A 57,671-nucleotide genomic window follows, 5' to 3' on the forward strand; every position below is an offset into this window, starting at 1 on the left:
CGAGCTCAACACAATCGCCTTGGTCGAAGGATTCTCGATGCCGGCCATCTTCGCCAACTTTAAGGCGAGCCAAGCCTCTCCCCCCGGCGTACTTACCTTTCGCACGCGGGCAGCGATCTTTGGGCATAACGCGCCGAGATTTGAGACTCTCTCTGCAAGCCTTACAGATGAGGAAGGTCCCTATCATGGCCGTAAAAATAGCTGGGTTGATAAAGTCAACCTTAATAAGTATCCAATTCCTGAAGTGGGTGGTACCCACGGTAGTACCGATGTCTATCTCGATACAACATACCCATCGATTGCACCCAACAGCTATGTTGTATTGCGTAATGGGATTAATTGGGGACTTCACCAAGTTCAAGAAACGAGTGACATGTCCGTAGCAGATTTCACCCTGACCGGTAAAGTGACTAAACTGACGCTGGATAATAACGACAATTTTAGCTCGTTTGGCATTCGTACAACGACAGTATACGCGCAGAGCGAGCAGTTGACGCTGGCAAGGTTACCCATTCTTAACCCCGTCAGCGGCCCTGTTCTTGATATCGAGGGCCTGATTGAGGGGCTTTCCATCGGACAGGGACTGATGATCTGCGGTGAGTTGGATCAGAACCGGGGGAATCATGCATGTGAATACGTCATCATTCAGAATGTCGAGTATCATCCCGAAGACGAGGGTTTTACCCGCGTCACCTTGGCGAGCAGCGGTCTTCAAAATGCGTATGTGCGCAACAGTGTTGTTATCAACGGTAATATCGCGCCTGCCACACATGGACAGTCACGCGAGGAGCCATTGGGCAGCGGTGATGGCAGTAAGATATATCAGAAGTTTGCTTTGCGCCAGTCGCCACTGACGTATGTCAGCGTAGCGGGTCCGAGCGGCGCACAGTCCACACTCCAAGTATACGTCAATGATATGCTCTGGCATGAAGTACCCGCGCTCTATGGACATGGATCAAAAGAGCACATCTATATCACACGCCGCAACAACAGCGGAATAACCACGATTGAGGGCGGAGATGGCATTACCGGAGCGAGGTTAACCAGCGGGCAACAGAATGTACGCACGGTTTACCGCACCGGCATCGGCCTGGCGGGCATGGTAAGGCCAGGCCAGTTGAGTTTGCTTCTAACGCAGCCGGCGGGCGTAAAGGGAGTAACCAATCCCATGGCTGCCAGCGGGGCAGCTGATCCAGAAACGCCGGACGATGCCCGGCAAAACGCACCACTGCCGGTACTGACACTGGGCCGGGTAGTCTCCCTCCGCGATTACGAGGATTTCGCGCGTGCCTTTGCCGGGGTGAGTAAGGCGCTGGCCACTTGGACCTGGGACGGCCAGCGGCGTGGGGTCTTTCTGACCATCGCAGGCGCTCAGGGAACAGAGATAAGCACCAGAGACGCGATCTTTTCCAATCTGCTGACAGCCATTCGACATGCTGGCGATCCCTTTGTTCCGCTACGCGTACAATCTTATCAGAGACGGTTTTTCACTCTCAGTGCGGTGGTGACAATCAACCCTGATTATCTCCCGGATGATGTGAAGCTAGCCATCGAGTCAAAGCTGCGCGATCAGTTCTCCTTTGCAGCGCGCGCCTTCGGTCAACCGGTATTTTTGAGCGAAGTGGTCGCGCCTATACAGAATGTACCGGGAGTTGTGGCAGTGAAGATAAAAGCGCTCTATCGCAGCTATCCCATCAGCCTGGATACTGGAGGATTACATCAGATTTTGCACGCCTCCATGCCGCAACCTGGCGCGGGTTTTAAGGTCTCTGCCGCAGAACTGCTTACGTTGGACCCCGGACCGCTTGATCTCATTATGACGGTCAAATTATAGAGGAGTGTATGTAGCCCGATGAGTTTTACTGTAGATCGATTGTATCAATTGCTCCCGGCTATCTATCGGATTCGCGATATCGAGCAGGGCGATGGAATAAAAGGAGGACCCCTTAGGGAACTACTGGGAGTAATCGCTGAAGAAGTGAGCGTGATAGAAGGGAACCTCACGCAACTCTACGATGATCAGTTTATCGAAACCTGCGCTGAGTGGGTCGTACCGTATTTGGGAGATTTGCTCGGCGTACGAAGCTTGCAGGCGACTATTACGGCTACTATTAGCCAGCGGGCATTTGTCGCAAATACACTGGCCTACCGACGGCGCAAGGGCACCGCTCTCATGCTTGAGCAACTGGCGCGCGATATCACCGGTTGGGATGCCCGTGTCGTCGAGTTTTTCCATGTCCTGGCAATGACGCAATCCATGCATCACCTGCGACCAACGAACATTGCCACGCCCAATCTACGTCAGTGGGAACCTTTGGAGTGGCTGAACACGCCATTTGATCGCATTCCCCGTACCGTAGATGTCCGACGGATTGCCAGTCGCCGAGGGCGCCATAACATTCCCAATATCGGTATTTTTCTATGGCGACTACGTGCATATCCGCTGACTTCTTCGCCCGCGGCTGTATTTCAGGCAGACGCGCTGCGCTATACCTTTAGCCCCCTGGGTAACAACACGCAGCTCTTTACTCATCCGATGAATGAAGGCGATTTTACCGAGCTAGCGGGGCCGCTTGATGTACCCATGCCGATCGGCAGGCGTGTGTTAGATAGATATCTGAACGAGTCCTACTATGGCAAGGATCGCAGTCTTTTTCTTCAGATCGATGGGTACGACTTGCCGGCTGTGGGCCAACATCCTTCGGACGCCCTCAACATCTGTAATCTCAGCGACCTGGTGGATGCTCTGGGCAATATCATTGGCTGGGCACATATGCCCTCGGCCGGCGAGAAAATCGCATTGGATCCTGTATTGGGGCGTTTAGCCTTTCCGCCCGACCGCGCGCCAGCTAGCGTGCGCGTCACCTACTATTCAGGATTTAGCATGGATCTGGGCGGCGGCGAATACGATCGCACTTCAACGTTCGATCCCGAATTGCAAACAATGGCATTACAATTGGTTCCGCAACCGAATGCCACCATCCAAGATGCACTTACCGCGCTCAATGGGAGCGGAATGGTGCAAATTCTGGATAGCGGGCGCTACCAGGAGACACCAACCATTAAGGTGGCGGCCAACCAGCGAATCGAACTGCGTGCTGCTAATGGGGCACGTCCGCTCCTACTATTAAATAATACACTGCGAATCAGCGGCGATGAAAATACGGAAGTGATACTCAACGGCTTGTTGATCAGCGGTGGGACGTTGCATGTAAGCGGCAAATTGCAGAGAGTCACCTTACGTCACTGTACGCTCGTGCCGGGGTTGATGCTCGATAATCTGGGGGAGCCCCAACAGCCCGGAGCGGCTAGCCTGATTGTCCAAGCTGATCCGGAGTATCCTATTACGATCCTGATCGACCATTGTATTACCGGGCCGATGCGTATGCCGGCGGATGGGGTTAAACTGACCGTGAAAGACAGCATCATCAACGCTCCTCCATTGCGAGAATTGCGGGACATGACACTTGACAAAGCAAGCATGCAGCATGGTGTCGCGCTGGCCTCCGACGCTGCAGGATCGGTGCCTGGACCTGCGAGTACACTGGAACGTGTCACCGTTTTCGGTAAGGTTTCAGTGCAGGAAATGGTCCTTGCCTCTAACTGCTTATTTACGGAGCAGGTTACCTGCGAGCGACGTCAAGCAGGCTGCGTGCGCTTTAGCTATGTGCCGGCCGGATCGCAAACTCCTCGTCGTTATCGTTGTCAGCCCGACCTGGCTGTCCAACAGGCGGTAGCCGATGCTTTAAGGGCGGATCCGTTTCTTAGCCAGGCCGAGCAGAATCATATTGCCGATTCGGTGCGCGCGAGGCTCAAACCAAGCTTTACGCAAGAGATATACGGACAGCCTGCTTTCGCACAGATGGACTGGCATACTCCAGCGGAAATTCTAACCGGGGCGGATGATGGGGCTGAGATGGGGGCTTTCCACGATGTCTTTCAAACACAGCGAGAAGTGAATCTGGTCTCGCATCTCGATGAATTTCTCAAGTTTGGCATGGAAGCAGGTCTTACATACATTACCTAGCATTTCTGGTGCCTCTTCGAGAATCAATCAGGAAACTCAATACATAAAGGATGATCTATCATGAAAGGCGATTTTAGTCGACAGACATTTGATCGGCGTAAGCACTATAGCGGCATACTGATGCAGCAGGGACGCGTCCAGCTTGATGCAGATTGGAACGAGCAGCAAGCCATAGCCCAGTATCACGAAGTAACTGAAAACATTGACGTTATTGGTGCCGGTGGTGCACCTTTAGAAGAGGCAGGCTTTGCTATTTCCGCCCATGATGACAAACTGCTAATTGGTGGCGGTCGCTATTATGTAGACGGCCTTCTGTGTGAGAACGAAGCCACGATCGATTATATGCAACAGCCGGATTTACCCAACCCGCCTGATCCGGCAACACTCTTAATTAACCAGGGTAACCAATTGGGACTAGTCTACTTGGACTCATGGCAACGCCACATTACCGTCTTGGACGATCCCTCTATTCGTGAGCAGGCGCTAGGTGCAGATGGACCGGATACGACAACACGGCTTAAGACAGTCTGGCAAGTCAAAGTCATGCAGGTGACACCCGATCTCAGTTCACTTATTGCCGCGTTGAAGAGTGTAGAGTCAGATTTAAACAATCTTGTGAAGCAGAATGCGACTTTCAGTAAGTCTAACAAGACGATCATTGGTATCGCAGGCGACATAGTTGATTTTCTGAAAGGGAAGAATACGGATCAATTGGATAAAGTGATTGATATTTTTTCTCAAACCATCAATACATTAATCAGATTTTTGCGATCGATGAAACCAGTGCAGTCGAAACAAGTTATACAGAGCTTAAGGGATGACACAGAGAAGCAGATTCTATTGCTAGTGGGTAGCTTTTTGGCATTTGAGGCCAATCTGTGCAAACAGGACTTTCCCGAATGGAGGGATCTGATTACCGAGCCTGAGAGGGTACTTAATGCGCGTACTCAACCTTCCGGTTCTAGCAGTGACCCCTGTCAGCTGCCGCCAACGGCCGGCTTCCAACGGCTGGAGAACCAGCTCTACCGTGTTGAAATTTTGCAAGGGGGAGATCCGGCCCAGGACAATGTCACCTTTGTTTGGTCACGCGATAATGGCTCGGTCGTCACCTCTATCGTGGACCCGATCCCCGCGGGCGCAACCGAGGTAACCGTTGCAAGCTTGGGACCGGATACAGAACTTGGTTTTGCTAAGACGCAACTTGTAGAAATTACCGATGATACTTTGGAACTATCAGGTAAGCCGGGGCAACTGGTATCGATCACGGATATCAACCCTGCGACCCTACAAATTACTCTTGATAAAGCGCTTGCCGTCGACTACACATTGCATCCCAAAATGAGGCGATGGGATGGAACGGGGTATGTCACTTTAGACGATTGGATCGTGTTGGAAGATGGTATCCAGATCCAATTCGCTGCCGGGAATTATAGGACGGGCGATTACTGGCTAATTCCCGCGCGTACCGCCAGCGGGCAAATCGAATGGCCAAGTGATTCAGACGGTACACCGCTTGCGCAACCTCCCATGGGCATTAAACACCATTATTCACGTCTGGCACTGGTTTGGCATAATAACGATCGCCAGCCGCCTAATGAGGATACAGGTTCTCCCGATGGTCTGAAAAGAGAACTTAGCAGAGTGCCAGAATCCCTGCCCGCGAAATTGCCTACCTCACCAATGGGCCTGTCCTCCAAGCTGTTCTCACAGATTGACACGTCCATTGTCGAAAAGGAGTTAACGGGGTTGTATGGTATGCTTTGCTCAGCCAAGGAACTCCAAACAAGAATCTTTCATGTGCAGGATTGCCGTTCTATGTTTCCGTCCTTGACGGCTCGACTTCCAGCTCTCCATGTAATTCGGACAAGCTGGTCTAATGATTATGCAATGAGAAGAGAAGATTTCTATAACTATGGCTTGTTCATTTTTTTGGACGGAAAGCCTGATCGAAACTCGCTGCTAAATGGAATCACAGTAATCGTCACCGTGCAAAACGACTCAATGACTCTGACACTACCTGGCCAAATTGATGTCATCGATAATGTGATTCACTGGCGATTCCATTTCGAACAGGAAAAAAAAGACAATGATTTCTTTAGAGCCTTTGATGTAGATCCAGTGCGAGTTACCCTCAAAGGACATGCTATCTGTCGAACCGATGAGCGGTCACTTAATATGGAGCATTTGAATTGTCAACCAGGACGTCGATCTTACCTGGACGGTCAGACGCTCGGTCTGCCCGGTGCTCGATCCAACTTGCCCATAGATGCGAAGATTCTCAGAATGTTAGGCTTTCCGCCGCCGCCATCGGGGCCATCGTTTCGTATGCCGATCGATTTGCATTTTCCTTCAGGGGCAGGTGTGCGCGCTAGCGATTTCGAGAGCTGGTTCTATATTTATTCAAATACGGAAGGAACTTAGTTGGGGAATTTCTCGAGAAACATGGAATTGAACAGGAAAGAATATACGAGATTTGAAAATTGGATATCTAACATTAAGGAGGAGTGGTAGATGGATATAAAGTTAGAAATCGAGGACGGATCACCTTGGTATTTGAGCCCTGATATTTGGACTGTATCGGGCGAAGACCCGCTGGGTCCGCCGGGTCAGCCAATCGAAGGCCAACCTTGCTACATATGGGCACGTGTTCACAACAAAGGTAAAGACGCCGTTTGGAACGCCAATGTGCGCTTTTACTGGGCGAATCCGGCCGTTGGGTTTGATCGCAATACGGCTAATTTTATTGGTACTGCTAATGTATCCCTTTATGCTGGCGAGACGCGGGATGTATTGTGCTTGAGCAAATGGAACCCGACTTTCGTCAATAATGGACATGAATGCGTGATGGCGGAAGCTTACCACCGCTACCTTGATCCACTGCCATCCGCTCCACACTTCAACGTTCCAACCGACCGCCATGTTGCGCAACGTAACCTGACAGTACTCAAGTTGGCTAGGAAAAAAGAACATTTTACAATGAGCTTTGAAATACATAATACCTCACGATTGGCACAATCATATCGCATCTCCTCTCGAGTTGGTCGCCTTGAGGAGATTAAGCCGTTGCTGCCATATCTTGATCCCGACATTCCGCATTATGGCGAAGGTAAGATTGCACATGTTGGATTTGTAGCTAAACCCTGTCCAGACGAGGATGAGAGTAAAAAAGCAGAACCTGTCGTCAAACTCGAGATTGGCCCGGGTGCGAAGGTTGGCTTATCAGTTGTGGGGATGCTCGAGGGTGATATAGCGCTCCTCCATGTTGCTCAAAATACTGAAGAGAAAGAAGTCGGTGGTCTGAGCGTCCTAGTCTTTCGGAATAAAGAGTAAGAGAAGGAAGAGGGTAAAGAGTGAACGCTATGACACAATTTGAAATCCCCAATCGGCCATTTGCTTCAGAACCGATCACTGGCTTAATGACGCCAGATGGCATTTTTGAGGTCGCTCTTGGAAAGCAAATTATTAACGCTCATATTATGAATAACGGCTCAGAGGTCGATCAGGTGCTAGTTTATATTGAGAGCGTCTCAGACCCAGGCATTGTTGTAACACCGAAAACCTATAGTATTGTCCACGCTGCCACTAGAGTATCCCATCTTTTTAGCTGGGAAGCTGATTTTAGCGCAGCAGCGCCCGGAAAACATATGGTGAGCTTTATTGTGGTAACGGCTGAAGGGCACGAACGGATAATCAAACCGATATTTGTAACGAAAATGAATTTCAATCCAGCCACCCATTCGTTTTCAATAACCACGTCAGAGGCAGTACTCGATGTTGCTTTTATAGAAATGATCGGTTCAGGTGAATGTTCAAATAATAAAATAGATAATTCTTGTTGCAGTGACCGATACGATACGAGGTCGACCATCCTTGATGTTCTTAACGTTGTTGGCAAACTTCAATCCAGCGATCGTGAGTCTTGCAATCTGCTGAGTTATCTCAGCGAAGGTATAAGTGTTACAAATAATCCAAACTTTACGCTGTGTGCATCACAATTGCTAGTTGGGAAACTCAAAGCTCAAATTCAGCCGACGCAACCATATGAGGGTCAGTATGGAGACTTGCCGTTTCAAGATCCATGGTGGAAGGTTATCCTCGCCGTTGTAACGTTTGTTCTGCTTGTAGCCGCTGCAATTGCAGAAGCCGTCGATGGTTCGGGCGACGTTACTGCAGGGGGAGGTGGTACGCACGATCTGCCCAATAGCAGCGGCGGCACGTACTGTACGCCTACAGCCACTGGCGGCGGTGCTAGCAAAGTAGCGGCCGGCTTGCTGGCAGGTGCAGCTACGGTTGCAGCTATTGCTGGTACGAGCGACGTCCGTGATACCTTCCGCAAAGGTCAGGACCAAACTGCACCCGCCAGTGAGGGAGAACTAACGATAGCTGAAGATCTGGAATTGAGTTTCATTTATCCTGAAGAAATTGTGCCTGGCAAGGCATTCAAGGTCAGTGTCGACTGGCAGTATCAACGCATCACCACGGAAGGAACATACACCCATAAGGATTCGGAGACTAATACTAACATTCATATCCTGTCCAAGTACGACATTATTGCACCGAATGAGGCTAGTCTCCAAGAACCGTTTATCGTTAAATCTCAATTTTATGATGCCGACAACAATCTCTTTGTTGGCAATCAGCTCTTTGTGCAGTGCTTCCTCATCGGGCCGTCTGGCGAGTGGCGCAGCATCGTCTTGCAAGACAATGGTGTTGGCGAAGATAGAGAAGCCAACGACGGTACCTACACCGGCGTCAAATACTTTTCTGCTGACGATCGCATGGGCAGTTGGAAGTACTTTGTGATCGCGCAAGATATTAATCACGCCACTCCGGACATGCAGCCGGAGGAAGCTGCACAGATAGTTGGCGGTATGCTCTTGACCAATCAGTTGAGTATCACCTTTGGAGGCGGGAACTGTCCAATTGTATTTGACGGTGAGGTTAACCTTATTGGCTAAATTAACCTTCAGCTCCACTTTTAAATTGGTTTTTGGATTAAGCGTAAGTAATCCCTATCCTCGCTAGGTGGGGATTATTTTACGTTCTTCCCGGTATGCGAAGTATAGATTCCAAGGAAAACCGAACCCTGACCTCATCGCTGTCAGTGATAAACGTCCTTTCCGTACGCGCGACGCTACACAGAGCCGGATCATTATCGATCAAATGAGCAGCCGATTTGCCGGACGTACCGGGACGCTGCATTTTCAGCAAGCAAAGGATGAAACGCTGCAGACCCCGAATTCTCCCCCTAGCTTCTTTGCGGATCAGACCCTCTGCCGCGCAAGTGTGCTTCCCGTTTTTTTTATCAAAAAAAATCCAATAAACGGTACAATGAAAAAACATTTTTACAATAGAGAACGAAATTCGGATGCAATTGGCAACGGCTCTTTTTGATGTGATTGATAATAATTTGATGTGAAACTATTTTATATTGTGCAACTGTCCGCAATTCCTGCAAAGTCAAACCTAATGTTTACGCGGCTTCTTCATATGCCTGCATACTGTGCACAATATGTCTAACTCCGGTCTACATCAATTTTCACTGAGCTACTTGCTTCCGCAAAGAAAAATTGGTGCCCAAGACATCCCTTCTGATGTGAAAAAACTGGTTTAAAATTTGTTTATCATCAATTCAAATCAAATGAGTTTAAATGTCAGGTTTAGACTGCGTAAATACTGGTTTTAAACGGAATAAAAAACGGAATAAAAAGCACCCTTGCAGGGTGCTTTTTGATTTTTTCGGGCCATGCTTGCTTCTTAGCGTCGCAGGAGCTATTATTTTTAAGTTGCGGCAAGCGGGTTTGCATGTAAGAAAGCTGAGTGAAATGCAGTGGAGCTACATATAATACGATCGCGATTCGTATTGTTGGAATCGGTGATGGGGCGTGCCTGTTTGTCGGAGCGCGGTGAAGGGAGATCGGTTTGCGGCCCCCGAGTAATCCTCGGCAGGTTAGCGAAAACTAAAAAAGCGCCACAAAGTACTCCTTATAAAGTAAGGCATATTCTGTTTCGTTGACATGTCAGATAATATAACATCGACAATGGGGACGTCAATTGAAAATTTTATGGCGGGCGTTATTTCGTCTGCTCTGCAAAGGGGAAGGATGTTTTCAGTGTCTACAGAAGTAGAAAAGCCGAAGCTTATACCAACTAAGATTTGGAAATGCAAAAACGCGGATTGTAAGGCGTGGGTGAGAGAGGAATTCGCGGAGGCGGAACAGACCTGTCCGATTTGCAAAGGCCCCATGCACCGCAGCATGAGGCATTTGCCGGCCGTTCAGAACAAAATCAAATCGCAGCCGCGCAAAAAGAAGGGTGAATTTGACTTTTAGCCGCCATTTCTGGCGGCCTTTTTTTATTGGCCTTTAGATCGGAGCAGCTTGGCGAAAGGCGAGCAGCTGCTAATAAAGGGTCCGCCACAAATAGAACGTCGCGTACGCTTTCCAATCGCCCCAGCCGGACGACAGCTGCTTAATCTCGGCAATGGTAGGCTTGTCTTCGCGCTTAAGAACGTGCTTGAGGGCATTGTGCAGCCCGACATCTTCGATCGGGAACGCGCCTGGCATGCGCAGACAGCGCATCAGCACATAGTTGGCCGTCCAGGGTCCGATACCGCGGATCCGGGTTAACGTTTTCTCGATGGCCGTCCAATCGTTCAGAGCGAGCAGCTGCGCTTTGGAGAGCCTGCCTTCCGCAATCTCGGCTGCGGTCCCGATCATGTATTCCGCTTTGCGCCCCGTAAATTGCAAAGCAGTCAGATCGGCAGGCTCAAGCTCCGCGATGGTCTCCGGCGACGGGAACGAGTAGTAGCGTCGGCCATCCCAATCCAAAGCAGACCCGTAGCGTTCCACGAATCGACGCTTCAGCGTGTAGGCGAAGGCCAAATTGATTTGCTGGCCCATAATGCCCCAGCTCATCGCTTCGAAGAGGTCCTCGATGCCTACGATCCGCAGCCCATAGAACTGCTTCGCGACATCGCGCAACAGTCCGTCCTGTTCCGCCAAGCCGTAGAACGGCGTTAAATCCCTGCCGCAATCGAACCATTCCCACACGTACCTATGCGCTGCCGCTTGCAGTTCTTCGGAAGGCGCATCATGGAGCGCTGGAAAAGCAATCCTCAGCGCATCGCGTTCAGGTGTAATCCAGATAAGCTGCGGTCCTTCAGGCGTAGGTATGAGACGTTTGACCGTATTTCCTTCGACATGAAACAGGCATTCATTGCTCGAGCGTTTTAAATAATCGATGATGGCGGCACTGCTGAATGCTGCCGGCGGATGTAATGTAATGGCGTGCATCGTTAACGCGAACGCCTCCTTTTTCGATTGTTGTACCTTACTAGTTGTACCATATTTGCGGGAAGGCTGCTTTTCTAATCTTGCTCTCTCATGCTGCCGAGCTTACATCCTTCATGGAAAGCGGTTATACTTTGCTTGGAGGTGCAGGCGCTTGATGACCAATGAAATGTGGCGGGCGATTGAGGCTTGCGACGCGGCTTATGACGGCAAGTTCTTCTACGGCGTCCGGACGACCGGTATCTTTTGCAGGCCTTCCTGCAAATCGAGAACGCCGCTTCAAGAGCACGTCCGGATCTTCTCAAGCACGGATGCCGCGCTTGCCGACCAATACCGGCCTTGCAAAAGATGCAAGCCCGGCGGCTTGAAGCTGCCGGACGAAGAATGGGTCGACGCCATCGCGGCGATTATGGAAGCCCGCTATGCTGAGCAGTTGACGCTAGCCAAATTGGCTGAGCTGTCCCATGCCAGCCCTTATCATATGCAGCGCATGTTCAAGCGCTTGAAAGGCGCTTCGCCGGCCGCATATTTGCAGCGGGTCAGAATCGAGGCGGCCAAACGGCTGCTGCGCTCATCTGAGTCGCCCATTAGCGAGATCGGCAGCCAGGTCGGCTACCCGAATGCGGCGCATTTTGCCACTGTATTTCAGAAGGAGTCCGGCTGCTCGCCGACAACATACCGAATGGCGGTTCGAAACGACACGGAGGGAGTGGAAGGGACATGACGAAGAAAATCTATTGAACGCTGCTGCATGAAGGGCCTTGGCGACTGCACTTGGCCGCAGCGGACGACGGGCTCTGCTACGTTGGCTCGCCGGATGCGCCGTTCGACGAAACGGAGACATGGTGTAAAAAGCATTATCCGGGATGCACGCTTGAGCGGGACGATGAACGGATGGCGGCGTACGGGAGACAGCTGCGCGATTACCTGGGAGGAAAGCTGACCTGGTTTGACGTGCCGCTCAGCGTGCGGGGAACGCCTTTTCAGCAGTCGGTATGGGAAGCGTTGAAACGGATTCCGCACGGGCAAACCTGTTCCTACTCGGACATCGCGCTGCAGATCGGCAAGCCTAGCGCCGTTCGTGCCGTCGGTACGGCTATCGGCGCCAATCCGGTGCTGATTGTCGTGCCATGCCACCGCGTCGTCGGCAAGAACGGATCGCTGACCGGCTTCCGCGGCGGCATGAAAGCGAAGGAGCAGCTGCTGCGGCTGGAAGGCGTGTTATAATGGCAGATGAGGCACAAGCTTGAAAGGATGAGGCAATGATTACGATTACGGAATTTTCGGTGGACAAAATCAAAGATCCGTTCGGCATAATAGCTGGCGACCGGTACGAGTTCAGGCTGGATGTCGACGTGCCGGAGGATGACGAGCTGCATGTCGATAGCGGCATTTACATCCGGGTTATTTACCGCGTGGACGGCGATCATGCAAGCATCGTGAAATATGAACTGTACGAGCGGATCAATGACCGATATCTGGATTTCGATCTCGAGGAAGAAGAAGAGCAGGTCATCGATTCTTTCTGCAAAGCGCATTACGCCGAGTCGGCAGATTAATAAGAAGCGGAATGGAATGATAAGCTTAAAAAAAGGGCCATCGCCAACCGGCGAAGGTCCTTTTTGGCATGCGTTTGCCGTGTGCGGCTTACGCGCTATTGCTGGCAGCCGCTATTTTTGCGCGCCGCGCATCCCGTTCAGGCGCGGTAAGCTTCGGACAATTGTAGCACATATCGCCGTCTTCGCGGCAGTAATACATGCAGCAGCCGGAGCGGATCATCATCTTGCCGCCGGGCTGGTAGGGGTTATCGATGTAACGCGGGGTATGGGCGAATGGATTGCGGTTGCTGCCGAAGATGCTCGTGTCCATGCGTTCCAGCAGCACGGAGCAATCATGCTTGAACCGCTGAAGCACCTCGCTTTGCGTTTCTTTAGCTTCCACCATGTTCATAAGCGTTGCCAGCATGCTGCCATACTGGATCCAGATGATGCCGGGTTTCATGGAAGCTGCCGAAGCGAGTGCGTTTAGCATGGGAGCGACGACGGATTTCAAATCGTGCTCGAGAATGGCCTGCACATAGTCTCCCCGCTCCGCATCTTCTGGCACGCCGGTAAAGCTGTAATCGTCACCGAGTTTGAAGCCGAACAGGTTGTAGGTGCCGAAATGCTCGATTTGAAACGTCATTTTGTCCAAAGACAGGTCGAGTACGGCGTTATATTGGGCCAGGAAGAGGAGCCGCAGCGCGCAAAGCCCGAACAAATTGCCGCCGATGAAGGAGGCTGCCAGCTCATGGCCTGTTGGGCGAACGGCCGATCCGCCTGCGATGATGGCGTCCATTACGGCTTCGCCTCGCAGAAAGTCCGCTGCCGGCATTTCAAAGGATGGATTTGCCGCGCCGTCCGGCGATATGCGTATGTAGTAGGAGCCGAATGAAGAGAAGTCGATCGTGTTCTTATCCATTGTGGACATCGCTGCACTCTCCCTGATAATAATTCTCACTCGAATAAGTAGAAATTATATGACGAAAATGGTGGTAGTGTCAACGGAAGATTGCTTCTTTCCAGTGCTATGAAGTGGACAGGCCTAGACGGGCCGCCGTATAATGGAGGGTATGTTATCGCGAAGCAACCAATTTTGAGTGGATGAACGGGGCTAATGCCGATGAAAAAATTCAAAAAGTTTTATATCGAAATCACGAGTATTTGCAATCTGGCTTGCTCCTTCTGCCCGCAAACGAAGCGCCAGGCGAAATTTATTAAGATCGACGAGTTTACGAAAATCTTGGATGAAATCAAGCCGCATACGGATTTTATCTACTTCCATCTGAAAGGCGAGCCGCTGCTGCATCCGAAGATCGACGAGCTGCTCGACCTAAGCCACGAGCGCGGCTTCAAGGTCAACATTACTTCGAACGGGACGCTGCTTCATAAAGCCAAGGACAAAATCATGGGCAAGCCGGCGCTCCGCCAAATGAATTTCTCGCTGCACAGCTTTGACGGCCATGAAGGCTCGGTTGATAAAGAGGGCTATGTCGGCAGCGTGCTTTCGTTTGTCAAAGAAGCCGTCGCGACCTCCGAACTCATCGTCTCGCTCAGGCTTTGGAATCTGGATGAGAACAACGAGCTTAACGTGGAGCGCAACCGGAACAAAGACATTTTGGAGCAGATCGAACGGGAATTCGAGCTCGATTTCCGCATCCAAGAGAAGTTTACGCGCGGAAACGGCTTCAAGATCGCGGAACGCGTTTATTTGAATCATGAGGTGGAATTCAAGTGGCCGGACTTGAAGGAAGAAGAGGACGAAGGCAAAGGCTTCTGCCACGCGCTTCGCAATCAAGCCGGCATACTCGTTGACGGAACGGTCGTGCCTTGCTGCCTCGACGGCGAAGGCGTCATCAATCTCGGCAACGTGCATCAAACGCCGTTCTCGGAAATTATCGAGGGCGAGCGCGCGAACCGGCTGTATGACGGATTTTCCCGCAGGGAGGTCGTCGAGGAGCTGTGCCGCAAATGCGGTTTCAGGCAGCGGTTCAGTTAACAAGAAAGAAGGTGTAGCATCCGATTATGAGTGTTTTGCCGATTCAGGAGCGGAAGGAGATGCTTTCCTTAAACCGGGGAAGCAAAGCGCGAATTCCGTTCTACTATATCGCAATCGTATTGTTCTTTGCTAAAATGCTGCTGCTGCGCTATTTCCTTTTTCACGATATCGCATGGTCGCGTCTAGTTGCGGATATGGGCGCCATTCTGGTGCTGCTTAGCGCCGTGGAGCTCATTACGCCGGCCAAGCTGCGGGCTTCAGCCTACGGCGCGGTCAATCTGATCTACTCATTCGCGCTGTTCTCATCGGCGGTCTATTTCGAGCATTTCGGGACGGTTCCGACTTATACCGCTCTGTATGAGCTGCATCAAGTCACGAAAATCCAATCGAGCGTTGAATCCACGATCCAGCTTGGCCATTATTTGTTCTTCGTTGATCTCATTGTCGCAATTGTGATCGCGGCAGTCCTGCTGCTTAAGCGTGCGCGGCGTTCCGCGAGCGGTTTGCGCGCCCCGGGGACGGCAGCCATGTACCGGGTCGTGATTACGGTCGTATTCATACTAAGCCTTGCGATTTCGGCGCGCGTCATTCAAGCCGGAATGCCGATCGAGAACGAGCTGGTCGAGGCGGAACAGGAAGGCTTCTTGAATTATCAAGTGTCCGCGGCAATTAAGGCGGCGAAGGACAACAGCGTGGCGGCGGAAGGGGATCCGGCCGAGCTTGCGAAGGAGGCGGCAGACCTTCAAGCCGCCTATCCGTATAAAGACGGGCAAGATGGAACGACGGCATATTTCGGGTCTGCGAAAGGGAAGAATCTGATCGTCATCCAGATGGAGGCCTTCCAGAACTTCCCGATTCACCTGAAGCTTGGCGGGAAAGAAATTACGCCGGTGCTGAACAAGCTGGCGGACGAAAGCTTCTACTTCCCGCATGTGTTCCAGCAAATCGGCCAAGGGAATACGTCCGATGCCGAATTTATGTCCAACACGTCGATCTATCCGACGGCCAAGATCGCCATGTCGACCGGCTACGGCGACCGCAATCTTCCAAGCTTGCCGAAGCTGCTGCAGAAGAGCGGCTATGTGGCCAACACATTCCACGTGAACGACGTAACGTTCTGGGACCGCAACAAGATGTATGCGGCGCTTGGGTTCGATCATTATTTTGACAAGCCTTATTTCAAAAACGATCACTTCAACAGCTTCGGCGCATCCGATGAGGAGCTTTACAAGGTCGGGGTGGAGAAGCTGCAGGAGGTTAGCGGCGGAACAAAGCCGTTCTACGGACAGTTCGTGACCGTTTCCAGCCACTTTCCGTTCGAGGTGCCGAAGGGACGGATGCGCATGGAACTTCCGGCGGAGCTGGAAGGTACGCAGCTGGGCAACTATTTGCTCGGCATTAACTACACCGACTATGCGATCGGTACGTTGATCGACCGTCTGAAAGAGGCGGGGAAATGGGACGATACCGTTCTTGTGCTGTACGGCGATCATTTCGGCTTGCAGCCGAATGACAACGATCCGGCGGTCATTGAGAAGACGCTCGGCATTAAATATGACCAGCAAATCTCGCGGTTCAATATCCCGCTCATCATCCGCACGCCGGGCGAAACGCAGGGCAAGGTTGTGGAGCGGGTTGGCGGACAGCTGGATATTTTACCGACTGTGGCGAATTTGCTAGGCATTTCGCTTAAGGACGAAGGATTCACGGCGTTTGGCCACGATTTGCTCAATATCGACCGGAATGTGCTCGGCACGAGGTACTACCTGCCGACGGGCTCGTTCTATAACGATGACATCTTGTTTGTGCCCGGCAAAGGATTCGAGGACGGCAAAGCCGTCAATATCCGGACGCTGGAGCCGGTTGCCGATCTAACGCCATATCGCAAAGACTATGACTATATCATGAAGCTGATGGACGTCTCGGACCGTTACGTGAAGTCTCTTCCAAAGCGTTAATAAACGGAATCAACGCCTCTTGCTTGTGCGAGTCTCGCATGGGTGGGAGGCATTTTTTTTGAATTTTATGTAATTAAACCTAACATATCGGTTGACACTTATCGATTTTCGGGCCTATAATACGAATCAATAGTAGGTTTTAACAATTTAATATCGGTTCTCATGTTAGATATTTGAGAACGAGCAACTGTCTAGGGTTCCGTTGGTGAGCAATTCTTCCATCAAGCAGGTCCGAGAGACGGTGTGCGGCTTGCGCTGCATAACACGGAAGGATAAAAGCCTGGGAGATCATCGCTCCCGGCTTTTTTTATTTATCCAGATCCAAGGAGGCCACTCTATGACAAGTTTATGGAGCAAAACCATCGGCGCAGGGGACAAATGGTCCGGCGTCATCGGCAAAGGGAAGTACCTGCGTTTTACGGCGCTTGCACCGAACGCGAATTTGTCCCTGATGCTGTTTCATGCGAACGAACTGACAGAGCGCTACAATATGCCGGATACGCTGAAAGCCCAGCATACCGCGCATCTGACGCGCGGGAACGTGCTAATGAGCGATAACGGCCGCGTGCTGGCAAGCATCGTCGAAGATGAGCTGGGGTGGCATGACGCGATTACCGGTTATACGACGCGCGAGGCGACGGACGCGAAGTATGGGCTGACCCGTTACCAGGAGAAACGCAACGATTGGCTGCGAAGCGGCTATGAAAATTTTGCGGTAGAGCTTGTTCGAAACGGGCTTGGCGTGAGAGATATGGGACCAGTCGTCAATTTGTTTGCGAAAGTGTACTGCGATGACGACGGCCGGATGATATACGACGAATCCCATTGCAAGGAAGGCAAGGCCGTGACGCTGCGGACAGACATGGATCTGCTGCTTGTGCTGTCGAATACGCCGAATCCGCTAAACCCGAGTTCTGATTATCCGATGGCTGCCGTCCAGCTGGATATTTCGGCGGCGCCCCCTTTCGATCCGGCGAACGATTACAGCTTCCATTTCAGACCTGAAAACCGCAGAGCCTTCGAGAACACGGCTGAATACTACCTGCTCTCGGGCCGATGAGCCAAACGAAACGATTACGAGGAGGAATCGATTTTATGACGGCATTTCACCGCTTTGAAAGCTCGCTTGCGCCGGAAACGGCCATTATCGATGAAATCATACTTGCGGGCGACGGCTGGATGCAGGAGCTGCAGCCCGGACAAGTGCTGCGAATCGTGGATATGGAGGGAAACCAAGCGGCGGATACGCTGTTCTTCGACGCGGATAACCCGGAGGATCACTACAGCGCCGTGGCGACGATCGCCGGGCAAGGCAACATCTACTTGACGACCGGCTCCGTGCTTCGCGCGGAATCCGGCAAGGAGCTGATCAAGATCGTCGCGGACACATGCGGCCGGCACGATACGGTCGGCGGCTCGTGTTCCGCTCAAAGCAACACGGTGCGTTACGCCCATGGGAAGCTGCACATGCACAATTGCCGCGATACGTTTATGCTGCAGCTGGCAAAGCATGACGGGGGCTATACGAAACGGGATCTTGCGCCGAACGTCAACTTCTTCATGAACGTACCTGTTACGCCGGAAGGCGATTTACGGTTCGCCGATGGCGTGTCTGCTCCCGGCTGCTACGTCGAGCTGGAATCGATCTGCCGCACGATCGTCGTGATCAGCAACTGTCCGCAGCTTAATAATCCATGCAATGCTTACAATCCGACCCCGATCCGGGTCCTGATCTGGAATCCATAGAGAGACTCAATTTGGGAGGGACTACCATGACCGTGTTCAAAAAAGTGCTCATTGCCAATCGCGGCGCCATCGCCGTCCGGATCGAGCGTACGCTCCGAAAGCTCGGCATCGAATCCGTTGCCGTCTATACGCAGGCCGACCAAGACAGTTTGCATGTCGACGGGGCAGACGAGGCCGTGCTCATCGGAACCGGCCCAGCCAAGGAGAGTTACCTGGATGCGGAGCGGATCCTGCAAACCGCGATCGATACAGGCGCGGAGGCGATTCATCCGGGCTACGGCTTCCTCAGCGAGAATGCCGCTTTCGCCAGAGCCTGCCGCGAACGGGGAATCGTCTTTATCGGCCCGACGCCGGAGCAGATGGAGATGTTCGGCCTTAAGCATTCCGCGCGGGAGATTGCCGAGCGCGCAGGCGTGCCGATGCTGCCGGGAACGCCTTTGATTTCCGAGCTGGATGACGCGTTGTCGCAGGCCGAAACGATCGGTTATCCGGTCATTCTGAAGAGCACTGCCGGCGGAGGCGGCATCGGCATGCGGGCATGCGAGGACGAGAATGCGCTGCGGGCCGCGTTTGAGGGCGTTCGGTATTTGGCGGAGACGAACTTTAAGAACGGAGGTATTTTCCTCGAGAAATATATCGAGAAGGCGCGCCACGTCGAGGTCCAAATTTTCGGCAACCGTTTCGGAGAGGTGGTAACGCTGGGCGAACGGGATTGCTCGATCCAGCGGCGCAACCAGAAGATCATCGAAGAAAGCCCGGCCCCGAATTTGCCGGAGAGCGTGCGGCAGGCGATGTTCGCCGCTTCAAAGAGGCTGGCTTCTGAAGCAGGTTACCGCAGCGCGGGTACGATCGAGTATTTGTACGACCCGCAAACGTGCGCGTTTTATTTTCTGGAAGTGAATACTCGGCTTCAAGTGGAGCATGGCGTCACGGAAGAAGTGCTCGGCATCGATTTGGTCGAATGGATGTTACATGAAGCGGCCGACGAGTTAAAGGAGCTTGATTCGCTCGTGAAGCCACCGGTCGGCCACAGCATTCAAGCGCGGGTTTACGCGGAGGATTGTTTGCAGCAGTTCCGTCCTAGCGCCGGCAAGCTGGATCAAGTGAAGTTTACGCCGAATGCGCGCATCGAATCATGGGTTAGGGACGGCATCACGGTGACGACGCTGTACGATCCGATGTTGGCGAAGATTATCGTCCATGGCCGCGATCGGCAGGAGGCGATTGCGAAGCTAAGCAAAGCGCTTGAGGAAACGCGTCTGTATGGCGTGACGACGAACCTGCAGTATGTTCATGCTCTGCTCGGCCACGAAGATTGTTTGAGCGGCAATGTGTACACCCGCCTGTTAAATGGCTTCGAGCCGTCCGAACACGCGATTGAGGTTGTGGACGGCGGCGTTCAATCGACCGTGCAGGATTGGCCTGGACGGACGGGGCACTGGGATGTCGGGGTTCCGCCTTGCGGACCGATGGACCCGCTTTCGTTCCGGATGGGCAACAAACTGCTCGGCAATGCGGACTTCGCAGCGGGCGTTGAGCTGACGCTTCGCGGCGGCGCCTATAAGTTCCGGAACGACATGTGGATCTGCTTGACCGGCGCGGATATGGAAGCAGCGTTGGATGACGAGGCCGTCCCTATGTATCGGCCGATTCAAGCGCGCAGAGGCCAAGTGCTGAGCTTCGGCGAAGCGAAAGCGGGTATGCGCGGCTATTTGCTCGTGCGAGGCGGTCTCGATATGCCGCGCATCCTGGGCAGTTCCTCGACCTTTACCTTAGGCAATTTCGGGGGGCACGGAGGACGTGCGCTTCGCGCCGGGGACGTGCTGGGCGTGAATAGAAGCGGCATGATGATTGAAACTCCAGTCGCAGATGTGCGGCTGCAGGAACGGGACCGCCCGGCCATGACACGGTCGTGGACGATCGGCGTTATTCCCGGCCCGCACTGCACGGGCGAGTATTTGAAGCCTGCCTATCTGAAGGAGCTTGCGGAAACAAGCTTCGAGGTGCATTTCAACAGCTCGCGGACAGGCGTGCGGCTCATTGGACCTGCGCCGCGCTGGGCGAGGGAGGACGGCGGTCAAGCCGGCCTGCATCCGTCCAATATCCATGATAACGCGTATGCAGTAGGCACGCTCGATCTGACGGGCGATATGCCGATTCTGCTCGGCCCTGACGGCCCAAGCCTCGGCGGCTTCGTCTGCCCGGTAACAACGGCATCCGCCGAATTTTGGAAACTGGGACAGCTGCATCCCGGCGATGAGGTCCGTTTCCGGTTGATCTCGCTGGAAGAAGCCGGCCGTTTGCGCCAGGAACAGAACCGCAACCTCGAAGCGATCGGCGAGGGGAAGTGGAGCAAGCTTACACCGATTGCACTGCCGGAAGCGGGACCGGCCTTGACGCCGGACTATCCGCTGCTTGCGCACCTGTCCGCCGGCCGCAGATTCCCGATAACGGTCCGCTGCAGCGGCGATGAGAATATTTTGGTGGAGTACGGGGAGATGGAGCTTGATTTGCTGCTTCGCTTCCAGGTGCACGCGCTAATGCAGGCCATTCGAGCGAGCGAAGCGATTCCGATACTCGATTTGACCCCTGGCATTCGTTCCCTGCAAGTGCATATCGATCCGAAACGAACGACGGTTCAAGAAGCTTGCGCGCGGATTCTAGAGCTGGACGGCAGTCTGCCGCCGCTCGAAACGATGTCTGTGCCGTCGCGCATTGTCCGTCTTCCGCTGTCGTGGGATGATCCCTCGACCCAGCTGGCCATCGAACGCTACCAGCGGAACGTTCGTCCGGATGCGCCTTGGTGCCCGAGCAATCTGGAGTTTATCCGCCGGATTAACGGATTGGATTCGATCGGCGATGTACAGAAGATCGTCTATGAAGCGAACTACATGGTGCTCGGTCTTGGGGATGTCTATCTGGGGGCGCCGGTCGCAACGCCGATCGATCCAAGGCACAGGCTCGTGACGACCAAGTATAATCCGGCGCGTACATGGACGCCGGAGAACGCGGTCGGCATCGGCGGCGCTTATATGTGCGTGTATGGCATGGAAGGCCCCGGCGGCTACCAGTTCGTCGGACGGACGATTCAGATGTGGAACCTGAACCGCGAGACGGAAAGCTTTCATCAAGGCAAGCCATGGCTGCTCCGGTTCTTCGACCAGATCCAGTTCTACCCCGTCAGCGCGGATGAGCTGACGCGGCTGCGCGAGGACTTTACGCGCGGACGGTTCGAGGCGGACATTACGGAAACGACCTTCATGCTTAGCGAATACTTGGCATTCCTCGGTTCGATCGAGGAGAGCGCGGATGCGTTCCAAGCGATGCGGCAGTCGGCGTTTCAAGCGGAACGGGAAAGGTGGAAATCGCTCGGGCTCGCCGAATATGGCTGCGAGCAGGATACCGGCAAAGCCGCAACCGAGGATGCGCTGCCGGAAGGGACGATCGCCGTACGCAGCACGATGCCGGGCAGCGTCTGGAAAGTGCTGGTTGCGCCGGGCCAAGAGGTGAAGAAGGGCGATACGCTCATCGTTGAAGAGAGCATGAAAATGGAGTTTTCCCAGACCGCGCCGTGCGACGGTTTCGTCTCCGCCGTATTCGTCAAGCCTGGCGATGAGGTGCATACGGGTCAATTGATCGTTGGCTTGGTCAAGGAAAGGGAAAGAGAGGTGTCGCATGTATGACGGAGATGAAATGGCCGAATAAGCTGACCTTGGCATGGCTCCGCGAGCAATATGCTTCGAAAATGCTTACGCCACGCGAGGTGATGGAGGAAATCGTGCGCCGAGCCGAAGCGGACGCCGATATGAATATATGGATTACGCCGCCTTCGATGGCGCTGATCGAGCCGTATTTGGAGCGGCTGACGCAGATTGCGCCGGACCATTCCCCGCTTTGGGGCATACCGTTCGCCGTCAAAGACAATATCGACTTGGCGGGCGTGCCGACAACGGCCGGCTGCGCCGAGTTCGCTTATACGCCGAAGGAAAGCGCCATCGTTGTGCAGCGGCTTGTTAACGCGGGAGCGATCCCCGTCGGCAAAGCGAATTTGGACCAGTTCGCCACAGGGCTTGTCGGCACGAGAAGCCCCTATGGCGAAACGCATAACGCGCTGCGCGGCGAGCTGATCAGCGGCGGCTCGAGCTCAGGCTCGGCCGTTGCCGTCGCGCGCGGGCAAGCCGCGTTCGCGCTTGGCACGGATACGGCCGGCTCGGGCCGCGTGCCTGCCGCGCTGAACGGCTTGGTCGGCTACAAGCCGAGCGTTGGCGCTTGGCCGACGAAGGGGGTCGTGCCGGCCTGCGCGAGCCTAGACTGCGTCACCGTTTTCGCGAACAGTCTCGACGATGCTCTCGCGGTCGACCGGTTCGCCCGCGGCGCGGAGGAATCGGATCCTTGGTCGCGGGCGATTCCGCACCCGTTCACGGCACGTATGCCGGCTTCGGTGTGCTTGCCTGGGAACGCGCCGGATTTTTATGGCCCCTATGCCAGCTCATACGAGAAAGCATGGGCCAAAGCAGTGCAAGCGGCCGAATCAATGGGCGTGACCGTTGCGTACGTCGATGCGGAGCTGTTCGCGGAAGCCGCAGCGATTCTATACGGAGGGCCTTGGGTAGCCGAACGATGGGCGAGTCTCGGTCCGTTCATCGAGAGCCATCCCGGCGCCGCGTTTCCGGTGACCGAGCAGGTGCTCCGTACTGGCTCATCCCCGGTTTATACCGCGGCGTCGGTCTTCGAAGCCGCGCATAAGCTGCAGCGCCTCAAGCTGGAAGCGAAGCGGCTGCTGAAGGATGCCGTGCTGATGCTGCCGACCTGCGGCGGAACATGGTCGCGTGACGAAGTTCGGGCTAATCCGGTCAGAGCAAATAGCGATATGGGCCGCTATACGAATCATTGCAACCTGCTGGACCTGGCCGCGGTAGCGGTTCAAGCCGGAGAGGCTGAGGAGGCGCTGCCATTCGGCGTGACGCTTTTCGCTGCCGCGGAGAACGAGTCGCTGCTGATCGGCGCGGCAAAGCGGTTTATTATGGCGATCGGTGAATCTTCATTCCCGGCGGTCGGCGCTGCTAAGCGGCTAGAGCAAGAGGCTGAGGCTCAATCCGCCGCATCGAACGGCGAGCCGGTTACCGTATCTGGCGAAGCGCAGCTGCAGCAGCAGTTGGGCCCCGTGGCACCGGCGGCGACGCTTGTGGCCGTGTGCGGCTTGCATATGCGCGGCTTTCCGCTCGAGAAGCAGATGGAAGCGTGCGGCGCCGTATTCGTCCGCGAAGCCATCAGCGCGGCCAAATACCGGCTCATTAAGCTGTCCGCCACGCCCGCGAAGCCGGGCATGATCAAACAGAAGCAGGGCGGTGCGTCAATCGCGCTGGAATTATGGGAAATGCCGCTGGCTGCATTCGGCGGCTTCGCCGCCTCCATTCCGGCGCCGCTCGGCATCGGAAAGGTCGAGCTGAGCGACGGGACCGAGGTGCCCGGGTTTATTTGCGAAGCGTATGCGGAGGCCGAGGCGGGCGCCGAAGATATTACGGTTTACGGATCTTGGCGCAACGCAGTCTCGCAGTAACATGAATGGATGAAACAAGCCGCGTTTCCCAACGGGAGACCGGCTTGTTTGCTATCGGATTGTTTTGCGGACCGGGTAGTAGGGTAAACGGAGGGAGGCGTATAATAAAGGCACTGCATTAGGAGGTTGTTATATGCTGAGAAAACTCGGAATCAGTCTCATTGTGCTGATCGTGCTGCTCTTAAGCTGCGGTATAGGCGCCGTTCAATACGTGAAGCCGCGTGAAAAGCTGGATTTGAACCATAAGGAAGTGCCGCTTATGGAGAGGGCTTTCACGATGATCCGAAATCTGAGCACGGAGTTCGTGCTGACGGCGGCCGATATCGACAACATCGGCAAAGCCGCAATTGCGCTCAATCCGGAGTACCGTCCGGGTGTGCTTGTTACCGGAGCCAGGTTCAATTTTGAAGGCGAACGCCTGGCCGCGCATTTGAATCTTCGGCTGAAGGATCGGCTGCCCGTAGGAATCGTCATTTATTATAAGCTGCAGTGGAAGAACCCGAACCTTATTGCGAGCGTGGACGAAGCCAAACTGCGGGGGATTGCGCTTCCCGATAAGTACTTCGAGGATATTGTCATTCCTCTTGGCACGCAGCTTCCCGAGCTGGTTTATATAAAAGAGGTTCATATCCAGAACGGCGGCTTGGTCGTAAGCATGCGAAAGCCGACGCTGCGCGAGCTTCAGTCGCTGCTGGAGCAAGCGGCGAAGCGGCAGGCCGGCTAACGTGAACGGCTGCTTATTCGATTAGCGAAGCCTCGGCAGCAGCGGGCGCAGAATGCCGATCAAGAACGTGGCGCAGACCGCTTTTACCATATCTCCGAACAAGAAAGGATAGCAGCCGCTAATCATGGCTTCGGAAAACGATAATTTGGCTTTATAAGCAAGCCACGGTACGCCGCCGACATACGCGAGGACGACGCTGAACAGTACGAGGCTGAGGAAAAGCAGCAGCATCTGTCTGCGATTCAATTTGTTCGTCCGCGAGAAGAGGCGATCGCTGGCGAAGCCGATCAGAAGCGCAGAAATCGGGAACATCCATATGTAACCGCCGGTTGCGCCGAAAATAATGCTCAGCCCGCCGTTGCCATGCAGAAGCGGCAAGCCTGCCGCCGTGAGCAGGACGACGATCGCGATGCTCCAGAAGCCGAACCGGGCGCCAAGCAGACCGCCTGCCAGCATGATGGCGAACGTCTGCAGCGTGATCGGCACGGATGTGAAGCCAAGCGGTATGCTGACATAGCCAAAGGCGATGAACAGAGCGGCGAACAGCGCCGTAAAGACGATGCCGCGGATCCAATAGGCGGAACCGGACTGCGGACTTGCCGAGATCGGTTCGTGCACCGGGGAATTCGGGCTTGATGGGGTTGTCGTGGTTTCCATTGTCAATTCTCCTCTCTAGTGTTAACCTTGTTATCTATATGAGGTTAACAATTGAAATAGTAACATGTGGGAATCCATTTGGGAAGAGGGGACTAACATGACGTACATAAATAGCTCCGAAAGCTTGGTTTTGCAGGATGTCTCGATTGACCGAATATTGGAAAACGGTCAGATTGTCCCTCGATTGCAGCAGCTTGACTTCGCGCTCGCGCCCGGGGAATGGGTCAATCTGGCCGGTGTCAACGGAAGCGGCAAATCGTCGTTAGCGAGGCTGCTTGCCGGGTTAACAATTGAAGGCGTGCGGGGGACCTGGAGCCGCGGCTTTGCAGGAAACCGGCCGTCTCCTTATATAATGCAGCATCCGGACGCGCAGCTGTTTGCGGAAACGCCGCGCGAAGAGGTCCGGTTTGCGCTCGAATGGCGCCGCTTGGAACCTGATATGATTATGCAGCTTACGGAGGAGATTCTTGCTTTTACCGGTTTAACCGCGATCGGGGATACGCCGTGGGAGCATCTATCCGGGGGGCAGCGGCAGCTGGCTGCGGTAGCTGCGGCGTCAGCAGGCGAATCGCCGCTTATCGTCTTCGATGAAGCGACTTCGATGCTTGACGAGCAATCGATGCAGCTCGTTTACCGGCTGGCCCGGAAGCTAAACGAGCGAGGGACGGCGGTCGTCTGGGTGACGCAGCGGCTGCAGGAAATCGAAGCGTCATCGCGCGTAGCGGCGCTCACGGAAGGGCAGATCGTATTCGACGGCACGGGGCATGCTTTCCTTTACGGCGCGGACGATGAAACTGGCTTGACGCCGTGCCAGGCTTGCGGATTGCGGCTTCCGTATCTGTCCGCCTTGGCCCTAGAGCTGGGCAGGCTCGGCAAGCTTCAACCTCCCTATCCGGAAACGCCTGAAGAATGGGAAGCCGTGCTTCAAGGCATAGTGGCGGTGCCGGTATGACGCTGGTCATCGAAGGTTTGAAAATGACGCGAGCGCGGGCCGATAAGGGGATGTCCAATACGCATACCGGCGCGCTCCGGCTTGAAGCCGGGACCATTACGGTATTGCTGGGCGCAAATGGCGTCGGCAAGACAAGATTTATGGAAACGATTGCAGGGTTGCGGGATCCCGATGGGCTTGCGATTTCGTATGGAACCGAGCCGTTATGGATACGGAAAAACAGCCGGCTGCGGAGCAACATGCTGCTTCGCAATGAGAAGGCGATGCTCGCTTACAGCTATTCCTGCCAATCGCCGGAGGAGCAATTGTTTGCGCGGTCTGTTCACGACGAACTCCAATATGTACTTCGACCGTATCAGCTTGATCATGCGGTAAGCGAACTTAGATGCCGGGAAGTATTGGCCGCTGTCGGCTGGGATGAGAGTTGGCTCGACCGCGACCCTTATTTGATGAGCGGGGGAGAGCGCAGGCGCACGGCCTTAGCGAGCATGTTCGCTGCGCCCGCAGCCTGGCTGCTGCTTGACGAACCGACGGCCGGCTTGGATGCTGCCGGTCACGAGAGGCTGGGCATACGGCTTAAACGGAGCGCGGCCGAAGGGAAAGGCGTGCTGCTGATCTCGCATGAGAGCGATTGGGCTCTTCAATTGGCGGATCATGTGCTTATCATGCATATGAACGGGAGCGTGCAGCTTGCGAATCGAGAGGAGCTGCTCGCAAACCCCGGCCTGTTGGAGGAGGCCGGCATGGAAATACCGGCATGGCTTCGGGTCGCGCATCGGATGATGTGCATAGGCGTTCCGCCAGAACAAATCTGGCGTCCGGCCGATTCGGCAGCCCACGCTGCGGTTGCCATCCATCGGGACGCTGAGTCAAAGCTGCTTCGTAAGCGGCAGGACCGCCGAATTCCGTTTGCGAAACGCGATTCCGAGAAACCGCTGTCGCCGCTCTCCAATTTCGATCCGAGGGCCGTATGGCTTGCTTATATTTTATTTTCCGCGGCTATTCTCATTCAATCCACCTGGACTGGGCTTGGAGCGATGGCGCTGCTTGTGGCTCTGTCGATCCATCTCGGGAAAATACCGCTTCGACGCTGGCGCGGCGCCATTATGGCACTCACCGCCTTCACGATCTCCGTTGCGCTGCTTGCCGGTCTGGGTCCGCAGGAAGACGGCGGATATTGGAGCACCGATGCCGCGCTTGCGTCGCTCCAATCGCTGCTTCGGCCGCTGCTGGCGATGCTGCTAGGGTTCGGCTTGCCGCTAGCCGTCACGCCGCTGCGTCTTAGGCGGTCGCTGGAGCAGCTGTTCGCTGTGTTCGGCCGCCTTCCGCAATGGGGGACTAAATTGATTTTGACGGTCACGCTGCTATTGCGTTTCATTCCGGTTCTCTTATCGGAATGGGAACGGTTCGCCCGGATCGGCATGGCCAGGGGCAAACGAATCCGGCGTACGCCGGGCGGTGCGTTCAAGCGTCTGCAGGAGACTTCCATTCCCTTCATGCTGGCTCTCTTCCGGCTTGGCGAGCAGGTATCGGACGCTCTAGAGAGCAGAGGGGTAAGCATGGAGCGCCAGCCTACGCTGCTGATTACCGAGCGATGGAAAGGCCGCGACTCTCTGCTTGCGGCGGCAAGCGCTGCCATTCTGCTTATTTTCTGGTTATGGCAATAGGCAATTCCCTTGGAATCGGCTATGATAGAACAAGTGTCCATTATCGAAAGGAGTGTCCGGCCAGCCATGACGACGCCGATTCAGCCCAAGCTTGACCGAGACTATATACACCGCCTGTTGGAGCTGCTTCTGACTACCCCAAGCCCCAGCGGATTTTGCATGGCGATCATGCGCATCATTCAAGAGGAAGCCGCGAAGCTCGGCTACGCTCTCGAAATAACGCCGAAAGGCAATGGCATCATTACGATTCCAGGCATCGACCACCGGGATGACGAAGTTATCGCGCTGACAGCGCATGTCGATACGCTCGGCGCTATGGTCCGCTCGATCAAATCGTCGGGAACGCTGCGCTTTACGCCGGTTGGCGGCTATTCCATGCATACGGTAGAAAGCGAATACTGCCGGATTCATACGCGTGACGGTCGCGCGTACGAAGGCACGGTGCTTACGACAAAGCCATCCGTACACGTATTTTCCGATGTCCGCGAGCTGAAGCGGGATGAAGCGAATATGGAAATCCGCATCGACGAGCCCGTTACTTCGAAGGAAGATGTCCTGAAGCTCGGCATCGCTCCGGGGGACTTCGTTTCTTGGGATGCACGGCCGCGGTTCTTTTCAAACGGCTACATCAAGTCGCGGCATTTGGACGATAAAGCCAGCGTAGCCGCCATCTTCGGCATTCTGGAGTGGTTGAAGCGCGAAGGAAAGGCGCCTCTACGCACGGTGAAAGCGATTATTTCGACGTATGAAGAGGTCGGGCATGGCAGCTCGCATATCCCAGCTGACATTACCGAGATGATTGCCGTCGACATGGGAGCGATCGGAGATGATCTGTCGGCAACCGAGCGCGACGTTTCGATCTGCGCGAAGGATTCCACCGGCCCTTACGATTACGGAATGACGACGAAACTGATCGACCTGGCCAAACGGGAAAATATTCCATATGCCATCGACATTTATCCGCATTACGGCTCGGACGCATCCGCGGCATTGCGCGGCGGAAGCAACATCAAGGCCGCGTTGATCGGGCCTGGCGTGCACGCTTCGCACAGCATGGAGCGTACGCATAGCGAAGCCATTTTGGGTACGGCCGCGCTGCTTCTGGCTTATGTGATGGAGCCTCGTCCACATGAAATGAACGCATGATAGGAAAAATTACGAGTAGACAATAGCGAAACGAACATTATATGATGAATGATGGGTGATTGACTATGACAACAAACAACGTATCCAATCCGAACGATACGCAAGAGCAGACAGGTGGCATTCCGGAAGAGGAATTCAAACGTTTGATTAAAGCCTTGCATGACAACGCGCTTAAAGCGCTTCGCTTTAAATTCGAAGAAGACCAAGTGGATGGTCAAGTATTGAACCATGAAGTGTACGGCCCGATTTTCACCTACAAGATCGAAGTGAAAGACGGACATAAGTATGCGTGCGGCTTCTTTATGCGCGAGCTGCTCAACGTATTCCAAAACAACGAAGATCCTTCGCTCTGGCTGGCATCGTTCTTCCTGGATCTGATGGATTCGGAAGGGGAGCGTTTGCTTCCGATGCCTCCGCAAACCGAGGACGAGGCTAAAGCGTTGATCGATAATGTGATCGTGCCGTATTGCGCGAAGACGATTCGCGCGGAGTTCCCGGACGAGCTGGTTCACGTCGACCTGGACTTGAACGAACAGCACGGCGCCGTGCTTGAAGCCGGCTTCACGTCAATTAGCGATGGCAATAACGTATGCGCGCTGCCGCTCCACATGCTGATTGCGCATCATCTCTTGAACCGCGACCCGGCTGAGCCGATCATTCAAGGCCTGTACCGCATTCGCGAGGAGCATGGACTGGATTAATTTGCAAAAAGCCGACTGCAGGTGTGCAGTCGGCTTTTTGATTGCGAAGAGGCCGTCACTTGAAGTAGATACATCTACTTTAAGTGACGGCCTCTTTTGGTTAAGCGCTGAGCGCTTCGTTCTTCACTTCTATGGGTGCCTGATTCTCGGCGCGCATGTAAAGGACGAGGCCTACGATGATGAACGCGCCGCCGATCAGCTGGAAGCCGGTGATCATCTCGCGGAACAGCAGGATGCCGAGCAGACTGGCGCCGACCGGCTCCGCGAGCACGGACATGGAAATCGTGGTCGGCTTCACATATTTCAGCAGCCAGTTGAAGATCATATGCCCGAAGACGGTCGGGACGATGGCCAGCAGCAGAAACACGAGCCACTCGCGCTGCTCGTACCCAAGAACCGGTATTCCCGTAGCGGCGTTATAGATGGCGAAGCAAGCCGTCGTTACGCCGAAGACGATGAAGCTGTACAGATAGGACGATACGCGCTTCAAAATCTGTTTGGCGATCAGCATGTTGACCGCAACGGCCAGTGCCCCGAAGAAGGACAGAGCGTCGCCGTAGAAGGCGGTCTGCGACAGCGAAATATCGCCCGAACCGATGCTCATGGCGCCGACGAGGGCGACGATCATGCCGACCACGGCAAGCTTGCGCGGTATGTCCTTAAAGATCATAAATGCGCCGACCATGACAAATACCGGCTCAAGCGCCAAGATGATCGTGGAGCTCGCGATCGATGTATAGTCCAGTGAAGCCATCCATAACAGAAAATGAAGCGCGAGGAAGAATCCGGCGGCAATCAGAAGCAGCCAGTCTTTACGCGAGATGGCTTTCATGGCAGGCAGTTGCTTGAAGCCGAACGGCAGCATCAGAATAAAGGTGAAAAGCATGCGGTACATCCCTTGGACGGAAACGGGCGCGTCGGAATAACGGACCAGAATCGGCGCGAACGAGATGGCCAGCATGCCCACGATTAGCGGGATCACCGGCGAAAAAGGCAATTTGGATGAAGACGGCGATGTCATGACATTTTCCTTCCTATATGGCTTTCGATTTCAAGTATGAACGGTGCGACCTATCCCATTATGCACACAAAGGCCAGTCCTAGCAAGGGAAAGCAATGAATTGGCAGATCGCTCCGTGGAGATCGTAATAAACGAAAATGAATTCGTCATAATGTGTTCATTTGTCTATGCGCAATAAGCGACGAGCTAATGATATGATGGGGAAAAGAAGGCATGTAAGCTGCCGGAAGAGGGGGAGACTGGACATGGGTGTGCCTGCAGGGGTTTGGATCGCAGCAGCGGTTATAGCGGTTGTTCTCACTTGGATGACGATCTGGGTAACCAATAAAGCCTACTCCAAACGATGGGAAGATCATAACGTGGAGAACGAGCCGGGCCGTAACAAGAACGGATAGCCGTTCATTGACATTGAAGCAGCTAGCATTCTATAATTAAAGCGAAACCTTATGGTTTCGCTTTTTTCAATCCATATGACTTCTTAATTGGACAAGATCAGAAAATGCGGTTCCGGCAACCGATAAAGTGAAGTCCAACATCGAATACTAGTCTGTGAAGGAGATGGGATCCGCACAATGGAAACGCAAAACAAGATACCCGATATCAATCAAACGCTCGTTTTTAAAGCCCCGATCCAGAAGGTGTGGGCTGCGGTTTCAACCTCGGAAGGCCTTGGCGCATGGTTTATGCCGAACGATATGGAAGCCGTTGTCGGCCATGCGTTCAAAATCGATGCGGGGCCATTCGGCATTCAGCCTTGCGTTGTAAAGGAAGTCGAAGAGCCGAACCGGATTGCCTTCAGCTGGGGCAAGGATTGGACCATTACGTTTATACTGAACGAGCTGGCGGACAACCAGACGGAATGCACGCTCATCCATTCCGGCTGGAAGGCGGATACCGTCACCGAGTTCGGCTTGCCGCATGCGGTTATCCGCGAGCGGATGAACGAAGGCTGGGTGGGCCTGCATCAAGCTCTCGGCAGATATGTAGAGGCTTAAGATGGCTCTTCCGTCAGGGAAGCATGACGTGTTCCAGGCGATCGCCGATCCGACCCGGCGAGAGGTGCTGAAGCTGCTCGTGGATCAAGAAATGCCGGTTACGGCCATTTCGGGACATTTTCCGATGACGCGCACCGCCGTTTCCAAGCACCTTCGCATTCTGGCCGAAGCCGGCCTCGTAAAAGAGCGGAAGGTAGGACGGGAAACGCGTTACCGTCTAGAGACCCAGCCGCTCCAGGAACTGAAGAACTGGCTGAATTACTATGAACGTTATTGGGAAAATAAACTGTCGGCGCTGCAGAGATTCGTGGAATCCGAAGATTGATATATCCGCGGGTAGGACATCGTTAGAATGACGATTCCTAACCGCGGTTTTTTTTGATACGCTAAGAGTTGGTAAGGGTGATATTCACCTTTGTGCAGCAATCAATGAAGGAAAATGGGTGCTTTATACCGAAAGAAGAAGGAAACCGAAGTTTACAAAAAAGCTAGATGAAAGAATGGCGTAAAGGCGCATTAGGCGTGTTACATTAACGTATATTGGTGGTACTAGCCAATAAGGCGCGGGGGATGCAAGGATAGCGTGCGGTACGGCTATTTGCCCGGGATACGGCTTGAAAGGGGAGACGGTGGTGGAGAAAGGACCGATTCTAATCCTGACCGGCGATTATGGATCAGGACATATACAAGCATCGCATGCCCTGCGCAAAGCGCTGTTCGCGCTTCAGCCTGAGCTCAAGGTCGAAGTGATGGATTATATGGCTGAGGCTCACCCCAGAGTCCATCCCATCAGCAAATACGTGTATTTGAGCGGCGTCCAAACGTTCCCGAAGACCTATGGCTTTATTTACGGCAAGACGAGGCATCACAACCGGTTGTCCAGCGGTTTGAAATTCGTGCAGGCGCTTGGACTAGGCAAGTTTCTAACGATGCTGCAGACGGTGAAGCCGGCGGTTGTGGTGTCCACATTCCCGCTGGCGGCAGGCGCAATGTCGTTTATCCGAGACAACGGTCTTTACGATGTGCCGACCGTTACGGTCATTACGGATTTCACGGATCACAGCTATTGGCTGTATCCGCAGACCGATTATTATGTCGTCGGCTCGAGCGAGGTCGCCCAAAGCTTGACCAAAGTGGGCGTTCCGCACGAGATCATTTCCGTTACCGGCATTCCGATTCGCTCCGAGTATAACCGCGTCTACGATAAAGAGGCGATTCGGGCGGAAGTCGGTCTCGATCCCGATCGCCGCACCTTGCTCGTCATGGGCGGCGGCAATGGGTTGATGGGCCAGGAAGTCGGTGAGACGCTATGTATGGCATTGGCGCGCAGGGAGCTCGATATGCAGCTGATCGTCGTGTGCGGGCATAACGACAAATTAAGGCTGCAGCTTTCGCAGCTGAAGTTCGCGCATAAGCTGCCGATGGTCGTTACCGGCTTTACGGACCGGGTACCGGAGCTGATGGCGGCGTCCGATCTGCTGCTGACCAAATCCGGCGGTTTAACGTCATCCGAAGCGCTGGCGGCCGGCCTTCCGATGGTCATTTACAAGCCGCTGCCCGGCCAAGAAATCGACAATGCCAACTACTTGCGACAGTGCGGCGCGGCCATCCATATCGAAGATGAAATGGAGCTGCTTGGCACGCTGCGCATGCTGCTTGGATCGCAAGCCCGTCTGGAGACGATGCGCAGGCAGGCGAAGAAAGCGAGCAAGCCGTACTCCGCGGAAGCGGCAGCAAGTCTCGTTGCGGAGCTGGTCGCGCAGTCGAGCCTCCAATCGGGTTAAAGCCATTTTTTCAAAATAGAAAGGAAACGGTGAACATGAGCATGAAATATCGCAGACTTGGATCGACAAACCTGAACGTGTCGGTCATTGGCATCGGAACATGGCAGTTCGGCGGCGAATGGGGACAGTCGTTCACGCAGGAGGAAGCGGATGCGATTCTGGATCGCGGCGCAGAGCTCGGCATCAACTTGATCGACACGGCGGAATGCTACGGCGATCATCTATCGGAATCATTAATCGGCGACTATTTGTCGCGCCGCAAGCGGGAAGATTGGATCGTCGCCACGAAATTCGGCCATCATTTCCACGAACGATTCACGCGCACGGACGATTTTTCCCCGGCTGACGTCATCAGACAGTTAGACGCGTCGTTAGCCGCGCTGAAGACGGATTACGTCGATCTGTATCAATTCCATTCCGGGCCGGATGCCGTCTTCGATAACGACGAGCTCTGGACGGTTTTGGACAAACAGGTGCAAGCCGGCAAAATCAAGCATTTGGGCACGTCCATCGGGAGCAACCGCAACATTCACCAGGTTGATGCTTCGACGAAGGTCGGTTCGCAAGTCATTCAAGTCGTTTATAACCGGCTTGATCAAGCGCCGGAGGAAGAGGTGTTCCCATCCTGCATCAGTCAGGACCTTGGCGTACTTGCGCGCGTACCGCTCGCAAGCGGCTACTTGAGCGGGAAATACAAGCCGGATGCGGTTTTCGACGTGACCGACGTGCGGCACCGCCATGACCGTGAAAGCACGGTGCAAAAGCTGCAGGAGGTACAGCGCATCGCGATAGAAGAGGTTACGCCGGGCGTGGATATGGCAGCTTGGGCGCTTGCTTGGTGCCTCAAGCATCCGGCGGTGACGGCGGTGATCCCGGGCTGCAAGAGCCCTGCGCAGGTCGATTCGAATGCTAGCGTCGTCGAGCTGCTGGATGCCGGCCATCCGCAGGATGTCCTTGTGAAGTAAACGATGGTTGAACAGGCCGGCTTGGCCTGTTCAACCTTATTTTTTGCGACTTCGATAACTTCCGGAGGAATTGATGTACACGTATACGATTTGTTTTATCGAGCAAGGCAGCCGCTTGTTGATGCTGAACCGGAACAAGCCTCCCGCGATGGGCTTGTGGAATGGGGTGGGCGGAAAGCTAGAACCCGGAGAAACGCCGTTAGCGTGCGTAGAACGGGAAGTGTTTGAAGAAACGGGGCTGAGGTTAACAAGCTTTAGATACCGGGGAATTGTTTCTTGGCGCGTAGACGAAGCAGATATCGGCGGCATGCATGTGTTCTGCGCAACGTTGCCGGAGCATGCGGAATATGATACGCCGGTTTGCATCGATGAAGGGCTGCTGGAGTGGAAAGAGAAAGCTTGGGTTTTAACAAAAGGAAACTACGGCGTTGGCGTTATCATTCCGGAGTATTTGCCTGCCGTCCTGTCGGACGAGCCTTGCTATGAGCATAAGTGCGTGCTTCACGGAAATCGGCTGACTGCTTACGAAGCGGTGCCGATTGCTGTCCTTGAGCTGTCGACGCATGGCAGAAAATAATAATTGAAGTACAGCCTTTCCAGATGGTACGTTAATAGCAAACGCTTGCTATGATCGGCATTAGGAGGTCAAGCCAATCCATGATCGCACACCGCATTTCGCGCCTAGGCGCATCGCTGCTGCTGTTGTTAATCAACGTCTTCTGCTTTGCGTCACCGGTCATTGCGGCTGAGGAAGAACAGGATCAGCTTAAGCTGGCCTCGGAATCGGCGATTCTGATGGATGCCCGGACAGGCATCGTATTGGTTCAGAAAAATGCCGAGAAGCAGCAGTTTCCGGCGAGTATTACCAAAATCGTGACTGGCATTGTGGCAATCGAAAATGAAAGCGTTTTATCCAACGTGGTGACCGTGTCGAAAGAAGCCCGCCGCGAAGATGGAACTCGCATCTATCTGGCGGAGGGTGAGCAGGTGACGCTAGATAAATTGCTTTTCGGCATGCTCATGAACTCCGGCAATGATGCCGCCACGGCGATCGCGGAATATATAGACGGCTCGAAGGCGAAATTCGCGGAGCGGATGAATGCGTTCGTCAAAGAGAAGGCGGGCGCGGAGCATACGAATTTCGTCAATCCGAGCGGACTGCCGGATAAGGCCCAGGTTACGACGGCGCTGGATATGGCCCGGATCAGCCGATATGCCATGCAGAACGAAACGTTCCGCAAAATTGTCGCAACGAAGAAGATGCCTTGGGTCGGGCAAGAATGGACATCTTCGCTAATCAATCACAACCAGCTGCTCAAAGACTACGATGGGGCGACGGGGATTAAGAACGGCTACACGGAAGCATCGGGGTTTACGCTAGTCGGCTCGGCCAAGCGCGGCGATATGGAGCTGATCGGCGTTCTTTTGAAATCTCCTTCGAAGTCTGCGGTTTACAGCGACATGCGCAATTTACTCGATTTTGGATTTGAGCATTTTGAACTGAAGCAGCTGCTTTCGGCCAATCAGGCCTATCCGTTCGAAAGCGCCGAGCCGGCTGAATTCATTACGAGAGAGCCGATATGGACGGTTGTGCCTAAGGGTGAAACGCCATCCGTATCCGTTAACGTCCAAGGGGAGGTCATCGTACAAAGCTCGATGGGCCTCGTTACGGCTGGCATCATGGAGCCGGTGAAGCCCGAGCTTCCCGTTGTAGCGCTGTCAGCGCCGGCGGCCGAACCGGAACAAGTGCCAGAGATGTCATCGGCTGCTTCCGTCCAGTTAGAGAAGCAAGAGCCATCCGGAAGCACGAACCTGACGATTTTCCTTACTTGGCTCGGACTAATCGTATACTTGGCCATCCTGGCTTATATTCGGTTCAATCGCAAGAAGCGAGAGCGTTCTCGCGGACTATAAATTAGGAACGCCTATCGTTTCTTTCCCGGGTAAAGAGGTAAATGCGATCCCGATGGCGTATATATATATCATGTAACCGTATCCAAAACGAGGAGATGGAAGCGATGAAAATAGTGGTTGAACAGTCGGCTGCACGCTGGTATATCAGAGAAATGGATTTATCGGATGGCGATCATTTGCGTATTTTCGTTCGGCTAGGTGGCAGCGGCAGTTTTCAACCAGGATATTCGCTCGGGATCATGAAGGATGAACCAAGGGATCCGGGGCTTCATCAAGTAGTCGAGGGCATTACCTTCTTCATGGAAGCGGACAATTTGTGGTATCTAGAGGATCGGGATTTGCAGATCACGTTTAACGAGCAGGAAGACGACATCTGGATGAAGCTCGTATAGCGCACGCATAAACAGCCGGATTACGAGGGGCGGGCCGCAGGCTTGCCCTTCTTTTCATGGACTACTATAATGATTCATTATGGTTCTCAAAGGCGGATTGTCGCATGGATTTCAAAAAATATAAGACGTTTCAAGTCGTTGCCGATACGCTGAATTTAACGAATGCCGCCAAACAGCTCGGCTACACGCAGCCGACAATTACGCTCCAGCTGCAATCGCTCGAGAACGAGTTGGGCGTAACTTTGTTCGATCGCGTCGGGAAAAAGACTTATCTGACCCCTTCCGGAAAGCTGGTCAAGCAATACATCGACCAAACGTTCGCGCTCTTGGACGAGATGGAGACGGAGCTGCGCAAGCTTGAAAAGCCGCATGGCGTGCTGACCGTAGCGGCGCCCGAATTTTATTGTACGCAATATCTATCGCTAATCATTCATTCCTATATTTCGGAAAATCCGCAGGTCAAACTGCAGCTGTTCTCCTGCGACAGCAACGATGCGATGAAGAAAGTCGTTTCGAACGAAGCGGATTTGGCGATCATAGCAGGACCGTGCGAATCTCAGCAAATGGAGTCGCTGCCGCTCGGGAAGGAAGACCTAGTGCTGGTGACCACCAAGGAGCTGTTCGAGAAGCACGACGTAAAAACGCTGCTGAAGAGCTATCCGTTCATTACGTATAAAACCGGCTCCAACATTCAGCGGCTCATGAACGAATGCCTTCAGGAGTACGGTTTCACCCCGGACAAAATCATCGAGTGCGTCACGGACGAAACGATTAAACGCACCGTGCTTTATCATACCGGAACCGCCTTGCTTGGCTCCGCACTCGTCGAGGACGAGCTGCGCAAAGGCACGCTAGCCGAAATTCACCGCTTCCCAGGCAAAATCGAAACGTCCATGGTCATCCTGAAGAAGAGGATGGACGAACAAAATATCCAGTCCTTCTCCGACATTGTTCAACGCATCTGGAAGGAATGGAATTAGAACTAATATTAACTTAAGCCTTCAATCCGGTGGTAATCAGGATTGAAGGCTTTTTTCCTCACCGCACGGCGAGGAAAGGTTTTGCTCTAAGGTTGGACCCAAGCTGCATACAGCAGGGAGAGGGAGGGGTGCGGGAGTGGAGAAGCGTAAGCGTCAATCCACGCGCCTCTGTAGCTTGCACGTTCCTTCTGCGCCTCTGTAGCTTCCTTGTGTTTTCCCCGCGCGCCTCTGAACCTCCTCACATTGCATAATCATACATAGGATTTCTCAATTGTTATCATTAGTTATTTCAATTTTTTCTAATAAAATCCCCATGCTACAATGGACATACTCGAAGGATAAGGAAGGAGTGCAGCTTATGAACGCGGTAAAAAACAACAATATTTCCATTATCGGCGTGCCGCTGCAATATGGCGCAGACCGCAAAGGCGTTGACCTGGGGCCGGATGCGATTCGAGGGGCGAATCTTCACGAACGGTTGAGGACGCTTGGATTTAACATAGAAGATACTGGCGATCTAGACGTGCAGCGCAGGCTGGAAACGCCGAAAGAAGGCGAGAAGCTGAAGCATCTGCAGGAAATCGTCCGCGTCAATACGGAGCTCTGCGATAAGGTGTCGGCAGAGATGGCCAGAGGACAATTCCCGCTCGTCTTGGGCGGTGACCATAGCATTGCAATCGGAACGATCAAAGGCGTTCTGCAGCACGTGAAACGGCTTGGCGTCATCTGGTTTGATGCGCATACGGACGTCAATACGCATGAAACCACCTTTTCCGGGAACATCCATGGCATGTCGCTTGCGGCGGCGCTCGGATATGGGCATCCCGATCTGGTCGGCATCGGAGGAGCGGAAAACAAGCTGCGCCCGGAAAATGTCGTCATTATCGGCGCACGGTCGATCGATCCCGGCGAGCGTGCTTTTCTGAAAGAAAAGGGCATTCGGGTCTTCACGATGCATGATATCGACCGCAACGGCATGAAGCAGGTCATGGAAGAGGCGATGGAAATCGTGTCGAACGGAACGGACGGCGTTCATCTCAGCCTGGATCTGGACGGCATGGATCCGTTCGAAGCGCCGGGGGTCGGCACGCCGGTCACGGGCGGGATGTCGTACCGGGAGAGCCATTTTGCCATGGAGATGCTGTTCGAACGCAATATCCTCGTTTCCGCCGAGTTCGTGGAAGTGAACCCGATGCTGGATCAGCATAATAAGACGGCGATGGCCGCAGTTGAATTGATCGGATCGGTGTTTGGCGAACGGATCCTGTAGGTGCATATGCTGTATGAGATTGTGTAAGGGAGAGTGATAGTATGGTCACCGTGACTAATCGCATTATCGAACAAACGGAACGATTCGGCGCGCACAATTATCATCCGCTGCCAATCGTCATTTCAAGGGCGGAGGGCGTTTGGGTCGAGGATCCGGAGGGCAACAAATTCATGGATATGCTCAGTGCCTATTCCGCGCTCAACCATGGCCACCGCCATCCGCGCATCATCGCGGCGCTGAAGGAGCAGGCGGATAAAGTCACGCTTACGTCGCGCGCGTTCCATAACGACCAGCTGGGGGCTTTCTACGAAAAGCTTTCGGTTCTGACCGGGAAAAATATGATTTTGCCGATGAATACAGGCGCTGAAGCGGTCGAGACAGCGCTTAAAGCGGTTCGCCGCTGGGCTTATACCGTAAAGCAAGTCACGGACGATCAAGCGGAAATCATCGTCTGCGAGGGCAATTTTCACGGACGTACCATTACCGTTACCTCGTTCTCCTCATCGGAGGAGTACAAGGAGGGCTTCGGTCCGTTTACGCCGGGATTCAAAATCATCCCTTACGGCGATCTGGAAGCGCTGAGAAAAGCCATTACGCCGAACACGGCCGCGTTCCTCGTGGAACCGATTCAAGGCGAAGCCGGCATCGTGATGCCGCCGGAAGGCTTCCTGAAAGCGGCGGCTGAGCTGTGCAAAGCGAACCGTGTGCTGCTTATCGCCGACGAGATCCAAACGGGCTTTGGCCGGACCGGCAAGACGTTCGCCTGCGACTGGGAATCCGTTGTACCGGATATGTACATCATGGGGAAAGCGCTGGGCGGCGGCGTATTCCCGATTTCGGCCGTTGCGGCTGACCAAGAGATTTTAGGCGTATTCAATCCCGGCTCGCACGGCTCCACGTTCGGAGGCAATCCGCTCGGCTGTGCGGTGGCTATCGCGGCGCTCGACGTGCTGCAAGACGAAGCGCTCGTAAAGCGCTCGGAGGAGCTTGGCGAATACTTCATCGGACAGCTTCGCCAGATCGCGAATCCGGTAATCAAAGAGGTGCGGGGACGAGGTTTGTTTATCGGCCTGGAGCTGCATGGCGAAGCAAGGCCTTATTGCGAGAAGCTGAAGGAGCTCGGCATTCTATGCAAAGAAACGCATGAAACGACGATTCGCTTCGCGCCGCCGCTAACGATTACGAAGGAACAGCTCGATTGGGCGCTCGCACGAATAAAGCAGCTTTTCTAATCCGGCATACAAGCCGGTAAAGGATTCAGAAGACGTATAGGACGGTGTTCGAAATGGCAGAGAAGAACCAAGTAACTGTGAATACGAAGAAGCTGAGCCTGATCCAGGTGCCTTTCGGATTAGGTACGGTCCGCCCCGGAACGGAGGAGGGCCCCGAGAGCATGCTGCAAGCCGGATTGATGCGACAGCTCCGCAAGACAGCCTGCGAAATCGCCGGGGATTATAAAATCAATTGCGCGAAGCCGGCAGCGGATTCCAAAGATCCGAAGCATCTGCCCGAAGTTAAGGAAATGGGCGCGCAAGTGGCTGAGCTGGTTGCCAGTGAAGTCGGCAATCGGCATATCCCGCTCGTACTGGGCGGCGACCACAGCGTGACCATCGGTGTCCTTGCCGGTTTGGCAACAACCGTTAACAAGGTTGGCGTGATCTATTTTGACGCGCATGCGGGGCTGAACGCGGACGGCAAGATGGGCGGCATGTCCCTTTCGGTCGCGCTCGGCATGGCGAAGCTGAAGCTTTCCGACATCGCCGGAAGCGTCTCAGAAACGGCTATAAACAAGCAAAACGTGGTCTTGATCGGGGTTCGCGATGTGGAGCCTGAGGAACGTGAACTCATTCTGGCTGAAGGGATTACCGTATTCACGATGCACGAAATTGACCGGATGGGCATCGAGAAGGTAATCGCAAAGGCAATCGATATTGCCGGACAAGGAACCGACGGCATCCATGTCAGCTTCTCCGCGGACTGCCTTGATCCAATCGAAGCGCCAGGGGTGGAAAATCAGGTACCGGGCGGGTTGACATACCGGGAAGCCCATTTTGCGTGCGAGCTGCTGGCCGAAACCGGACGGATTATCTCCATCGACGTCGTTGAAGTCAATTCCAAGCTGGACGAAAGCCGGCGCACGGCTCGTCTAGCCATTGGACTTATCGCTTCCTTGCTGGGCAAGCGGATTATTTAATCGATCACCAAAAAGCCGTTACGCGAAGTAACGGCTTTTGCTTTCAAAGCTGTGTTCTGCTTTCTACTCCAGTCCGAACTCTTTCATTTTGTTATAAAGCGTGCCTCTGGAGACGCCAAGCAGCTTGGCAGCGGCGCTTTTATTGCCGGCTGTTCGTGCGAGCGCGTCGTGAATGAGCGCCTGCTCCTCGTCATTGCTAATGCTTGCTTTAAGCCGTTTCTCGGTACCTGCCGCCTCTGCTGCAAGGTCCGACTCCTTGGCAGCAGGGTGGGAAAGGCTTGGCTGCTGGGCTTGCAAGGCCGGCGGCAAATGCTCCAGCGTGATGGTATCTTCATCGCTCAGAATGACGCAGCGCTCAATCACGTTGCGCAGCTCGAGGATATTGCCCGGCCAATCATAGTTGGAGAACGCGAGCAGCACTTCCGGCGCCAAGGCAGGAAGCGGCTTTTGGTATTGCAGCGAAAACTGCTTCAGGTACATGTGCAGCATCGCCGGTATATCTTCCGGCCTCTCGCGGAGCGGCGGAATAACAAGCGAGACAACATTCAACGCATAGTACAAATCGGAGCGGAAGAGACCCTGCGCGACCTGCGAAGCCAAGTCCTGCGTGGAAGCCGCGATAATTCGCGTGCGCACCTCGATGGATTTGCTGCCGCCTGAACGGGTAAACGTCTGCTGAGAGATGTAATGATACAGCTTGGCTTGAAGCTCGAGCGACATCCGGTCGATTTCATTGATAAAGAGCGTACCGTCCTTCGCCTGCTCGAGTTTGCCGGCTTGACCGGACTCCGTGCCCGTAAATGCGCCGCCTTGAAAGCCGAATAACTCCGTTTCGAGTAGGCCCATTGGCACGATGCCGCAGTTTACGGATAGAAAAGCATGCTCTGCGCGCGGACCGGCATTATGAATGATTTGCGCAAGCTGCTCCTTGCCGACGCCCCCCTCACCGATCAGCAAGACCGGGGTATCGGTTGCGGCAACTTTACGGGCCCACTGCATCACTTTGCCGATAGCCGGACCTTTGCCTTTGATCAATGAGAACAATTCCTTGTCCGCAGACCGATGCAGATGCGATAACGTATGAGCGGACGTCAGTTGTTCGTTCAGCCGAACGAGCTGCGTAATGTCCTGCTCCGCGGCGATGCCGCCGATAATGGCGCCGTCCGCACCGCGAATTGGGGAGGCATTGATGAGCACATGCGTATCCTCCCGGGGGCGGTGATAGGTGTTGCGAATAAGCCGGCCTTCGTCGAGAATCTTTAACACCATTAAGGTTTCGGTTTCAAAATGCTCGCCGATCCGCCGGCCGAGAATATCGCTTTTGGGCAAATTGTAGATTTCTTCGGCTACCGGGTTCCAGCAGATCACTTCGCCGCTTCGGTCTACGACCGTAACCGCTTCTGTTACGGTTTCCGACAGCGTCTTGAAATAAGCCTCCCAGCGCTGCTGCTCGACAATCGCATGCCGCAACAGCTCGGCTAGTCCGGCATATCCGATGATCTTCCCGTTAGGATCTCGAAGCAGCACGGGGCGGTTTGTCCTACTGTTTAATGTAGTTAATAAATTAGCGGCGGTTAAGTCAAAGACCGGTGACCGGAACCAACTCATTTCGCAAATGCCAGCCATCGCTGACGCTTCAGCTGCCGGGCAGCAAACCTCTATGAGCGGCAGATCGCCCGGAACAACGAAGACCGCACTATTTTTATCATGATCATTAGAATCAGCGAACATGACCGCCTCGCCTTCCCGAAGCGCCCGCTTAAGCTGTTCAACCGAAATTGACTTGTCCATATGCGTGATCTGATTGTTTATAGAGATGTGTTCAATATTGAACATATTGGCCCTCGCAATGTGTGTAGGATGACTCAAATTTACCATAATATTGGCGATGCATACAACAAAAAAGCCCATGGTCGCGCTGCACAACTGTTCAAAAGATTGGTTGAACACAATTTTTGAACAAATACTGTTCAAAATCGAAGGTTAGATGTATAATTGACCTCAGATGATTGAACAACATTGTACAACTCCTTGGGGAGGGACACGACAGAATGGAAGTAATGCTTCGAAATATGTTTCAAGCATTAGGCAAGAGCCGCTCTGCCAACCGTTTGGCCAAGAAATACGGTCTTCGCTTCGGAGCTGCCCGTTTCGTGGCAGGCGAAACGATCAAACAATCGATAGATGCAGTTCGCAAGCTCAATGATGACGGTCGCATGGCGACGCTGGATCACTTGGGTGAATTCGTGTTTAGCGAAGAAGAGGCGAAGGAGTCCGCAGAGATGTGCATACAGACGCTGGACGCGATCGCAAGCTCCGGCATTAATTCCAACCTGTCGCTCAAGATGACGTCGCTCGGCCTTGACATTAGCCATGAGCTTTGCGTGAGCAATATGAAACGCATCTTGAACCGGGCAAGGATGCATAACAATTTTGTCCGAATTGACATGGAAGATTACGCGCACTGCCAAGTGTCGCTCGATATTTACGAAGAGCTCCGCAAGGAATATGACAATGTCGGCATCGTCATTCAAGCCTATCTGTACCGGACGGAGCAGGATATTCAAAACCTGAACGCGCTTGGCGCAAACCTGCGTCTTGTCAAAGGCGCCTACAAGGAATCGCCTGAAGTGGCATTCCCGGAGAAGAAAGACGTGGATGAGAATTTGAAGAAAATCATCCGAATGCATATGATGAACGGCAACTATACGGCGGTAGCAAGCCACGATCCGGCCATTATCGATTTTACGAAAACGTTCGTGCAAGCCGAAGGCATCTCGAAGGACCGCTTTGAGTTCCAAATGCTGTACGGCATTTGCGAGGATTTGCAGAAGCAGCTCGTTCAAGAAGGGTACCGTATCCGCATATACGTGCCTTATGGCGTCGATTGGTTCGGTTATTTTATGCGCCGCTTGGCCGAACGGCCGGCTAATGTATGGTTCGTGCTTAAGAACATGTTTAAATAAGAGAGGGGAAATGACGAACATGAAAACATTTACGGAAGTAAAACCTTATGCGAATGAGCCGTTTACGAATTTTGCGCTGGAAGAGAACAAGAAAGCGATGCAAGCGGCAATTGCCAAGGTGAAAACTGAACTGGGACGTCATTATCCGCTCACGATCGGCGGCGAGAAGATCGAAACGGAAGCGAAAATCACGTCGATCAATCCCGGCAACGTTGATGAAGTGGTCGGTTACGTAAGCAAAGCGGATCAGAAGCTTGCCGAGCAAGCGATGCAAGCGGCGTTGGCTACTTTCGAGACGTGGAAAAAGGTGCCCGCACGCGAGCGTGCGGAGTATCTGTTCAAAGCCGCGAAGCTGATGCGCGAGCGCAAGCATGAATTCTCCGCGCTAATGATGCTTGAATCCGGCAAAAACTATGTCGAGGCCGATGTGGATACTGCCGAAGCTATCGACTTCCTGGAATTTTACGGCCGCGAAATGATTCGTCTGAGCCAAGTGAATGAAACGCAGCCGCTAACGAGAATTCCGGGCGAAGACAACAACATTTCGTACATTCCGCTCGGCGTCGGCGTTATCATTCCGCCATGGAACTTCCCGCTTGCGATCTGCGCAGGCATGACGACGGCTGCCGTAGTTTCCGGCAATACGGTGCTGCTGAAGCCGGCATCGACGACCCCTGTTATCGCGCATAAGTTCTTCGCGCTGATGGAAGAAGTAGGCCTGCCGGCAGGCGTCATCAACTTCATTCCGGGCAGCGGCGCGGAAGTAGGCGACTACTTGACGACGCATCCGAAGACGCGCTTCATCAGCTTCACAGGCTCTAAGGAAGTTGGCCTGCGCATCAATAAATTGGCAGCGGACACGGCTCCAGGCCAAATTTGGATCAAACGCGTCATCGCCGAAATGGGCGGCAAAGACGGGATCGTCGTAGATGAAACAGCTGACCTGGAAGCGGCGGCAACGGCCATCGTGGCATCCGCATTCGGCTTCCAAGGCCAGAAGTGCTCGGCAGGCTCGCGCGCGATCATCGTGGAATCGGTCTACGATCAAGTCGCCGAGCGCGTTGTCGAACTGACGAAACAGCTGCAAGTCGGCCCGCAGGAGCAAAATTTCGCCGCAGGTCCGGTAATTGATAAAACATCCTACGAGCGTATTCTTGAGTATATCGAAGTAGGCAAGCAAGAAGGCACGCTGCTGGTTGGCGGGGGCAAAGCGGAAGGCAACGGCTACTATATCCAGCCGACGGTATTCGGCGAGGCAGGCGGCAAAGCGCGCATCATGCAGGAAGAGATTTTCGGGCCGGTACTGGCGCTCGCGAAAGCGAAGGACTGGAAAGAAGCGATCGCGATGTACAACGATACGGAATTCGGCTTGACCGGCTCTTACTTCTCCACGGATGAAGATCGCATCGCGGAAGCGCTGGAGACCGTACACTGCGGCAATCTGTATATCAACCGTAAGTGCACAGGCGCGCTTGTAGGCGTGCATCCGTTCGGCGGCTTCAATATGTCCGGTACGGATTCCAAAGCAGGCGGTTACGATTACCTGCTGCTCTTCACGCAAGCCAAATTGACATCCCGCAAAATCTAATGAACTTTGCGGCCCTCTATAGCGAACAGCATGGAGGGCCTTTTTTTCACGTTTCATCCGAATGCGGCTTTTCACATTCCAGAGGGGGCTATTGCTCATGAAGGTCAAAGAAAATGTTGACGTACTCGCAAGAACGCAGCAGGTTATCGAAACGGCTTTAACTACACTCGGATATGACAGCGCTTACTACGAGCTGATGAAGGAACCGCTTCGATTGCTGACCGTGCGTATCCCTGTGAAAATGGATGACGGCAAGGTAAAGGTGTTCACCGGCTACCGTGCTCAGCATAATGATGCGGTCGGACCGACCAAGGGCGGCGTCCGATTCCACCCGGATGTGACGCAGGAGGAAGTGAAAGCGCTCTCCATGTGGATGAGCATCAAGTGCGGCATTACGAATCTGCCTTACGGCGGCGGCAAAGGCGGCATTCAATGCGATCCGCGCACGATGTCCTTCGGCGAACTGGAACGGCTGAGCCGCGGCTATGTCCGTGCGATCAGCCAGCTGGTCGGCCCTACGAAGGATATTCCGGCGCCGGACGTGTTTACGAATTCGCAGATCATGGCGTGGATGATGGACGAATACAGCCGCATCCGCGAGTTTGATTCGCCGGGCTTTATTACGGGCAAGCCATTGGTGCTTGGCGGCTCGATCGGCCGCGAGTCGTCGACGGCGCTTGGCGTCAGCATCGTCATGAACGAAGCGGCTAAGGTGCTTGGCATTCCGATCCAGAAGGCGCGCATCATCATCCAAGGCTTCGGCAATGCGGGCAGCTATTTGGCTAAATTTTTACATGACGCCGGCGCTACGATCGTTGGCATCTCCGATGCCGCAGGGGCGCTGTATGACCCGAACGGACTTGATATCGAGCATCTGCTGGAACGCCGCGATTCTTTCGGCTGCGTTACGAATCTGTTTCCAAATCGGATAACGAATCAGGAATTATTGGTTCAGGATTGCGATATCCTAATTCCAGCGGCAATCGAAAATCAAATTACGGAAGATAACGCGCATCTGATCAAAGCGAAGCTGTTGGTTGAAGCCGCGAACGGCCCGACGACGCATGTGGCGACGCAAATTTTGACCGAGCGCGGGATCATGATCGTGCCGGACGTGCTGGCTAGCGCAGGCGGCGTGGTTGTATCCTACTTCGAGTGGGTACAAAATAATCAAGGCTACTATTGGACAGAAGAAGAGGTCAACGAACGTCTGACTAAAATTTTGGTGGATGCGTTCCATAACGTTTACCGTACCTCGCAAGAGAAGAAGGCCGATATGAGACTGTCAGCCTATATGGTTGGCCTGAAACGAGTTGCGGAAGCCGTACGTTGGAGAGGTTGGGTCTAAGATGGCACAAACGAGCATTATTTTCAGACTAGAGCTTGATCATAAGAAGGTCAGCTTCGGAGATGTGGCCGGAGCGATCAGCAAGGCGGGCGGGGACATCACTTCGATTGACGTCATCCGACCCGGCCATGATACGTCTACGCGCGATATTACGGTCGATCTGTCCGACAAGAACGAAACGGTTATGATCGATGCGCTTCGCAGCATCGACGGCATAACGGTCGTCAACGTTTCGGACCGAACATTTCTTGTTCACTTAGGCGGTAAAATCACGATCCAGCCGACGCTGCCGATCAAGAACCGTGACGATCTTTCGAAGGTGTACACGCCTGGCGTAGCCAAAGTGTGTACGGCCATCGCGGAGAATCAGCATAAGGCATATTCGCTGACGATCAAGCGCAATACCGTTGCCGTCGTCTCGGATGGTACGGCAGTATTGGGGCTCGGCGATATCGGTCCGCATGCGGCGGCGCCCGTCATGGAAGGGAAGGCGATGCTGTTTAAACAGCTCGCTGGCGTAGATGCGTTCCCGATTTGCCTCGATACGAAGGATACGGAGGAAATCATCCGGACGATCAAGGTGATGAGCCCGATCTTCGGCGGCATCAACCTAGAGGATATCAGCTCGCCGCGGTGCTTCGAGATCGAGAGCCGGCTTGCGGACGAGCTCGAAATCCCGGTCTTTCATGACGATCAGCACGGTACGGCTGTCGTAGTTATCGCCGGGCTGCTGAATGCGCTGAAGGTGGTCGGCAAACGGATGGAAAACATTCGCGTTGTCGTTAACGGCATCGGCGCGGCTGGCGTTTCGATCTGCAAAATGCTGCTCCAAGCAGGCGTGAAGCGGCTTGTGCCCGTTGATCGGGATGGCGCCATCGTGCGAGGCGGGAGCTACGAGCATCATCCGATGTGGCAGTGGCTTTCCGAGCAGCCTCAGGTGGAGTCGCGAAGCGGCACGCTGAAGGACGTAATTGACGGGGCGGACGTATTCATCGGCGTCTCGCGTGCGCGGGTGTTGAATGAAGAGGACGTCAAGCGGATGGCGCCGGACAGCATCGTGTTCGCGATGGCGAATCCGGAACCGGAGATTTCACCGGAAGAAGCGCTGCCGCATGTGGCTGTCTTCGCGACGGGACGCAGCGACTATCCGAACCAGATTAACAATGTACTCGTATTCCCGGGTTTGTTCCGCGGCGCGCTCGATTGCCGCGCAAGACGGATCAACGAACCGATGAAAATGGCTGCCGCAAGGGCGATCGCGTCGGTGGTTTCGGGCGGCGAGCTGAATGAGCACTACATAATCCCGAGTATCTTCAATGAGCAGGTGGTTGTGCAAGTGCGCAAGGCGGTTATCGAAGCGGCGATATTGACCAATGTCGCACGGCGGACGCCGCCGGAGTTCCGGTAAAATAGTAGTGGGTGTTCCAGGCCTAATTCGGCTTTGGGACACCTATTTTTTTGGCTTGCGAGAGCCGATGTGAGGGTAAAACTGTACAAGTTATCGCTTTAGGGCTCGAAAATGCGCTAAATCAATGAGAGAGAGGTACTAGTTACCGCATATAGGCCGGATGCAAAAATGCGGGAGAAAGGTTCTTAGGTCTGTTGGCAGCGGTTTCAAAAATCACTATGATAGTGCTGTACCGTTAACTATCACACTTGGGGAGGCTTGTGGGAGTGACTTTAACGCACAAAGAGCTGGCATCGTCGTGTTTCAACAAGGTGTGGGACTTGTTGAGCAAGGAAGACCGAACCGAACAAGAAAATGATGAAATGGTGCATTTATGCCACAGCTCGTTTTGGCATTGGACGCAAGTAGAAGAGCATACGGCAACGAATCTTTCCGTCGGGTATTGGCAGCTGGCGCGCGTTTATGCCGAGATCGGCCAAGGCAGCCCTGCGCTTGAATATGCGAATAAGTGTATCAAGGTCAGCGCTGATGCCGAGCTGGACGCTTTCTACATGGCTTATGCTTATGAAGCGGCTGCCCGGGCGTACTCGGTATTGAACAAAATGGACAAGCGGCAGGCGGCGACGGCGCAAGCTGCCGATTATGCGGAGCTGATTACGGATGCGGGAAGCAAAAGCTGGGTTATTACCGATCTCGCCACGATTTAACATGGATCCACTGTTAGCAAATCCATAAAAAAAGACAGCAGGTTGCCTTAAGGCAAATGTCCCGCTGTCTTTTTTTGCGTTCTTTTTAGCCCGTGGACGGACTGTTTGGCACAGTGCCCTTCTGGTTTCGATTCCGGTCAGTCGAGCCTGCTACATCGTTTTCAGCCTGGCTGGACGCCATCTGCATCGCTTCCATTTTGCCTTGCAGCGTCTTGTTCTTGTTTCTGGACAACGTGAATCCTCCTCGTCATATAGTTGCCTGAGGATTGAGGCGATCATAGGTTGCCCAATCTTAGCGAGCCCGATTCTTGCCGATCATTCAATTATGTCCAGATCGAAACATTTATTGTCCAGATCGACCATGATTCTGCCTGAATGGTTGATTAGAATGGGGGTAAGTAATCGTTTTCATAGTCGTAAACAAGTGGAGGAGATGTATGAGCGCGTTCATCGGCGTTGGTATCCTCGGATTTGCCCACGGGCATGTCCATGCTTATTGTGACGAATGGAAAAATCCTGAGCTGGGCATTGCGGTGAGGGCCGGCTGGGACCATGATTCGCAGCGGATGGAGGCAGCATGTCAGCAGTTTGGCTTACAGGGCTATGCGGATGCGGACAGTTTGCTGGAACGGTCCGACATTCAGGCGGTCGTGATCGCTTCCGAAACGTCCAGACATGCGGAACTCGTTGAGCTGGCGGCGGCGCGCGGGAAAGCCATCGTGCTGCAAAAGCCTTTGGCGTTGACCATGGCGGAAGCGGACCGGATCGTAAACGCGGTCCGCGATCATCAGGTGCCGTTCACGATGGCTTGGCAGATGCGCACCGATCCGCAGAACATCCAGATGAAGCAATGGATCGAAAGCGGCGAGCTCGGCCAAATTTTCATGGTTCGCCGCAGGCATGGGCTTCCGGTAGGGCTGAATGCCGATTTTGCCGACACATGGCATGTCGACCCGGCGGCGAACCGCGATATTTGGGCGGACGATTCCGCGCATCCGGTCGACTTCATCCACTGGCTGCTCGGTGAACCGGACAGCGTAACCGCCGAAATCGGCTCGCTGTATAATCCGCGAATCCCGATGGACAACGGAATCGCGGTCTATCGCTATTCCGGCGGTCCGATCGCCGAAGTCAGCTGCTCGTTCACCTGCACCTCCGCCGTAAATACGACCGAAATCATCGGCGAGCTGGGCACGATCGTCCAGAATTACGGCGATGCGACTAGCTGCAATGTACCTAGACCGGACGACGGCGCGTCAGCCGGCCTGATCAAGTTTACGACTGCGACCGGCACTTGGACAGCGAGCGGCATCGTCTCGCCGCAGAATCATGGTTACCGCATTCGCGGACTGGCGAAGCCGCTTGCCGATTTCCTGCGCGGGGAAAGCGGACCTTTGGCAACGGCAGAAGAAGGGCGTACGTCGCTGCGGATGGTGCTGGCCACCTATGTATCCAATGAAGAAGGACGCCGCGTGCAGCTGAGCGATCTGAAGATCGAGCAAGTGTAAGTACCAACCCCTAATCGATGAGGAGGACTAGGCAATGGCAGTTAAAATCGGAATTGTCGGCATGAACGGAATCGGGAACCTGCATGCAGCTTGTTATAAAGAGGATGAACTGGCGGATCTGGTCGCCGTGTGCGACGTCGTCAAGGAGCGCGCGGATACCGCTGCCGCAAAGTATGGCGTAAAAGCTTACTACAGCTTGAAAGACATGATTGAAAGCGAGCCGGACATCGAGGTCATCGACGTCACGACCGGCGGCATCGACAACGGCAGCTGGCATTTCGAGCCGGCCATGGAGGCGATCGGTTACGGGAAGCACGTGCTGGTCGAGAAGCCGCTTTGCCACGACATCCGCGAAGCAAGGGAGTTGGTCGCGTTTGCCGAGAAGAAGAAGGTGTACCTAGGCTGCAACCTGAACCATTACTTCACTCCGCCGGCCGAGAAAGGCAAACAGTATATCGAGAACGGCGAAATCGGGGAACTGGTTTACTGCTTGGCGAAGATGGGCTTCAATGGCGGCGAAGCCAACTACGGTCCTGCGGGCTCCGGCAAAGTGAAGGGCCATCCGTATTTTCACATGAAGGCGTTTCTGACTCACCCACTCAGCGTCATGCGTTATTTCTGCGGCGATATTACCCATATTCAAACCTTCTCCGACCGGCCGGGCTTCCGCAGAAACGCAGGCGATGTGATGGCTTCCATCAACAGCATCCATCTGAAATTCGCAAACGGCGGCGTCGGCTATCTGCTTAGCCAGCGCGGCGATGCGGTGTACGGGCTCGGCGGCTGGTGGAGCCTAGAGATGGCCGGCTCGAAAGGCACGTTCTGCATCGAGAACTGCGTCGAGAAGATCTCGTACTGGAAAGCGGCCAAAGGCATTCCGGCGATTAGCGTGCAGCCGGAGCCGGAAGTGACCGACTATGGCACGAACGATTTCAACCGGACGTTCAATCACCGCCTCCACGCTTTCCTGGAGGATGTCTCGAACCGCGTGCCGTTCGAGGAGCTGCGCGCCAACGGCCGCGATGCGCTCGCCGTATTGGAATATACCTTTGCCGTCATCGAGTCGTATGAGCGCGGCGGGGAAATGGTGCGTCCGCACCCGCTGCCGCCGCTGCACGGCGACCCGTTGTTTTTGAAATAATCCAGCGAATCGAAAATAGAGGAGGCACCGCAAATGATTCAAGTTGGCGTGAACTCGGTATTATTCAAATCCTATGATTTTGCCCAGGCGGCGCAGTTGATTGCCCGCTGCGGCTACGACGGCGTAGAAATTGCCGCCATTCAAGGCATGTGCGAGCATCTTGACCTTAGCCGCTGGCAGGAGCAGAAGGAGGAGCTGCAGGCGATCGTGCGGGAGAACGGGCTCAAGTTCCTCTCCATGGAGGTCGCGTCGCTGGACGAAGACCGTCTGTTGCTTGCCTTTCAGGCCGCTCAAGCGATCGGCATCCCGATCGTCAATATCGGACCAGGCGGAAAATCCGGCGTAGCCGAAGATCTGGACGCTTCGATCGCCAAGCTGAGCAGGCTGTCCGAAATCGCGGGCAGCTACGGCGTTACGCTCTGCGTGAAAGCGCATGTCGGCAACGCGATCTACAATACGCCTACGACGCTTGCCGCGATGGAGCAAATCACTTCGCCTTCGTTCGGCATCGATATGGATCCCAGCCATATCCACCGGTCCGGCGAGAACGCAGAGGAAGCGCTGCCTGCGGTCATCAGCCGCGTGAAGCATATCCATATCCGCGATTGCAAAGGCCGCGAGCAAGGTCCAGGTCCGATCGAGCTGCAAGCATGCGGCAGAGGGGACATCGATCTGTACGGCTATTGCGAGGCGATGGTGACAGGCGGTTACGACGGTCCGGTCGTGCTTGAAGTCATCGGCGCGCAGCCGGCGCATACGATTGAGCAGGTAACGGCCGTCGCCGCAGAATCTTACGGTTATTTGAACGCATGCTTGAAGAAGCTTAACGCACGTTGATTCGCAAAGGCAATTCATAAAATCGATCAGTAGGAGGCTTCCGATCCATGTCCGCGAAAAAACCTAATCTTCTCTTCTTCGGCATCGACAGCCTGCGCCGCGACCATATGAGCGGCTACGGCTATTCGCGTCTGACGACGCCATATATCGATAAACTCGCCTCGCAAGGCGTACTTTTTGAGCAGCACTTTAGCCCAAGCATCCCGACGACGCCGGCTTACGCTTCCATGCTTACCGGCATGGACGTCTTCGGAACCGATGTCGTCGCCCTTCGCCACGAAGGCCCGCTTGGCGGCCATGTGCAAACGCTGGCCGAGGTGCTTGAAGCGAACGGCTACAACACGACTTGCATCGGGTTCACGGGCAATCCGTCCTCCCGCGGTTTCCAAACCTATCTGAACTATGAATCATGGATGCCGGACGAGGCGACCGGGCGCGCCCCGAAAGCGGAAAATCTCAATGACGTGGCGATTCCGGAGCTGGAGCGCCTCGCGGCCGACGATAAACCGTTCTTTCTGTTCCTGCGTCACATGGATCCGCATTCCCCGTATTTGCCTCCGCAGCCGTACGAGCGAATGTTCTATGGCAAAGACGAGAAGGATCCGGCGAATACGTCCATGGAGCCGGTCTACGGCTTCAAGCCTTTCGGGGATTTCTTAAAATCCTGGATCGGCGAAGACGTCACCGACCATGCATATGTAACGGCCCAGTACGACGGTTCGATCGCGTATATGGACGTATGCATCCAAAACTTGTTCGCGAAGCTGGCCGACATGGGACTGGAAGAGGATACGCTCATCGTCATTACGTCCGACCACGGCGAGACGCTGTATGAGCACGATTGCTATTTTGACCATCATGGCCTATATGACGCAACGCTCGTCGTGCCGCTTATCTTGAAGTTCCCTGGACGTCTGCCGGCAGGCAAACGCATTCCGAGCGTCAGCGTCATCTCCGACATTATGCCGACCGTACTCGATTTGCTGAAGATCGAGACAGGCACGCAGTATGACGGCCGCAATCTGAACGCGCTCATTGACGGCACTGCGTCACCGGCCGATGAGCTTACCGAGCTGTATATCACGGAATGCACGTGGATGCGCAAGCACGGCTGGCGGACGCCGGAGTGGAAGCTCATCTGCGCGTTGGAGCCGGACTTCCATTTCAAGCCGGAAATCGAGCTCTACAATTTGATCCGCGATCCGGAGGAGAACGTGAACGTTGCCGATCAGGAGCCGGAAGTGGTCGCGTTGCTGCTGAAGCGGATGAACGACCATATCGCCAAACGCGAAGAGCAGGTGAATCGCGTCAATCCGATCTTCACGAACACCAACTGGAACGGCAACCATAAATTTTTCGCTTCCTCGCAGGAAGCTTACGATTCGCTCTATATCGGATCCATTATCAACGCCCGCAAGCTGCAGCAGAAAGCGCAGGAGCAGGAAGAAGCTAAGGAACCGGTGGAAAGCAATGATTAAGGTCGCGGTCGTCGGCGTCAATCATATCGGCAAAATCCATTGCCAGGCGTACATGCGGCGTCAAGACACGGTACTTGCGGCGGTGTGCGATCTTATGCCCGAGCGGGCGGAAGCAGCCGGAAAGCTGCACGGCGTCCCCTACTACACGGATTTGCGCGTGCTGCTGGCCAAGGAAGACGTCGACGTCGTCATCGTGGCGACAGCAGGCGCGGAGAAGGGAAGCCACCATTTTGCCCCGGTGATGATCGCCGTCGAGGCCGGCAAGGATGTATTTGTCGAGAAGCCGATTTCGAACAACATCGAAGAAGCGAGGACGATGGTCGCGGCTTCAAGGGAACGCGGCGTCCGGCTCGCATGCAATTTGAATCACCGGTTTACGCCTGCCGCTTATAAAGCGAAGGAGCTCGTTTCGTCGGGCAAGCTGGGAACGCTATTGTTTCTCAACATGCGGCTGACGATCCGCAATCCGCAGGAGGATACGGAATGGCTGCACATGCGGGCGCTTCATCCGCACTCCATTGATGTTATGCGTTACTTCGCAGGCGATATCCGCCGCGTGCAGTCGTTTATGACGAAAGCGCCTGGCAGGGAGTCCTGGTCCACGGTTTCCGTAAACGTAGAATTCGCGTCAGGCGCTGTCGGCCATCTAACCGGAAGCTACGACATGTCGATGCGCCATCCGATCGAATATTGCGAGGTAGCAGGGAATGAGGGGCGCCTTGTCGTAGATAACGTGTATGAAAGCATGACGTATTACCCGCACAATTCCGATGAGCTGACGGTTGTGCGCAATCCGCTGTTCGGCGGCATGAATGGCTTCGACGATACGTTCGAGCAGCGAATCGATTGTTTTATCGAAGAACTGAAAGCGGGCGTCCTGCCTGAGCGAATAACGGCGTCGGGAGCGGATGCGCTCGCCGCCCAAGAAGTTATCGAAGCGGCGATCCGGTCGCACCAGCTTGGCGGAGCGCCGGTTACAGTCCAAAGCTAAATGCGAATAAGTGCCTCATATACATTGCTTACCTTTCAAAGGGAAGAAACTTACCGCGCCGCCAAAGACGGCGTCAGCCGTTTCTTCTTGCTACCTAGGGATGCTGCAGAAGAGACGGAGGGAATACGATGACGAAGAAAGGTTACGGCTCGGTACTCTGGTTTACCGGCTTATCCGGCTCAGGCAAAACGACGACGGCCCAAGCCGTAGAGAAGAAGCTGCGCGAGCGCGGACGCCGCGTCGAGTTACTGGATGGCGATGAATTAAGGGCAACGGTGTGCAAAGGGCTCGGTTTCAGCATGGAGGACCGGTTCGAGAATGTCCGGAGAATTGCCTACATTGCAAATTTGCTGTCGCGCAACGGGGTTGATGTGCTGGTTTCAGCCATCAGCCCGTACGCCGCGATGAGGGAGTCTGCGAAGCAGCAAATCCCGTCATTCGTCGAGATTTACGTGAAATGCCCGCTTCATGTTTGCGAGATGCGTGACGTGAAAGGTTTATATGCAAAGGCGAGAGCCGGTGAAATTCAACATTTTACCGGCATATCCGATCCATACGAGGAACCGGTCAATCCGGATATTACGTTGTGCACGTCCAGCAATACGCTCGAGCAGAACGTCCAGATCGTGCTCGCATGGCTTGAACAGGCCGCATCGGTCGTGCATATCGACAGCAGGAAAGGACTAGGTGGACGATGAAAATCATTCTGGTCTCGCTCGATACCCTTCGGGCATCCCGGCTCAGCAGCTACGGTTACTCGAAGCCAACCAGTCCGCATATCGACCGCATTGCCCGCGAAGGCGTTCTGTTCGAACAGGCGTATGCGGCCGATATCCCGACGGAGGTGGCCCATACCGGCGTATTTACCGGCAAAATCGGCCTCACGACCGGCGTCGTCTCGCACGGCTCCGATCTGACGCAGCTGCCGAAATCGGTGGCATGGCTGCCGCAGCTGCTTCGCACGGCCGGATTTACGACGGGAGCGGTCGATAACTTATACCAGCTGAAGGAATGGTTTGCCCGCGGATTCCAATACTACATCAACAGCGTAGGCGGCAACCGCTGGATCGACGGCAGCACCGTCAACAAGCTGGCGATGCCTTGGATCGAGCAGCACAAGGACGAATCGTTCTTCTTGTTCCTGCACTACTGGGATGCGCATACGCCGTATTTGCCGCCGGAGTCCTATATCCCGGAATTTTACGATACGTCCAAGGATCCGTACGATCCGCGCAACAAAAGCATGGAGCCGGCGTATAACCATTCCGCATACCCGTTCTTCAAGCATCACCATTACGATTTAGTCGGCAACGTGACCGACAGCGACTATTACGACGCGCTCTACGATGCGGAAATCCGCTATTTGGATGACCGGCTGAAGGAGCTCGATGACCATCTGGCTGCGCTGGGCATCCAGGAAGAAACGCTGCTCGTCTTGTTCGGCGATCACGGCGAGAGTTTGACCGAGCATGATATTTATTGGGATCATTGCGGCTTGTATGAGCCGACAGTCAACGTGCCCGTCATCATGAGGTGGCCGGGCAGAATGCCGCAGGGAAGGCGCGCGCAAGGCTTGGTTCAGCAGGTGGATCTGCTTCCGACGCTGCTGGAGGCGATTCGGAGGGAGGCGCCATCCGGTATCGATCTTTCCAAGCTGTCCGAACCTGGAGGACTGGACGGGAGAAGCCTGTGGGATGCGATCGAGGCTAAGGCTGAGGGGACGCATGAAACCGTCTTCTTGAGCGAATGTGCTTGGCAGGCGGCAAGAGGGATCCGAACGGACCGCTACAAGTTTATCCGCACGTACGATGCCGGACCGTTCACGAGGCCGCCGCGCGAATTGTACGATCTTACCGTCGACCCGGCCGAGACGATGAATCTCGCTTCGGCAGAGCCGGAATTGGCTGATGCCTTCGAACGAGAGCTGGAAAATTGGGTTGCGCGCAAGCTGGGTGACCGGATCGATCCGATGCGCATTCAGCTGGAGGAGAGAGGTCTTCCTTTCCGCAGGCGGATTGAGCAGATTTTGGCGGGAGCGGGCATGACGTGGGACGAATGGAAAAGCAACCCGGACCGCGCCCGGTTTGACGAAGCAACCAGCAAACACACTCGCAGCAAATAATTTCAGCATGATTGCACGGCAGACTTGGAAGGTGGGCGTGTATGAAGGATATTTTGAGCAGCAATGGCTATATGAAGGTTGAATTTCCTTTCTGG

General features: G+C 54.3%; 52 protein-coding genes and 1 riboswitch (2 of these 53 cut by a window edge). Of the genes, 46 read left to right on the top strand and 6 right to left on the bottom strand.

From position 1 onward, the window contains the following. The 7 genes from DL346_RS07740 to DL346_RS07765 all read left to right on the top strand — a co-directional run. Positions 1-1,834, top strand: partial view of a putative baseplate assembly protein gene (locus tag DL346_RS07740; RefSeq protein WP_112881433.1) — the 3' portion only. 890 nt of this gene lie to the left of the window's left edge; only the last 1,834 of its 2,724 coding nucleotides appear in the window; its start codon lies beyond the left edge, outside the window; it ends in the stop codon at positions 1,832-1,834. An 18-nt stretch (positions 1,835-1,852) separates the two neighbouring features. Further along, positions 1,853-4,027 (top strand): phage tail protein, encoded by a 2,175-nt coding sequence (locus DL346_RS07745; protein WP_112881434.1) that lies wholly within the window; start codon positions 1,853-1,855, stop codon positions 4,025-4,027. A gap of 60 nt (positions 4,028-4,087) precedes the next feature. Beyond that, entirely contained in the window at positions 4,088-6,448 is a 2,361-nt protein-coding gene (locus tag DL346_RS07750; protein WP_112881435.1) for a DUF6519 domain-containing protein, read from the top strand. A gap of 90 nt (positions 6,449-6,538) precedes the next feature. Further along, complete coding sequence (locus DL346_RS07755; protein WP_112881436.1) at positions 6,539-7,357, top strand: hypothetical protein; 819 nt, start codon at positions 6,539-6,541, stop codon at positions 7,355-7,357. Positions 7,358-7,386: 29 nt separating this feature from the next. Then, positions 7,387-8,985 (top strand): hypothetical protein, encoded by a 1,599-nt coding sequence (locus DL346_RS07760; protein ID WP_133257492.1) that lies wholly within the window; start codon positions 7,387-7,389, stop codon positions 8,983-8,985. Positions 8,986-9,190: 205 nt separating this feature from the next. Next, on the top strand, positions 9,191-9,421 hold the full coding sequence (locus tag DL346_RS28775) for a hypothetical protein (protein WP_133257493.1): 231 nt from the start codon (positions 9,191-9,193) through the stop codon (positions 9,419-9,421). A 710-nt stretch (positions 9,422-10,131) separates the two neighbouring features. Continuing rightward, positions 10,132-10,359: a cold-inducible protein YdjO-related protein gene (locus DL346_RS07765; protein ID WP_112881438.1), complete on the top strand. Its 228-nt coding sequence runs from the start codon at positions 10,132-10,134 to the stop codon at positions 10,357-10,359. A 69-nt stretch (positions 10,360-10,428) separates the two neighbouring features. Here DL346_RS07765 and DL346_RS07770 read toward each other — a convergent pair whose 3' ends face one another. Next, the gene (locus tag DL346_RS07770) at positions 10,429-11,322 is read right to left on the bottom strand and encodes a DNA-3-methyladenine glycosylase family protein (RefSeq protein WP_112881439.1); all 894 of its coding nucleotides are present in this window, start codon (positions 11,320-11,322) and stop codon (positions 10,429-10,431) included. A gap of 154 nt (positions 11,323-11,476) precedes the next feature. Between DL346_RS07770 and DL346_RS07775 the strand changes: the two genes are divergently transcribed. From DL346_RS07775 to DL346_RS07785, 3 genes are read left to right on the top strand one after another with little or no spacing between them, the layout of a single operon-like run. Then, positions 11,477-12,043, top strand: a complete 567-nt coding sequence (locus DL346_RS07775) for a bifunctional transcriptional activator/DNA repair enzyme AdaA (protein ID WP_112881440.1) — start codon at positions 11,477-11,479, stop codon at positions 12,041-12,043. 50 nt (positions 12,044-12,093) lie between these two features. Next, positions 12,094-12,546: a methylated-DNA--[protein]-cysteine S-methyltransferase gene (locus tag DL346_RS07780; protein ID WP_338066296.1), complete on the top strand. Its 453-nt coding sequence runs from the start codon at positions 12,094-12,096 to the stop codon at positions 12,544-12,546. Positions 12,547-12,581: 35 nt separating this feature from the next. Further along, on the top strand, positions 12,582-12,878 hold the full coding sequence (locus DL346_RS07785; protein WP_112881442.1) for a DUF6509 family protein: 297 nt from the start codon (positions 12,582-12,584) through the stop codon (positions 12,876-12,878). Between the two features lie 88 nt (positions 12,879-12,966). Here the strand turns inward: DL346_RS07785 and DL346_RS07790 are convergent, their stop codons facing one another. Continuing rightward, a complete protein-coding gene (locus DL346_RS07790) occupies positions 12,967-13,788 on the bottom strand; it encodes a hypothetical protein (protein WP_112881443.1) in 822 nt (273 codons plus the stop codon). A 192-nt stretch (positions 13,789-13,980) separates the two neighbouring features. On the opposite strand from DL346_RS07790, the gene DL346_RS07795 reads away from it, so the two are divergent. The 7 genes from DL346_RS07795 (at position 13,981) to DL346_RS07825 (ending at position 24,844) form a co-directional block, all read left to right on the top strand. Continuing rightward, positions 13,981-14,856 (top strand): radical SAM/SPASM domain-containing protein, encoded by an 876-nt coding sequence (locus DL346_RS07795; protein WP_112881838.1) that lies wholly within the window; start codon positions 13,981-13,983, stop codon positions 14,854-14,856. 26 nt (positions 14,857-14,882) lie between these two features. Beyond that, complete coding sequence (locus DL346_RS07800) at positions 14,883-16,814, top strand: LTA synthase family protein (RefSeq protein WP_240633061.1); 1,932 nt, start codon at positions 14,883-14,885, stop codon at positions 16,812-16,814. A gap of 180 nt (positions 16,815-16,994) precedes the next feature. After that, positions 16,995-17,103, top strand: a riboswitch (guanidine-I (ykkC/yxkD leader). Between the two features lie 48 nt (positions 17,104-17,151). Then, a complete protein-coding gene (locus tag DL346_RS07805; protein WP_112881444.1) occupies positions 17,152-17,874 on the top strand; it encodes an urea amidolyase associated protein UAAP1 in 723 nt (240 codons plus the stop codon). Between the two features lie 35 nt (positions 17,875-17,909). Continuing rightward, a complete protein-coding gene (locus tag DL346_RS07810) occupies positions 17,910-18,560 on the top strand; it encodes an urea amidolyase associated protein UAAP2 (protein ID WP_112881445.1) in 651 nt (216 codons plus the stop codon). 32 nt (positions 18,561-18,592) lie between these two features. Further along, a complete protein-coding gene (gene uca, locus DL346_RS07815; RefSeq protein ID WP_112881840.1) occupies positions 18,593-22,243 on the top strand; it encodes an urea carboxylase in 3,651 nt (1,216 codons plus the stop codon). After that, complete coding sequence (gene atzF, locus DL346_RS07820; protein WP_112881446.1) at positions 22,240-24,120, top strand: allophanate hydrolase; 1,881 nt, start codon at positions 22,240-22,242, stop codon at positions 24,118-24,120. The genes uca and atzF overlap by 4 nt, the downstream gene beginning before the upstream one ends. 133 nt (positions 24,121-24,253) lie before the next feature. Next, complete coding sequence (locus DL346_RS07825; protein ID WP_112881447.1) at positions 24,254-24,844, top strand: hypothetical protein; 591 nt, start codon at positions 24,254-24,256, stop codon at positions 24,842-24,844. A gap of 21 nt (positions 24,845-24,865) precedes the next feature. On the opposite strand, the gene DL346_RS07830 is transcribed toward DL346_RS07825, so the two are convergent. Next, positions 24,866-25,501 carry a biotin transporter BioY gene (locus DL346_RS07830; RefSeq protein ID WP_112881448.1) on the bottom strand — a complete coding sequence of 212 codons (636 nt, stop codon included), beginning with the start codon at positions 25,499-25,501 and terminating at the stop codon, positions 24,866-24,868. A 97-nt stretch (positions 25,502-25,598) separates the two neighbouring features. On the opposite strand from DL346_RS07830, the gene DL346_RS07835 reads away from it, so the two are divergent. From DL346_RS07835 to DL346_RS07850, 4 genes are all read left to right on the top strand, one after another. Next, positions 25,599-26,453, top strand: coding sequence for an ATP-binding cassette domain-containing protein (locus DL346_RS07835; protein ID WP_165822403.1), 855 nt, complete (start codon positions 25,599-25,601; stop codon positions 26,451-26,453). Continuing rightward, entirely contained in the window at positions 26,450-28,120 is a 1,671-nt protein-coding gene (locus tag DL346_RS07840; RefSeq protein WP_165822404.1) for an ATP-binding cassette domain-containing protein, read from the top strand. Before DL346_RS07835 ends, DL346_RS07840 begins: the two co-directional genes overlap by 4 nt. A gap of 66 nt (positions 28,121-28,186) precedes the next feature. Then, on the top strand, positions 28,187-29,266 hold the full coding sequence (locus tag DL346_RS07845; protein ID WP_112881451.1) for a M42 family metallopeptidase: 1,080 nt from the start codon (positions 28,187-28,189) through the stop codon (positions 29,264-29,266). 65 nt (positions 29,267-29,331) lie between these two features. After that, complete coding sequence (locus tag DL346_RS07850) at positions 29,332-29,967, top strand: hypothetical protein (protein WP_112881452.1); 636 nt, start codon at positions 29,332-29,334, stop codon at positions 29,965-29,967. Between the two features lie 100 nt (positions 29,968-30,067). Here DL346_RS07850 and DL346_RS07855 read toward each other — a convergent pair whose 3' ends face one another. Further along, positions 30,068-30,988 carry a DMT family transporter gene (locus tag DL346_RS07855; RefSeq protein ID WP_112881453.1) on the bottom strand — a complete coding sequence of 307 codons (921 nt, stop codon included), beginning with the start codon at positions 30,986-30,988 and terminating at the stop codon, positions 30,068-30,070. A gap of 245 nt (positions 30,989-31,233) precedes the next feature. On the opposite strand from DL346_RS07855, the gene DL346_RS28975 reads away from it, so the two are divergent. The 12 genes from DL346_RS28975 (at position 31,234) to rocF (DL346_RS07910) (ending at position 41,482) form a co-directional block, all read left to right on the top strand. Next, positions 31,234-31,383 carry a hypothetical protein gene (locus tag DL346_RS28975; RefSeq protein ID WP_165822405.1) on the top strand — a complete coding sequence of 50 codons (150 nt, stop codon included), beginning with the start codon at positions 31,234-31,236 and terminating at the stop codon, positions 31,381-31,383. Between the two features lie 177 nt (positions 31,384-31,560). Beyond that, complete coding sequence (locus tag DL346_RS07860; protein ID WP_112881454.1) at positions 31,561-31,983, top strand: SRPBCC family protein; 423 nt, start codon at positions 31,561-31,563, stop codon at positions 31,981-31,983. Position 31,984: 1 nt separating this feature from the next. Continuing rightward, entirely contained in the window at positions 31,985-32,308 is a 324-nt protein-coding gene (locus DL346_RS07865; RefSeq protein ID WP_112881455.1) for an ArsR/SmtB family transcription factor, read from the top strand. 307 nt (positions 32,309-32,615) lie between these two features. Further along, positions 32,616-33,767, top strand: a complete 1,152-nt coding sequence (locus DL346_RS07870) for an MGDG synthase family glycosyltransferase (protein ID WP_133257494.1) — start codon at positions 32,616-32,618, stop codon at positions 33,765-33,767. A 41-nt stretch (positions 33,768-33,808) separates the two neighbouring features. After that, complete coding sequence (locus tag DL346_RS07875) at positions 33,809-34,732, top strand: aldo/keto reductase (RefSeq protein WP_112881841.1); 924 nt, start codon at positions 33,809-33,811, stop codon at positions 34,730-34,732. Positions 34,733-34,805: 73 nt separating this feature from the next. Next, positions 34,806-35,309, top strand: coding sequence for an NUDIX hydrolase (locus DL346_RS07880; protein WP_112881457.1), 504 nt, complete (start codon positions 34,806-34,808; stop codon positions 35,307-35,309). A gap of 80 nt (positions 35,310-35,389) precedes the next feature. Next, on the top strand, positions 35,390-36,646 hold the full coding sequence (locus DL346_RS07885) for a D-alanyl-D-alanine carboxypeptidase family protein (protein ID WP_165822406.1): 1,257 nt from the start codon (positions 35,390-35,392) through the stop codon (positions 36,644-36,646). Positions 36,647-36,750: 104 nt separating this feature from the next. Next, positions 36,751-37,038 (top strand): HesB/YadR/YfhF family protein, encoded by a 288-nt coding sequence (locus DL346_RS07890; RefSeq protein WP_112881459.1) that lies wholly within the window; start codon positions 36,751-36,753, stop codon positions 37,036-37,038. 104 nt (positions 37,039-37,142) lie between these two features. Then, positions 37,143-38,018, top strand: a complete 876-nt coding sequence (locus DL346_RS07895; protein ID WP_112881460.1) for a LysR family transcriptional regulator — start codon at positions 37,143-37,145, stop codon at positions 38,016-38,018. 358 nt (positions 38,019-38,376) lie between these two features. After that, positions 38,377-39,288: an arginase gene (gene rocF, locus DL346_RS07900; RefSeq protein ID WP_112881461.1), complete on the top strand. Its 912-nt coding sequence runs from the start codon at positions 38,377-38,379 to the stop codon at positions 39,286-39,288. A 41-nt stretch (positions 39,289-39,329) separates the two neighbouring features. Then, complete coding sequence (locus tag DL346_RS07905) at positions 39,330-40,520, top strand: ornithine--oxo-acid transaminase (protein ID WP_112881462.1); 1,191 nt, start codon at positions 39,330-39,332, stop codon at positions 40,518-40,520. 53 nt (positions 40,521-40,573) lie between these two features. Then, on the top strand, positions 40,574-41,482 hold the full coding sequence (gene rocF, locus DL346_RS07910) for an arginase (protein ID WP_112881842.1): 909 nt from the start codon (positions 40,574-40,576) through the stop codon (positions 41,480-41,482). A 63-nt stretch (positions 41,483-41,545) separates the two neighbouring features. On the opposite strand, the gene DL346_RS07915 is transcribed toward rocF (DL346_RS07910), so the two are convergent. Beyond that, positions 41,546-43,318 carry a sigma-54 interaction domain-containing protein gene (locus DL346_RS07915; RefSeq protein WP_112881463.1) on the bottom strand — a complete coding sequence of 591 codons (1,773 nt, stop codon included), beginning with the start codon at positions 43,316-43,318 and terminating at the stop codon, positions 41,546-41,548. A 215-nt stretch (positions 43,319-43,533) separates the two neighbouring features. Here DL346_RS07915 and DL346_RS07920 point away from each other — a divergent pair, with 215 nt between their 5' ends. From DL346_RS07920 to DL346_RS07940, 5 genes are all read left to right on the top strand, one after another. Beyond that, the gene (locus DL346_RS07920) at positions 43,534-44,448 is read left to right on the top strand and encodes a proline dehydrogenase family protein (protein ID WP_112881464.1); all 915 of its coding nucleotides are present in this window, start codon (positions 43,534-43,536) and stop codon (positions 44,446-44,448) included. Positions 44,449-44,467: 19 nt separating this feature from the next. Then, positions 44,468-46,036 (top strand): L-glutamate gamma-semialdehyde dehydrogenase, encoded by a 1,569-nt coding sequence (pruA, locus tag DL346_RS07925; RefSeq protein ID WP_112881843.1) that lies wholly within the window; start codon positions 44,468-44,470, stop codon positions 46,034-46,036. 97 nt (positions 46,037-46,133) lie between these two features. Further along, positions 46,134-47,384, top strand: coding sequence for a Glu/Leu/Phe/Val family dehydrogenase (locus DL346_RS07930; RefSeq protein WP_112881465.1), 1,251 nt, complete (start codon positions 46,134-46,136; stop codon positions 47,382-47,384). A gap of 1 nt (position 47,385) precedes the next feature. Next, the gene (locus tag DL346_RS07935; protein WP_112881466.1) at positions 47,386-48,792 is read left to right on the top strand and encodes an NAD-dependent malic enzyme; all 1,407 of its coding nucleotides are present in this window, start codon (positions 47,386-47,388) and stop codon (positions 48,790-48,792) included. 266 nt (positions 48,793-49,058) lie between these two features. Continuing rightward, positions 49,059-49,499 (top strand): hypothetical protein, encoded by a 441-nt coding sequence (locus tag DL346_RS07940; protein ID WP_240633062.1) that lies wholly within the window; start codon positions 49,059-49,061, stop codon positions 49,497-49,499. A gap of 85 nt (positions 49,500-49,584) precedes the next feature. Here the strand turns inward: DL346_RS07940 and DL346_RS28980 are convergent, their stop codons facing one another. Continuing rightward, entirely contained in the window at positions 49,585-49,731 is a 147-nt protein-coding gene (locus tag DL346_RS28980; RefSeq protein ID WP_165822407.1) for a hypothetical protein, read from the bottom strand. Positions 49,732-49,936: 205 nt separating this feature from the next. Here DL346_RS28980 and DL346_RS07945 point away from each other — a divergent pair, with 205 nt between their 5' ends. The 8 genes from DL346_RS07945 to DL346_RS07980 all read left to right on the top strand — a co-directional run. Then, positions 49,937-51,007, top strand: coding sequence for a Gfo/Idh/MocA family protein (locus DL346_RS07945; RefSeq protein WP_112881468.1), 1,071 nt, complete (start codon positions 49,937-49,939; stop codon positions 51,005-51,007). A 34-nt stretch (positions 51,008-51,041) separates the two neighbouring features. After that, positions 51,042-52,148: a Gfo/Idh/MocA family protein gene (locus DL346_RS07950; protein ID WP_112881469.1), complete on the top strand. Its 1,107-nt coding sequence runs from the start codon at positions 51,042-51,044 to the stop codon at positions 52,146-52,148. Positions 52,149-52,181: 33 nt separating this feature from the next. Beyond that, a complete protein-coding gene (locus tag DL346_RS07955; RefSeq protein ID WP_112881470.1) occupies positions 52,182-52,985 on the top strand; it encodes a sugar phosphate isomerase/epimerase family protein in 804 nt (267 codons plus the stop codon). 47 nt (positions 52,986-53,032) lie between these two features. After that, entirely contained in the window at positions 53,033-54,463 is a 1,431-nt protein-coding gene (locus tag DL346_RS07960; protein WP_112881471.1) for a sulfatase family protein, read from the top strand. Continuing rightward, positions 54,456-55,454 carry a Gfo/Idh/MocA family protein gene (locus DL346_RS07965; RefSeq protein WP_112881472.1) on the top strand — a complete coding sequence of 333 codons (999 nt, stop codon included), beginning with the start codon at positions 54,456-54,458 and terminating at the stop codon, positions 55,452-55,454. Before DL346_RS07960 ends, DL346_RS07965 begins: the two co-directional genes overlap by 8 nt. Positions 55,455-55,582: 128 nt before the next feature. After that, the gene (gene cysC / locus DL346_RS07970) at positions 55,583-56,152 is read left to right on the top strand and encodes an adenylyl-sulfate kinase (RefSeq protein WP_112881473.1); all 570 of its coding nucleotides are present in this window, start codon (positions 55,583-55,585) and stop codon (positions 56,150-56,152) included. Continuing rightward, on the top strand, positions 56,149-57,576 hold the full coding sequence (locus DL346_RS07975) for a sulfatase family protein (protein WP_112881474.1): 1,428 nt from the start codon (positions 56,149-56,151) through the stop codon (positions 57,574-57,576). The genes cysC and DL346_RS07975 overlap by 4 nt, the downstream gene beginning before the upstream one ends. 41 nt (positions 57,577-57,617) lie before the next feature. Beyond that, positions 57,618-57,671: the beginning of an AraC family transcriptional regulator gene (locus DL346_RS07980; RefSeq protein WP_112881475.1), read on the top strand. The gene runs 828 nt beyond the window's last position; 54 of the gene's 882 nt are visible here — the first part of the coding sequence; it begins with the start codon at positions 57,618-57,620; the stop codon falls past the right edge of the window.

Source organism: Paenibacillus montanisoli (assembly GCF_003268025.1).
GTDB classification, from domain to species: domain Bacteria; phylum Bacillota; class Bacilli; order Paenibacillales; family Paenibacillaceae; genus Paenibacillus_Z; species Paenibacillus_Z montanisoli.

Excerpts from the sequence above, each read along its gene's own strand:
- DL346_RS07745 (WP_112881434.1), top strand. The coding sequence starts at position 1,853 with ATGAGTTTTACTGTAGATCGATTGTATCAATTGCTCCCGGCTATCTAT.
- DL346_RS07750 (WP_112881435.1), top strand. The coding sequence starts at position 4,088 with ATGAAAGGCGATTTTAGTCGACAGACATTTGATCGGCGTAAGCACTAT.
- DL346_RS07755 (WP_112881436.1), top strand. The coding sequence starts at position 6,539 with ATGGATATAAAGTTAGAAATCGAGGACGGATCACCTTGGTATTTGAGC.
- DL346_RS07760 (WP_133257492.1), top strand. The coding sequence starts at position 7,387 with ATGACACAATTTGAAATCCCCAATCGGCCATTTGCTTCAGAACCGATC.
- DL346_RS28775 (WP_133257493.1), top strand. The coding sequence starts at position 9,191 with ATGAGCAGCCGATTTGCCGGACGTACCGGGACGCTGCATTTTCAGCAA.
- DL346_RS07765 (WP_112881438.1), top strand. The coding sequence starts at position 10,132 with ATGTTTTCAGTGTCTACAGAAGTAGAAAAGCCGAAGCTTATACCAACT.
- DL346_RS07770 (WP_112881439.1), bottom strand. The coding sequence starts at position 11,322 with ATGCACGCCATTACATTACATCCGCCGGCAGCATTCAGCAGTGCCGCC.
- DL346_RS07775 (WP_112881440.1), top strand. The coding sequence starts at position 11,477 with ATGACCAATGAAATGTGGCGGGCGATTGAGGCTTGCGACGCGGCTTAT.
- DL346_RS07785 (WP_112881442.1), top strand. The coding sequence starts at position 12,582 with ATGATTACGATTACGGAATTTTCGGTGGACAAAATCAAAGATCCGTTC.
- DL346_RS07790 (WP_112881443.1), bottom strand. The coding sequence starts at position 13,788 with ATGTCCACAATGGATAAGAACACGATCGACTTCTCTTCATTCGGCTCC.
- DL346_RS07795 (WP_112881838.1), top strand. The coding sequence starts at position 13,981 with ATGAAAAAATTCAAAAAGTTTTATATCGAAATCACGAGTATTTGCAAT.
- DL346_RS07800 (WP_240633061.1), top strand. The coding sequence starts at position 14,883 with ATGAGTGTTTTGCCGATTCAGGAGCGGAAGGAGATGCTTTCCTTAAAC.
- DL346_RS07805 (WP_112881444.1), top strand. The coding sequence starts at position 17,152 with ATGACAAGTTTATGGAGCAAAACCATCGGCGCAGGGGACAAATGGTCC.
- DL346_RS07810 (WP_112881445.1), top strand. The coding sequence starts at position 17,910 with ATGACGGCATTTCACCGCTTTGAAAGCTCGCTTGCGCCGGAAACGGCC.
- atzF (WP_112881446.1), top strand. The coding sequence starts at position 22,240 with ATGACGGAGATGAAATGGCCGAATAAGCTGACCTTGGCATGGCTCCGC.
- DL346_RS07825 (WP_112881447.1), top strand. The coding sequence starts at position 24,254 with ATGCTGAGAAAACTCGGAATCAGTCTCATTGTGCTGATCGTGCTGCTC.
- DL346_RS07830 (WP_112881448.1), bottom strand. The coding sequence starts at position 25,501 with ATGGAAACCACGACAACCCCATCAAGCCCGAATTCCCCGGTGCACGAA.
- DL346_RS07835 (WP_165822403.1), top strand. The coding sequence starts at position 25,599 with ATGACGTACATAAATAGCTCCGAAAGCTTGGTTTTGCAGGATGTCTCG.
- DL346_RS07840 (WP_165822404.1), top strand. The coding sequence starts at position 26,450 with ATGACGCTGGTCATCGAAGGTTTGAAAATGACGCGAGCGCGGGCCGAT.
- DL346_RS07845 (WP_112881451.1), top strand. The coding sequence starts at position 28,187 with ATGACGACGCCGATTCAGCCCAAGCTTGACCGAGACTATATACACCGC.
- DL346_RS07850 (WP_112881452.1), top strand. The coding sequence starts at position 29,332 with ATGACAACAAACAACGTATCCAATCCGAACGATACGCAAGAGCAGACA.
- DL346_RS07855 (WP_112881453.1), bottom strand. The coding sequence starts at position 30,988 with ATGACATCGCCGTCTTCATCCAAATTGCCTTTTTCGCCGGTGATCCCG.
- DL346_RS28975 (WP_165822405.1), top strand. The coding sequence starts at position 31,234 with ATGGGTGTGCCTGCAGGGGTTTGGATCGCAGCAGCGGTTATAGCGGTT.
- DL346_RS07860 (WP_112881454.1), top strand. The coding sequence starts at position 31,561 with ATGGAAACGCAAAACAAGATACCCGATATCAATCAAACGCTCGTTTTT.
- DL346_RS07865 (WP_112881455.1), top strand. The coding sequence starts at position 31,985 with ATGGCTCTTCCGTCAGGGAAGCATGACGTGTTCCAGGCGATCGCCGAT.
- DL346_RS07875 (WP_112881841.1), top strand. The coding sequence starts at position 33,809 with ATGAAATATCGCAGACTTGGATCGACAAACCTGAACGTGTCGGTCATT.
- DL346_RS07880 (WP_112881457.1), top strand. The coding sequence starts at position 34,806 with ATGTACACGTATACGATTTGTTTTATCGAGCAAGGCAGCCGCTTGTTG.
- DL346_RS07885 (WP_165822406.1), top strand. The coding sequence starts at position 35,390 with ATGATCGCACACCGCATTTCGCGCCTAGGCGCATCGCTGCTGCTGTTG.
- DL346_RS07890 (WP_112881459.1), top strand. The coding sequence starts at position 36,751 with ATGAAAATAGTGGTTGAACAGTCGGCTGCACGCTGGTATATCAGAGAA.
- DL346_RS07895 (WP_112881460.1), top strand. The coding sequence starts at position 37,143 with ATGGATTTCAAAAAATATAAGACGTTTCAAGTCGTTGCCGATACGCTG.
- rocF (WP_112881461.1), top strand. The coding sequence starts at position 38,377 with ATGAACGCGGTAAAAAACAACAATATTTCCATTATCGGCGTGCCGCTG.
- DL346_RS07905 (WP_112881462.1), top strand. The coding sequence starts at position 39,330 with ATGGTCACCGTGACTAATCGCATTATCGAACAAACGGAACGATTCGGC.
- rocF (WP_112881842.1), top strand. The coding sequence starts at position 40,574 with ATGGCAGAGAAGAACCAAGTAACTGTGAATACGAAGAAGCTGAGCCTG.
- DL346_RS07915 (WP_112881463.1), bottom strand. The coding sequence starts at position 43,318 with ATGTTCAATATTGAACACATCTCTATAAACAATCAGATCACGCATATG.
- DL346_RS07920 (WP_112881464.1), top strand. The coding sequence starts at position 43,534 with ATGGAAGTAATGCTTCGAAATATGTTTCAAGCATTAGGCAAGAGCCGC.
- pruA (WP_112881843.1), top strand. The coding sequence starts at position 44,468 with ATGAAAACATTTACGGAAGTAAAACCTTATGCGAATGAGCCGTTTACG.
- DL346_RS07930 (WP_112881465.1), top strand. The coding sequence starts at position 46,134 with ATGAAGGTCAAAGAAAATGTTGACGTACTCGCAAGAACGCAGCAGGTT.
- DL346_RS07935 (WP_112881466.1), top strand. The coding sequence starts at position 47,386 with ATGGCACAAACGAGCATTATTTTCAGACTAGAGCTTGATCATAAGAAG.
- DL346_RS07945 (WP_112881468.1), top strand. The coding sequence starts at position 49,937 with ATGAGCGCGTTCATCGGCGTTGGTATCCTCGGATTTGCCCACGGGCAT.
- DL346_RS07950 (WP_112881469.1), top strand. The coding sequence starts at position 51,042 with ATGGCAGTTAAAATCGGAATTGTCGGCATGAACGGAATCGGGAACCTG.
- DL346_RS07955 (WP_112881470.1), top strand. The coding sequence starts at position 52,182 with ATGATTCAAGTTGGCGTGAACTCGGTATTATTCAAATCCTATGATTTT.
- DL346_RS07960 (WP_112881471.1), top strand. The coding sequence starts at position 53,033 with ATGTCCGCGAAAAAACCTAATCTTCTCTTCTTCGGCATCGACAGCCTG.
- DL346_RS07965 (WP_112881472.1), top strand. The coding sequence starts at position 54,456 with ATGATTAAGGTCGCGGTCGTCGGCGTCAATCATATCGGCAAAATCCAT.
- cysC (WP_112881473.1), top strand. The coding sequence starts at position 55,583 with ATGACGAAGAAAGGTTACGGCTCGGTACTCTGGTTTACCGGCTTATCC.
- DL346_RS07975 (WP_112881474.1), top strand. The coding sequence starts at position 56,149 with ATGAAAATCATTCTGGTCTCGCTCGATACCCTTCGGGCATCCCGGCTC.